Consider the following 42,409-nt stretch of genomic DNA (forward strand, 5'->3'; position numbering starts at 1 on the left):
GATGCCACGAGCACAGGCGCGGTGTCGACCGCAACACCGCGGCGGATCACGTCGTCGGACGCCAAGGCGGCGCACACCTGACGCAATGCGATCTGCGCGGCGAGGTAGATCGTCGCGATCGGGTCGACGGCCCGCTCGGTGAAGGCGACCGCGTCGACCACGGTCAGACGCAGCGCCATGGTCACCCGCACCGACATCACGTCGGACGTCAGGATTTCCTGCGGCGCAACCGGAATCAGCCGCTCACGCAGGTCGACGGTGACGTAGGTGGCATCGCCACGCCGCGAATGCGAGCCGGGCTGCAGCGTCCGGGTGAGCTTTCCTTCCCGGTATTCCAGGGTGACGTACCCGGGAACTACGGTGATTCGACTGAAGAGTGACATGACGTGCCTCCTTTCCGTTGCGTCGCATGACATGTCGTCGCGTTCTGAAGTTGTTGTGCTCCCGCCATGGCCAGGCCGGCAGTATTTCCCGTCGCTTCGCTCGCCCCGGACACCACCCGCGGGCGGGACGCTCGGTGGGGTCACCCGTCATCGTGCTCGACGAGCGCCGCAAGACCGATCGTTCCCGTGCACCCCGGGGGCGGTGCCGCAGTGGGGACTCGAACCCCGATATACCAGTTCCAGTGGCAGTGGAGGAGGACGTAAGTCGTACGCGCAGAACATGATCGGAGTACCCTCCGTTCGGCTGCTCTCACGCCCGACGAGAGACTCTGCCACGTCGGCGACCTGGCCGCAACGGATTATTCGCCTGATCTAGGAGCAGTTGGCTGGCCGTCGGAAATCTGTACCTGACAGCCGAATCAAGTGCACAGTGCATTTGGTCGGTCTGGGAGGTACAGATTCCCGACGGTCCCCAACAGCACAAAGCCCCGACCGGAACGAATCCGGCCGGGGCCCTGCGGGTTTCAGATCAGCAGATCAGAACTTCTCGCCCCTAGAACTTCTCTCCACGGGCAGCCTTCTCGACCAGCGAGGCCGGCGGCTCGAAGTGCGAACCGTACTTGGACGCGAGGTCCTTGGCACGGTCGACGAAGCCCTGCAGGCCACCCTCGTACTGGTTGATGTACTGGATGACACCACCGGTCCATGCCGGGAAGCCGATGCCGAAGATCGAGCCGATGTTGGCGTCCTCGACGGAGGTGAGCACACCCTCGTCGAAGCACTTCACGGTCTCGAGCGCCTCGGCGAAGAGCATGCGCTCCTTCATGTCCTCGAGCGGGATCTTGGTGCTGCCCGACTTGAACTGCTCGCGCAGACCCGGCCACAGCTGGGTGCGCTTGCCCTCGGCGTCGTAGTCGTAGAAGCCCTTGCCGTCCTTGCGGGCGGTGCGGCCATTGTCGACCATCCAGTCGACCACGGCGAACGACGGGTGCGTCGGGAAGTCGATGCCGGCTTCCTTGGCAGCCGCCTCGGACTCCTTGCGGATCTTCTGCGGCAGGGTCAGGGTCAGCTCGTCCATCAGCTGCAGCGGCGCGGCCGGGTAGCCCGCCTGGGTGCCCGCGTGCTCGATGAACGCCGGCTCGACGCCCTCGCCGACGGCCGCGATGGCCTCGTTGACGAAGGTGCCGATCACGCGGCTGGTGAAGAACCCGCGACTGTCGTTGACGACGATCGGGGTCTTGCGGATCTGCAGCGTGTAGTCGATGACCTTGGCCAGCACCTCATCCGAGGTCTTCTCACCGCGGATGATCTCCACCAGCGGCATCTTGTCGACGGGCGAGAAGAAGTGGATACCGATGAAGTCTTCCTGACGCTTCACACCCTGCGCGAGGATGGTGATCGGCAGCGTCGAGGTGTTCGAACCCAGGATCGCGTTCGGCTCGACGATGTCCTCGATCTCCTGGAAGACCTTGTGCTTCACCTCAACCGACTCGAAGGCGGCCTCGATGACGAGGTCGACACCCTTGAAATCCTCGGGATCGATGGTCGGGGTGATGCGGGCCAGCAGCGCGTCGGAGCGCTCTTGCGTGGTCTTGCCGCGCGAGAGAGCCTTGGCCTCGAGCTTCTCCGAGTAGCCCTTGCCCCGCTTGGCGGCGTCGAGGTCGATGTCCTTCAGGACGACCTCGATGCCCGCCTTGGCGGAGACGTAAGCGATTGCGGCGCCCATCATTCCGGCACCGATGACGCCGACCTTCTTGGCGGTGTACTTCTCGATGCCCTCGGGGCGCGAGCCACCGTTGTTGATGTGCTGCAGGTCGAAGAAGAACGCCTTGATCATGTTCTGGGCGACCTGACCGGTGACCAGCGAGACGAAGTAGCGGGTCTCGATGATGTCGGCGGTGTCGACGTCGACGTAGGCACCCTCGACGGCCGCGGCCAGGATGGCGCGCGGGGCCGGCATGTTGGCGCCCTTGATCTGCTTGCGCAGCAACGACGGCAGCGCGGGCAGGTTCGCGGCGAAGGCCGGGTTGGTGACCGAGCCGCCAGGCATCTTGTAGCCCTTCTTGTCCCACGGCTGCGCTGCCTCGGGGTTCGCGGCGATCCAGGCCTTGGCGGCGGGGATCAGTTCCTCGATGGAACCGACGACCTCGTCGATGATGCCGGTTTCCTTGGCCTTGGTCGGGTTGAACCGGTTGCCCTGCAGCAGGACTCCCATCAGAGCGTTCTGGATGCCCAGGAGGCGCACGGTACGAACCACGCCACCGCCGCCGGGGAGCAGGCCGAGGGTGACCTCGGGCAGACCGATCTGCACGCCCTTCACGTCGGCCGCGATGCGGTAGTGCGTGTGCAGCGCGATCTCCAGGCCACCGCCGAGTGCGGCGCCATTGATGGCGGCGACGACGGGCTTGCCCAGGGTCTCCAGACGACGCAGCACCTTCTTCATGCCGTTGGTGCGCTCCGTGATCGCGGTCGCGATCTCTTCCTTGCTCGCGTCGCCGCGGCCGCTGGTCATGTCCTTCAGGTCGCCACCGGCGAAGAAGGTCTTCTTGGCCGAGGTGATGACGACACCGGTGATGTCGTCCTTCTCCGCCTCGAGACGCTCGACGATGACCGGCAGCGAGGTCATGAACAGTTCGTTCATGGTGTTGGCGCCCTGGTTGGGGTCGTCCATGGTCAGGATGACGACGCCGTCGGCGTCCTTCTCCCAGTTGAAAAGGTTGTCACTCATGTGTTTTCAAAGTTCCTTTGGTAGAGGGGACGCCGGCGTCAGACGCGCTCGATGACGGTTGCGATGCCCATGCCGCCGCCGATGCACAGCGTGATGAGGCCGTAGCGGCCACCGGTGCGCTCGAGCTCGTCGAGGCAGGTGCCGAGGATCATCGCGCCGGTCGCGCCGAGCGGGTGACCCATCGCGATCGCGCCACCGTTGACGTTGGTCTTCTCGTGCGGAACCTTGAGGTCCTTCATCCACTTCATGACGACCGACGCGAACGCCTCGTTCAGCTCGAAGACGTCGATGTCGTCGACGGTCAGGCCGGCACGCTTCAGCGCGAGCTCGGTGGCCGGGGTGGGGCCGGTGAGCATGATGGACGGCTCCGAGCCGACCTGCGCGAACGACACGAAACGGCCGCGCGGGGTCAGGCCGTTGCGCTTGCCCGCCTCCTCGCTACCGATCAGGACGGCAGCCGCACCGTCGACGATGCCGGAGCTGTTACCACCGGTGTGCACGTGGTTGACGCGCTCCACCTCCGGGTAGCGCTGCAGGATGACGTCGTCGAAGCCGGCCATCTCGGCCAGACCCGCGAAGGCGGGCTTGAGCTTGCCGAGGCTCTCGGCGGTACTGCCCGGACGACGGTGCTCGTCGTGGTCGAGCACGATGACACCGTTGATGTCGCGGACGGGGACCACGGACTTGGCGAAGTAGCCACTGGTCCAGGCCTTCTCAGCACGAGCCTGCGACTCGGCGGCGAAGGCGTCGACGTCCTCACGGGAGAAGCCCTCGATGGTGGCGATCAGGTCGGCGCCGATGCCCTGCGGGACGATGTAGTTGTCGTACGCGGTGGTCGGGTCGGTGAAGAGCGCACCGCCGTCGCTGCCCATCGGCACGCGCGACATCGACTCGACACCGCCGGCGAGGACCAGCTCGTCGAAGCCCGACGCGACCTTGGCCGCGGCGAGGTTGGTGGCCTCCAGGCCCGACGCGCAGAAGCGGTCGATCTGGGTTCCGGGGACATTCTCGGGCAGACCGCTGTTCAGAGCTGCGGTACGTGCGATGACGCCGCCCTGCTCGCCGACCGGCGAGACGACGCCGAGGATGACGTCGTTGATCTCGGACGGGTCGAGGCTGCCATGACGGGCCAGGACCTCATTGATGACGCCGCTGGCCAGATCGACCGGCTTGACGCTGTGCAGCGCGCCGCCGCGCTGCTTGCCACGGGGCGTACGGATCGCCTCGTAGATGAATGCTTGATCAGCCACGATTGAGTGTTCCTTTCGCATGAACCATTTGTGGTTACTCTACGAGGCTAACGCGGAATAACTAATTTGGCTATACCTGGTGATCAGACACCGTCGTCGGATCTCAAATGTGCGCTATGGTCGGTTCACCATGCCAGACCGTAAGCCCACCGCCCGCACGCGCGGCACCGACCGCAAACGACAGCTCGTCAGCCACGCCGCCGAGCTGTTCCTGCGGCGCGGGTATGCGCAGGTCTCCCTTGCCGACATCGCACGGAGTGCCGGTGTCACCGCCCCGTCGCTGTACCGGCACTTCGACGACAAGCAGGCGCTGCTGGCCGCCGCGGTGATGGCGGGCGTCGACGATCTGGAGGCCTGCACCGACCGTGCGTTCGCCGGTGCAGTACAGCCGACCGTGGACGAACTCGTCGACGCCGCGTGCACGCTCGCGGTGGCGCATCCGGGCTCGGCCGCGCTGTGGCGCTGGACCAGCAACTACCTGACCGAGGAGCAGAACATCCAGGTCGCCCAGCGCACCCGGGGAATCCTCGGCCGATGGGCGGCGACGTTGGCCCAGAGCCGACCGGAACTCACCGAACGCGAGACGGTTCAGCTGGCCTGGGCGGTACTCAGCGTGTGCGGCAGCCTGTCGGTGCATCACACCCGCATGTCCGACGTCCGGGCGCGCGTGGAACTCGGCACCCTGGTGCGGCGGCTGATCGTGCTCACGCCCGGTGCAGCGCCACCACTCACCCCGCCGTCGCCGGTCACCAACGTCACCGCGAATCGACGCGACGAGATCCTCGACGCCGCTGCCGCGCTCTTCGCCGACCGCGGCTACACCGACGTGGGGGTCGACGAGATCGGTGCGGCGGTCGGAATCACGGGTCCCAGTGTGTACAAACACTTCTCGTCGAAGCTGGCGATCTTGGTCGGCATCGGGGAGCGCAGCGCCATGCGCCTCGAAGCCGGGGTGATCGCCGCCTTCTCGGCCACCTCCGACCCGGCGAAACTACTCGGTCTGCTCGTCGACTCCTACGTCACGGTCATCACCAGCACCCCCGACCTGTCGGTGGCGTTCAACAGTTCCGGAGTCCTGGCGGGCCAGCCACCGGCGGCCGCATTGCTGGACGTACAGCGCCGCTACGTGGCACGGTGGATCGACCTGCTGGTTGCGGTCGACCCCGACCTCAAGCGGGACGCGGCAGCCGTCGCGGTCCACGCCGCGTTGAGCATCGTCAACGACGCGGTACGGATGCGGCGCGGAACGGCGCGGCCGGAGTTCGGGGCGCGGATGGCGTACTTCATGAAGGGCGTGCTTGATGTCTGAACCCACCGAGGGTCAGTCGGAAGACACCGCGGAGTACACCCGCGACGAACTCATCGCGAATCTGGGAATCCCCAGCGAGCATGCCGAGAAGATATGGAATGCCTTCGGTTTTCCACGCAGGCGCATCGACACGAAGATCTTCTCCCGCAAGGACCTCGAGGCGCTGCGAATCTTCAGCGGCAGCGAAGACGTCATGGAGATGACCGCCCAGGTGTCCACCGCCCGGAGCATCGGTCAGTCCATGGCGCGCCTCGCGGAATGGCAGGCCGATCAGCTCGTCGAGCTCGACGCGGACCCAGACGTCCCGTGGTCGGTGCCACAGATGGCCGACGCCCTCGAGAAGATCCAGCAGTTCGTGTGGCGCCGCCATCTGATGCTTGCCCTCGAACGCCGCACCGCGAGCGAGGCGAGTGAAAGCCTGCACTCTGTCGTGGGATTCGCCGACATCGTCGGCTACACCAGTCTGTCCCGGCGCATCGGTCTGGCCGAACTGCAGTCGCTTCTCGACGCCTTCGAAGAGCGCACCTACGAGATCATCACCGAACTCGACGGATCGGTGGTCAAGACGCTCGGCGATGCGGTCATGTTCACCTTCCACGAGCCGGCCGCCGCAGCGATGGCCGCCGTCGGGATACACCGTCTCAGCGAGTCGCAGCCCATCCCCGAACTGCGAGCCGGACTCGCGCGGGGTGAGGTGCTGACCCGGCTCGGCGACGTGTTCGGTGAGCCGGTGAACATCGCGGCCCGCCTGTGCGGATCCGCGCGGCCGGGAACAACATTGGTCGACGAGTCGGTGTCGAACGCTCTCCGGTCGGACAACCGCTTCTACCTCAAGCAGATCCCGACGCTGAGCGTCCGGGGTTACAAGCGTCTGCGCGCCTTCGCACTCGAAGTCGACCGTCGCGCAGACGAAGACGAGCTCGAAATCCCCGAACTGCCGGCCACGTCGGACGACTCGGAGCGCTGATCGTCCGATCGAGTGAATCCCGATGTCCGATTGACTCGATATGCACTTTTCGGGTCTAGTCCGTTGCGTGCTGTCACGTCTGGGTTCATCCCTCCATCACCGCAACCGCAACCGACTCTGTGTGGCGCTATCTGCCGTTTTCGTAGCGGTTCTCGCTGCTTGCGGGTCGTCCTCGGATCAGAGCACCACCGAGAACGGCACGATCACGTCGCAAGGGACCACGACATCGCGGTCGCTCGAGTCTGGCCTGCGCACCACGCCGTCAGCAGAGGGCACCCCACAGAAGATCGTCTTGCAGCACAGTTGGAAAGACGAGGATGGGTACAGCTATCAGGTGGAGGTCACCGAGCCCACGATCACGGTGACCAACGACACCGCCAACTCCAAGCCTGGCCGCACCGACCTGACGTGGGAATTCGTGGTGACGGCGCGTCTGACGAACACCACCCCCGCCCGCAATGCCCCGTTCCCAGACAAACTCAGCTTCCGACCGGCATGGACAAGAAGCACCTCCCTGTGCGGAAGCCGGGATGCGCGAACCGATTTCGGCTTCTCCACAAACGACGATGCGGTGGAGGCGGCTTGGTGCACGCTGACGAACATGCCAATGTTCCTCGCTGCCACCGACATCTCCGAGCAAGGCGGACCACCGCAACTCTCCGGCACACTCGGCATCGACCAGACGATGGAATTGACCGCGCGCGGCACAAACTTGATCAAGTGGACGATCCCCGAGGCCGAGTACGACGCTCTTGCGGACGCGATCAAGGCTCCGACCGTATACGTGTTGGGCGGCAGCTACAACGATCGTCCCGATAACTCTCAATGCCTCCTGGTGACCCGCGTGCCGGTGTTCGCCGAGACCCAGCGCACCGGCTGCCTCACGTAGAGGCCACCCCGACCGCGGATGACCCAAATCGTCGAGTCCTGTTGCGCGCGTCCGTACTTCGACTCGGACAATTGTGAAAAAGTGTTGGCACTCGCCAGAGGAGAGTGCTAATATCAGGTTACGCAGTGATGGTAAGTGAGGTGCCGTCATTGGGGCGGCACCCCTGAAGAAGGAGGTGTTTGCTGTGCTGCGTGTAGATCCCTTTGCTGCTGTCGATGACTGGGCCAAGGCGCTCCTTGCCGGTGGGTCCGGCACTGTGGGCCGCACTCCGCGGTTCATGCCCATCGACGTGTACAAGGTCGATGACCACTATTCGCTCGTCGCGGACCTACCAGGTGCGGATCCTGGTTCGATCGACCTCGATGTCGACAACGGTGTGCTCACACTGTCCGCGCACCGCAGTGCGCCAACCGATGACGGTGTGCAGTGGCTGGCCAGTGAACGTTTCTCCGGCACCTACCGTCGCCAGGTCACGCTCGGCGATGGTGTGGATCCGGCGAGGATCTCGGCCTCCTATGACAACGGAGTGCTGACCGTGACCATCCCGGTCGCCGAGCAGGCCAAGCCCCGCAAGATCGAGATCGGCCACGCCGGTGCGAGGCAACAGGAGATCAGGGCCGCGACGACGAACTCGGCGGCCGGCTGATCCCATTGAGTCGCAATAGTTGACCACCCGTGCGAGACGCTTGACCACCCAGCGCGAAACGGAGGGTGACGAGAATGATGGTCTGCACCGACACCGCCCCGACCGCAGGTCACCTCGAGGTGATCGATCCTGACGAGCTCTGGTTGGCTGCCGAAATCGACGCGCTCTTCGCGGCCGCATCTCTGCGTCACGCTGTCGTCGCAGGCGGCGTGACCACGGCTTGCGAACTCCGACCTCGTAGACGGTGCGAGGGGTCGGGCAGCCATCGCGAACCAGTCCGGGGTTGGGTCTCGCCGTCGAGAGGCGGCCGACAACGCGCGCCGCCTGCGATCGTCGGCGCGATCGACAGGTCTGTGTATAGAGCCAAAGCCAACGAAGGAGGTGATGAACTCGTCGCCCGACGAACGCTCAGAAGTAGTCTCTCTCCCACGCACGAGGGCTGTCGTCGGGTCGTCCAGGGGGGGGGTTTGCGGTGCTCCTACCGCGAACCCCTCCCTGTCGCAGCACTATTCCCGAGAAGACGGTTTCCCTGGGCTGAGCGGAGGCATCGAATGACAACCGACCAACCACGCGTCTCGATGAATGCCGACGAGGCGGATGCGGTGGAACAATCCCTGCCCGTCGATCCCGATGATCACGACGCCGTCCAGCAACCAGTCGAGGTGCTGGGCCTCGAAGCCGATGAGGCCGATATCGCCGAACAAGCCATACCGGTGACACTCGACGACTCCGACGATCCGAGATCTCAGTGGTCAGAGGAGACCGGAGACGCGGCACCGTAGATCTTCACCTCGTTCGCTTTCACCACCAGGTCGACGTCGAGCCCGATCTCGAGTCCCAGATCGGCCACCGCCGCCCAGGTCACCTCGGCCGCAACCGTCTGGTCTTCGACGTCGGCGTTCAGAAGTGCGTGGTCACCGCGGGGCTCGAGTTCTCGGATGACGCCACGCAGCGTGGTACGTGGGCTCCCTTGTGGCGCTTGCAGATACACCGCGACCGCCCGCGGCGAGAAAGCGGCTGCGGCCGCCGTACCGGGGTCAAGCGTCTCGGCGGCCATACCCACGACACGGTTGCCGTCGGCGTCCATCACCCCGCCGGACGTGTCCATCGTGCCGAGAAAAAGGTTCAGTCCCGACAGCGACGCGGCGAACCGGCTCGTCGGTCCGGCCAGAACCGCTCTTGTGGAACCGGATTCGACGAGTCGTCCCCCGTCGAGCACCACGATCTCGTCGGCCAGGCCCACGGCGTCGAGCACATCGTGGGTGACCATGATGGTGGTGCGTTCGTGATCTGCCAACAGCGTCCGCAGAAGGCCGCGCAGGCGACTGGCGACGTCGACGTCGAGCGCTCGGAATGGCTCGTCCAGCAGTAGGATTCGCGGTTCGGCAGCGAACGCCCGCGCAATGGCGACGCGTTGCGCCTGACCGCCGGAGAGTTGATCGGGTTTGCGGTCGGCGAGGTCGGTGACCTCGGTGGCCGCCATCCAGCGGCGCACCCGGTCCCGCACCTCGGCGCGGGGCAGACGCTGAGCCGACGGTGCGAACGCGATGTTCGACGCGACACTCAGGTGCGGAAAGAGCCGCGCCTCCTGCGACAGCAGCGCCACCGGGCGGCGATGCGGCGGAAGGGAGGTGCGGTCATCGCGGAACACGTTGTCACCGAGCGTGATCCGAGTCCCCGAATCGCCCACGAGCAGGCCCGCGATCATCCGGAGCATGGTGGTCTTCCCCGCACCGTTGGGTCCCACAACGGCCGTGGTGCGTCCCGCCGGGAATCGGTGCGTGAGATGCAGGCTCGGTATTTCGTTGGCAATCGACACCGAAAGATCTGTCTCGTTCACAGCGCCCCGACCACGCCTCGGCGACGACGGCTGTGTACTCCGACCACGACGATCAGTGAGAGGAGAACCAGGATGAGCGACAACGGGATCGCCGCTTTCGGATCGTCGATCGATGCCACATAGATGGCCAGTGGCGCGGTCTGGGTGACGCCGGGCGCGTTGCCCGCGAACGTGATGGTGGCGCCGAACTCACCGAGCGCCCGGGCGAACGCCAGAACCATACCCGCCACGAGGGACGGAACGACCAGTGGGAGGGTGACGCGCCACAGCGTCCGCGTCGGGCCCGCACCGAGCGTTGCGGCGACTTCCTCGTAGCGCGTACCGACAACGCGCACAGCACCTTCCACACTGATCACCAGGAACGGCAGCGCGACAAAGGTCTGCGCGAGCACCACGGCAGTGGTGGTGAACGCGATGTCGATACCGGCAGCATGGAGATGCTTGCCGATGACGCCGAGTCGGCCGAACGTGTACAGCAGCGCCAGACCGCCGACCACCGGCGGAAGCACCAAGGGCAGCAGCACAAGTGAGCGCAGCACGCGGACGAACAGGTTGTCGTAGCGGGCGAAGATCACCGCCATCGGCACCCCGAGTAGCAAGCACATCACTGTGCTCGCCGTCGCCGTGATCAGTGAAAGTCTTAGTGCGTCAAGCGAGGACTCCGACGTCACATCCTCGACAAAGGTCTCCCACGGCGTCTGTGCTAGCAGCGCCAACGGCGGTACGACGATCAGCGCGACCCCGAGCGCGGCGAGAGCGAACACCCACAGCGGCAGTGCCGACATTCCCGATCGGCTGCCGATGCGGAGTCGGGTCAAGGTTTACCGAATCCGGCGTCCGCCAGGATCTGCTGCCCCTGCGGTCCCAGCACGAGTTCGATGAACTCCTTGCCGAGCGCATCACCGGGAGCGCCCTGCACGGTTGCGATCGGGTACTTGTTGACCACAGCGGCGAACGCCGGGTCGGTGACGGTGGCGACCTTGTCACCGGCGGCCTTGGCGTCGGTCACGTACACCACTCCGGCATCGGCCTGACCCGTCGTCACCTTGGTGAGCACGGCGGTCACCGACTGCTCCTCCGAGGCGGCATTAACGGTGACGCCGGTGTTCTTCTCGACGGTGTCGGTGGCGTTACCGCACGGCTGCGCGGACTGGCAGACCACAGTGGTCACGCCGGGCTTGTTGAGATCGGCAAACGAGTTGATGCCCTTGGGGTTTCCGGGTGCGGTAACGATGACGAGGGTGTTGGTGGCGAAGATCTTGGGGTCCACGGCCTGATCGCCGAGCTTGTCCATGTTCCTCTCGTCGGCACTGGCGAACACGTCGGCGGGCGCACCCTGCTTGATCTGATTGACCAGCGTCGACGACCCGTCGAAGGACAACTTGACGGTGACCCCCGCGTGCTGCTTCTGGAACTCGTCGGCGATGGCCGTGAACGTCTTCTTGAGCGATGCCGCGGCCGACACGTTCAGCGTCGTCGGGGTGGCGCTCGCGGGCGTCGAACTGTCGTCGTCCGACGAACAGCCGGCGACCGCCAGCAACAGTCCCGCCACCGACAGCGCAGCCAGAATCCGTCTCATCAGCTCTCCCGCTTCTTCTCCACGATCACGGTCGTCGCCTTGACGACCGCCGTTGCCACCACGCCCGGTTCCAGGCCCAGTTCCCGCGCCGCGTCGGCGCTCATCAGCGACGTGACCTCGAACGGCCCGCACTGCATCGTCACCTGCGCCATGACGCCGTCGATGACCGCTTCGGTCACGAGTCCGGTGAAGCGATTGCGCGCCGACCGCAGCACCCCGGAGTCGTCGTCGGGTGCCGTTCCGGCGCGACGCTGTGCCAGGGCGGCCAGTTCGACCCCGTCGACGGCCTGCACCCCGCCGTCGTCGATCGCCGACAGCTCACCCGCGCTGATCCAACGGCGCACGGTGTCGTCGCTGACGCCGAGGAGGACCGACGCATCGCGTACTCGTATGGCACCCACGGGGAGATGATATCCGCATCTGCGGAGAAACAGGCGGGAAGTGTCCGCGCATACGAATTGCACGGTCGCGAAGCCCGCTCCCCGACGGTGCGACTCATCCCACCGAACAATGACGCGGGTCTGTCAGACCACGCCCGTACCATCGACACCAGTGCATCCGATTTGTCCGTTTTTGCAGGTGGCAGCACACACCGATGAGTTTCCGGATCGGCGTGGGTCTGCCCCTGTGTTCGCCTGTCGCAGGCGAGCGGAAAAACCCTTCGCCATTGTCCGACCACCTCGATAGCGTGGAGAAACATGACCTCACCCACAGCCCCGGCACCGATGACAACGCGCACCGCCCCCGACGCCGACGTCGCCATCGAAGCCATCGACCTCGTGAAGCGCTTCGGCGACTTCACCGCCGTCGACGGCGTGAGCTTCACCGTCCCCCGCGGATCCGTGCTCGGCCTGCTCGGACCCAACGGTGCAGGCAAGACCACCACCGTCCGGATGATGACCACGCTGTCCCCACCCACCAGCGGCACCGCCCGGGTCGCCGGACACGACGTGACCGCCGAACCTGACGCCGTCCGCCGGAGCATGGGTCTGACCGGGCAGGCGGCTACCGTCGACGAGATCCTCACCGGCCGCGAGAATCTGCGCATGATCGGCGGGCTGTACGGGATCGGCCGACGCGATCTGGCTCGTCGGGGCGATCAACTGCTCGAACAGTTCTCGCTGACCGAGGCGGCCAACAAACAGGTCAAGTCGTATTCGGGCGGTATGCGCCGCCGGCTCGACCTGGCCGTCAGCCTCCTCGCAGCACCACCGGTGCTGTTCCTCGACGAACCGACAACCGGCCTCGATCCACGGAGTCGCTCGGAGCTGTGGGACGTGCTGCGCGGCTTGGTGTCTCAAGGAACCACGTTGCTGCTGACCACACAGTACCTCGAAGAGGCCGATCAACTCGCCGACGACATCGTCGTCATCGACAAGGGCAAGATCATCGCGCACGGCACCCCGATGCAGCTCAAACAACAAGCGGGCGCGGCCAGTCTGGTGCTGACCGTCTCCAACGCCGACGACCTCCCACAGGCGCAGGCACTGCTCGCCAAGACCGGCGCGGAGGTCTTCGTCGACGAGGGCGCCCGCCGACTCACCACCGCCGCAAGCGGACTCGCCGACCTCAATCGCGTGGTCGCCTGGTTCGACGAAAGCGGCATCGCCGTCGACGACCTCGGGCTCGCACGCCCCAGCCTCGACGACGTCTTCCTGTCGCTCACCGGTCACCGCGCCGAAGACGCCGACGAGAACTCCGATTCCACCGACGAGGAGAACGACCGATGACCACCACCGTGACACCCGGGTCGGCGGTAACGGAGATGCCGGCCACCCATCAGACCAACATTGCTCAGCAGGCCTGGATCATGGTGAAACGCAACATGATCCACACCAAGCGGATGCCCGAGATGCTGTCCGACGTGACGATCCAGCCGATCATGTTCGTGCTGCTGTTCGCCTACGTGTTCGGCGCCTCGATCCAGACCGAGAGCGCGTCGTACAAGGAATTCCTGCTGCCCGGCATCATGGGGCAGACCATCGTGTTCACCGCTTTCATCGTCTCCACCGGCATCACCGCCGACCTGGAGAAGGGCATCATCGACCGCTTCCGGTCGTTGCCCATCCACCGGTCGTCGGTACTGATCGGTCGCAGTATCGCGAGCCTGTTGCATTCGTCCATCGGCATCGTGGTGATGGCCATCACCGGACTCGCCATCGGCTGGCGTATCCGCGGCTCCTTCGTCGACGCCGTGCTCGCCTTCGCCCTGCTGATCCTGTTCGGGTTCGCGATGATCTGGTTCGGCATCCTGATCGGCTCGTGGCTGCGCTCGGTGGAGGCGGTCAACGGCTTCATGTTCTCGGTGCTGTTCCCGATCACGTTCCTGTCCAACGCCTTTGTCCCCACCGACCCGATGCCCGACTGGCTACAGACGATCGCCGAGTGGAACCCGATGTCGTCGCTCGTGCAAGCCATGCGCGTGCTGTGGGGCAACGGGCCCGCCTACGGCCCCGAAGCTGCGTGGCCGATGCAGCACCCGGTGGCCGCGACGCTGATCTGGTCGGTGGCGCTGACCGTCATCTTCGCCCCGTTCGCACTGCGCGCCTACTACAAGCGCACCTCGGATTGAGCTGAGCCTCGCGCACCCGGCCCTCCCACTCCCTGAAGTGCGAGGACCGCAAGCGACGAGCCTCCTACCGCTGCCTGAGGAGCGAGGAGCGCTAGCGACGAGCCTCGAAGGCCAGGTGAGACGACAATGTCATCGCGCCAGGGGCTTCGAGGCTCGCAGGCTCGCACCTCAGCCAGCGGGAGGGACTCTTCGCGTCACCAAGGTCTACGCCGTGAGGTTCACGGCCTCCAGCGGATCGTTGTAGATCGCGTCGAGCGACACCGCGCCGGCAGCCTGCTGCTGCACGGTCGCACCCGAATGTGACACGCGCACATCGCGTCTCGGGGATACCGAGGTCTCGCGCACCGCCTTGGCCACCACCGGGAGGGTCGCCGGATAATCGGTGAACGCCTGACCACCCAGGATGATGTGGTCGGGGTTGAAGATGTCGGCGACCAGGCCGATGGTGCGGCCCAGCACGCGAGCACGTTCTTCGAGGATCTCGCGCGCAATCACGTCACCGTCGCGCGCCAGGACGTGCACGTCCTCGATCTCCGTCACCGGCAGACCAGCGGCCTGCGCGGCCTCGACGATGCCGGTGTCGCTGACCGTCGCTTCGAGTTCCCCGGTACGCGCCGGGTCCAGGTGCTCGGTGGTGCCGGTCGGGAAGTGACCGATGACCGGCGGGCCCGCGGTCGGGGTGTGCACCGTTCCGCCAACACTGAACGCCACGCCGACCATCTCGCGCGCATAGAAGTACAGAAAGCTCGACTTCTCCTCGGCCGACTTCGCATCGTTGGGATTGACCACGAGTTCGGCGGCAGCCATGGCCTCGACATGGGAAGCCACCGACACCGGCAGGCCGAGGCTTTCGGCGATGACCCGACCCACGGGTGCGGCCTGCCAACCGAGCCGCGGATGGTCGACGACGCCTCCGGTCCCCACGCGACCACCGATGGCCACACCGGCCCACAGCACCCGACGACCGGTCCAGCGCGCCGAGAACCGGCGGGCGCTTGCCCCGATGGCGACGAGCGTGGCCTCCGGCGATTCGGCCACCGGGGTGGGGATCTGGATGGCGCCGACGACGCGGTGCAGCAGATCGTGCGTGGTGATCGAGGTGACCTTGTAGCCGATGTGGATGCCGACGGTCAGGAAGTCGGTGACGTTGATCTCGAACGGCAGGCGCGGACGCCCGATGGCGCCGGCCGGCGCCAGGTCGGCACGCTCACGAATGAGCCCGGCCCGCAACAGTGCGCCGACCTGACGGTTCACCGTCGAGATCGACAGTCCGGTCCGTTCGGCTGCGTCGTCGCGGAAGAGCGGGCCCGACAGGCGTGCGGCCCGCAGCACCAGTGCGGCCGGCTTGGTGGACAGCTCCAGATGCGGCGTCGCGACATGCACTCCCGCATCTCCCTTCGCCGCCCGTGGCCGCTGCGTGGGCCGCGGTCGCTGTGCCTGTTCACGACGACGCGTGTCGGCGAGGCGCTGCCGTTCCAGCGAACGTGAACCGTAGGCCAACGGTACGGGCTGGCGGGTGGGACTGGCACCGCGACGCGTCGGAAGCGGGGTGGTGCGGACGGTCGGGGTGGCGGAGGTCGCAGTTTGGGGGCCGAGCGTGGTGGTCATTGAGTGTCCTCGTCGAAAGCGCCACGTCCACGACGGACGGGCGGGGGCTGAAAGGAGTTCGAGACAGTCGACCCGGGAGAAGGGGTCGGGAATCAGCGCATTCGACAACAACAGAGCACACGGGCGAACGGCAGCCGACAGCCGAGAGCGGTCGTCACATAGGTGACCGCCAAGAGGCTGCTGCGGGCGTTCGTCATGGCGATCAAGCTAGCAACGGCCCGAGACATCTGGCAAGCACCCGGTGCAGGTCCGAGCCGGTTTTCGGAGAGAGCGCACACTCGTTCACCGGCGAGAATAGGTCGATCCGGGGCCCGTGACGCCGGTTAGGTTCATGATGATCCCAAATCGGGGGCTGCGTGATGCGTCGACCTCGGCATCGACCTCGGCGAAGCCACGACGATGGTCGGCGAGCGGTCGAGGTTGTCGGTACCAGCGAGTAGATTGTGAGCATGACCACAACCGCGTCCACCACCGATTCCGACGCCGAATTCCTGCAGGTCACCGAGCCCTTCCGGCGTGAGATCATCGCGCACTGCTACCGGATGATGGGGTCGCACCACGACGCCGAAGACCTCACCCAGGAGACCTACCTGCGTGCCTGGCGGGGATATCCGAAGTTCGACCATCGATCGTCGGTGCGTACGTGGCTGCACAAGATCGCCACCAACACCTGCCTCACCGCGCTCGGCAGCAAGCAGCGTCGTCCGCTCCCGTCCGGTCTCGGTGGTGACGCGTTCGACCCCGCCGACGACCTCCTCCAGGATCACGAGGTCCCGTGGCTGGAGCCGTTCGCGGGCACCGTCGACGACATCTCACCCGGAGACGACGCCGATCCCGCGTACGTGGTCGGGGCCCGCGAATCGGTGCGGCTGGCGTTCATCGCAGCGCTGCAGCACCTGCCCGAACGGCAACGCGCCGTGCTGATCCTGCGCGACGTGCTGCAGTGGAAGGCGGCCGAGGTCGCCGACACCATCGGGGTCACCACCGCGACCGTCAACAGCCTGCTGCAACGCGCCCGCGAACAGCTGAAGAACGCTCGGCCGGTGCAGGAATCGCCCGGGACGCTCGACGACGACGCCAAGCGTGAACTGCTGGCGAAGTACGTGTCGGCATTCGAGCGCTACGACGTCGACGCCATCGTCGACCTGTTCACCGACAAGGCGATCTGGGAGATGCCCCCGTTCACCGGTTGGTACCAGGGCCCAGAGGCGATCGGCATCCTCATCCGCGGCAACTGTCCCGCCGAGGGGCCCGGCGATCAGATCCTGCTGCCGACCGTCGCCAACAGCCAACCCGCATTCGGGCTGTACATGCGCGAACCGGACGGCGTCCACCGCCCCTTCCAGTTGCATGTACTCGAGTTGGACGAGTCGGGGAAGGTCTCCTACGTCGTGGCCTTCTTCAGCGACACGATGGAAGAGGACTTCGCGCGGTTCGGCCTCCCGGCCGCACCGTACGACGCACCGGCCCGGACCGCGCCCAGCCCCTGGCACTGATTTCGTAGCAATAGTGTGTGCTGGGCACGCACTATTGCTACGAATCCGGGTTCTGCGGGATCGACGCCGGATCCATGAACACGATTTCCCAGGCGTGACCGTCGGGATCGCAGAAGCTGCGGCAGTACATGAAGCCGAGGTCGTCGGCGTCGCGCAAGAACGATCCTCCACCGGCGAGGGCGGCGTCGGCGAACCGGTCGACCTCGCTGCGTGAATCGGCGGAGATCGCCAGCAGCGCCTCGCGACCGGTCGTCGGATCGGCCACCCGCCCGGCGGCATAGCCGGCGAACCGACCCCGCTCGTGCAGCATCACCATGGTCGCGTCGTTGACGATCATGCACAGAGTGCCCTGGTCGCAGAACACCGCGTCGAACCGGAACCCCAGCTTCTCGAAGAAGATCCTTGACCGCGCCGGGTCGGCGACGGGAAGGTTCACGAACATCATCGGTGGCACAGCGGGTCTCCTGGGCGGAGCGCGATGGGAAGTCCGGGTTCGGGGCGCCCCACAAGTGCAGACCCGCCCGGCACCGAGAATTCATCGGCGCCGCATAGGGTGCAGGTATGGGTGTGATCTATCTGGTTCGGCACGGTCAGGCGAATGCGCTGGCATACGGCATCGACGACGCGAGCACTGACGTGTCGAACGGGCCCGGCGGTCTTACTCGCGTCGGCGACATGCAGGCCAAACTCACCGGCGCCGCGCTCGCCGGTCAGGTCGAGGCCATCACCGCGGCCATCAGCGGAGACCTCCCGCGGCAACAGCAGACGCTCGCCGGTGTGCTCGCGGCCTTCGACAACCCACCAACGCCCACCGTGGACGCCGACTGGAACGAGTACGAGCTGCCCGCCCTGGTGGGGTCAGCGAGCGCCGAACTGTTCCGTGACGGTCGGAGCTATCAGCGCCAGCTCGACGCCGGCCTTGCACACTGGATTTCCGCCGACGAGACCGACGGCCCGGACGAGACATACGCGCATTTCTCCGGTCGCATCAGCGACGCCGCGGCTCGCGCTGCCGAACTCGCCGGTTCGGGTCAGACCGTGCTGGTCGTGTCGTCGGCCGGTTCGATCACCCAGTGGATCGCCCAACTGTGGGAAATCCCCGCGCAACGTTGGCCCGCGATGGCGCGCACCATGGTGAATGCCTCCATCACCAAGCTGATCGTCGGTCGCAGCGGGGTGTCGTTGGTGTCGTTCAACGAGCACGGCCACCTCGCCGACCGCGAGGGTGGGGTGTCGACGTTCCGCTGAACGTGGCGGCGCGGTTCAGGCGCGATGCAGATTGCTTCCCGGCCGGGTGAGAACAACGTTGGGCAGCACCGCATATCGGGACAATTGCGTGACCGAGTGGGCGATGGTCGCGACGTCGCCGACGGTGATCATCTCATCGCCGGGGATGGTGTCCTTGAGCCAGTCGGACATGTCGGTGTCGACGTAGCCGGGCGCGATCGTCGTGGCGCTCACTCCGCGCTCGGACTCCTCGAGATTGAAGGTCTCACACAGGGAGATCAGTGCGGCCTTGGTGGCGCCGTACGCCGACAGCTCCGGCTCCGGATACACGCCCGTGATCGACGCCACGGCAATGACTTTCGCCGCCCCGGCAGCTTCAGCGGTGGTTCGCAGCGTCGGCAACAGCGACTGCAGCAAGATGTACGGCGCCCGCACGTTCACCTGATACAGACGATCAAAGCGACGCACGGGCAGGTCGGCGACGGCACCCTTCTGCCCCATCCCGGCGTTGATGATCAGCGCATCGCATCGGCCGAACGCTGCCGCATGCGAAGTGGCGAGCGCCTCAACGGCTTCCGGATCGGTCATGTCGGCCGGGATCACCTCGATGCGACCTGCACCGTGCTCGCGCAATTCTGCCGCCCGCTTCTCCAGGGCCTCCCGGCCGCGCGAGCTGATGGTGAGATCCCAACCGTCGGCGGCAAACCTCTCGGCGATGGCGGCGCCGATGCCGCGCGACGCGCCGGTGACCAGCGCAACCTTGTGGTCTGAATCAGCCATTTTCCTGGTCCCCCTATGACTTTCGTTCTATGCCGACGTGCTGACGTGTTTGATTCCCGCTGCGATGAACTCCGCGGTGGCCTCGGCGGCGTTCTCCGCACCGTCGCCCGACGATGCGCCGGCGAGAGCGCGGTGGGTGATGCCCTCGGCGATCACGCCGAGCTTCAGGTTCGCCAGGCCGAGATAGAAGTCCCAGTCACCGAGGTCCACACCGGCGAAAGTCGCATACTTCTGCGCGATCTCGTCGGCCGACGGGTAGCGGTCGCTGGTCCAGGCCGCCTCGAATCCGAGCACCGTGTCGAAGATGGGCTGGCGATAGACGCACATCAGGGCGACGTCGGTGATGGGGTCGCCCAGCGTCGACATCTCCCAGTCCACCACGGCCTCGATGCGTCCCGGATCGTCGGCTGCGATGATCGTGTTGTCCACGCGAAAGTCGCCGTGTACCACGGTTTCCCGGGACTCAGACGGCACCCGTTCGGACAATGCCGCGACGAGCTTGTCGACGTCGGGCAACTCGCGGGTGTGCACGTGTCCCCACTGGCGTGCCCACAACTTGACCTGCCGGGCCGCGAATCCGGCTGGGCGGCCGAACTCGCCGAGCCCCACGGCGCGGTAGTCCACGGCGTGCAAGTCGGCCAGCGTGCGCACCAGCGCATCGATGTTGGTGACCACGTCGGCATCGGAGTACGCCTCGAGGTCTGCCGCGGTACGCACCACGCGACCGTCGATGAACCCGACGATCGTGCACGGCGCACCGATCGCGGAGCCATCCGAGTCGAAGGCCACCGTTGTCGCGACCGGAACCGCGGTGTCCTGCAACGCCGAGGTGACCGCCCACTCGCGTCCCATGTCATGAGCCGACGGCGTGAGCCCACCGGTCGGCGGCCTCCGCACCACCCACCGCGACACCCCGTCGGTCACCGCGTAGGTCAGATTCGACTTCCCGCCGGAGATCAGGTCGACCTGCAGCTCACCCTGCACCGCGACGTCGGAGTCGATCAGGAACTGCCGCAACCGATCCGCGTCGAGCGCGGACTCCACGGCCGTCACTGTGCGGCCGCCTGCAAAGCCTTGCGTGCACGCCCGACCGCGCGTCGGGCGATGGCCCAGCGGTGCACCTCGGACGGACCGTCGTAGATACGGAACGGACGCAGCTCCTGCTGCAGCCGCGCCAGGGGCAGATCCTCGGAGACGCCGAGCCCGCCGCACATCTGGATGCTGCGATCCGCGATGCGCGAATACGCCTCGGCGGCAAAGGTCTTGGCGATCGAGGTCTCGTTCGACGCGTGGTTGCCCAGATCGAGTTCGTGACATGCCTTGAGCAGCAACGCACGTGTCGCGGCGAGGTCGATCTCGTTGTCGGCGACCATCTGCTGGATCATGCCGAGATCGCCGAGCTTGCCGCCGAATCCCTCACGCTGCGCGACGTAGTCGAGCGCGACGTCGTGGCAGCGGGTGGCCGCTCCGAGCCAGCGCATGACGTGGGTCATGCGCGCCGGCCCCAGCCGCACCTGCGCGTAGCGATAGCCTTCGTCGACCTCACCGAGGATGTCCTCGTCGGGCACAAAGACATCCACGAAGTCGACCTCGCAGTGCCCGCCGATCATCGACTTGTCGGTGGTGTGGATGTGGCGCTTGACCGTGATGCCCTCGGTGTTGCCGGGGGCCAAGAACATGGTGGCGCCGCCACGGTCGCCGGGTTCGCCTGCGGTGCGCGCCATGATGATGTAGAAGCCTGCGCCCTCGGCACCGGTGATGAATCGCTTCTCACCGTTGATCTTCCAACCACCGTCGACCTTGACTGCCTTGGTGCGCAACGCATTCGGGTCGGCACCGGCACCCGGCGACGGTTCGGTCATCGCGAAGGCCGACCGGACCTCGCCAGTGGCCAGCGGCCCCAGGTACTTCTGCCGCTGCTCCTCGCTGGCGATGTGCGCGAGCATGTGCACGTTGCCTTCGTCGGGTGCGCCGATGTGCAGCGCGACCGGACCGAAGGTCGAGTAGCCGGCCGCCTCGAAGACGGGCGCGCGGTCGCGCATGTCGAGGCCGAGGCCACCGAACTCGACCGGCGCGTGCGGCGCGAAGATGCCTTCCGCCTTGGCCTTGGCGTTCATCTCCCGACGGAGGTCGTCGCCGCCCGCTGCGGTGATGTCGCCGGCCGCCTCGTTCTCGATCGGCAGGACGTACTCACGGACAAAGCGTCGGGTCTTCTCGACGAGATCGTCGATCTCGGAATCGTGACGCAGGTCTATGGGCATCGTCTCTCCTCGCGCATTCAGTGACAGCATGCCGACCGAGCGATCGTTCGGCATGCCATACGATGCCAGCCCAGGCGGTCCGGGTCAAGTGCGGAGAAGCTTCAGGAATCGGCAGGCGCGTGATACCCGACCGTTTGGCGGGCGAGTTCCAGGTTGCGGGCGATCAGTTCGTCGGCGCCCAGATCGCCGTCGAGCTTGAACCATGTCGACACCCCGACACACATGGTGGTCACGGCACGACTGGCGTCTTTGGGGTACTTCGTCGCGAAATCGCCCGCGGCGACACCGGCGAAGACGATCTCGTCGACCATCCGCTGCTGCCGGTCCCGATGCCCGATGTAGGTGTCGCGATAGCTGTCGTCGAGGCTGCGGATCTCGGTCGACCCGACGAAGGCCTGCTCACGTCGGTACATGTGGAACCGCAAGAGCGATTCGACCACCGCGTCGAACTGCTTGACGGGCTCGGGTCCGGCCTCGGCGATGGCGAGTTCGGACCGCGCCAACAGATCGGTCATCGTCCGCTCGAGCAGGCCCTGCAGCAACGACTGCTTGGACGGGTAGTGGTGATAGAGGCCGGGCACCGACAGGTTGGCCCGCGCGGCGATCTCACGTACCGACGTCCCGTGATAGCCGTGCTCGGCGAATGCGGCCAGCGCCGCTGCCAACGGAACCGGTAGCTCGGCCTCGCCGTAGTCACGCCAGTGACCGGTCGCACCGGCTTCTCCCGGAGACACCGATGCGAGCGAAGACTCGGGCTCCGCTTGCTGCACGTCCGCCTCCCCGGCCCGGCCTGTCATGGCTACCAACATAGCCTCACGCGCTGTGCGTGGTGCCACCGCCATTCACCGGAGGATGGATCAGATCGCCCGCGCCGAACAGCTCGGCGGGTGAGAGCAGCAGTGCGACGCTCAACTTGACGATCTCGTCACGGGTCATGCCCACGTCACCCTCGACCCAGGCCGCGAGCAGTCGGCTCAGCCCGCCGACCTGGTAATGCGCCACCCCGAACGCGGCACCCGGACCGAGCACGCTGTCGAGGTCGATGACGCCTGACGCGCTCTGCAGCGTGAGACCGGCAAACAGCGCCGTCGATTCCATCCGCTTGGCGGCGATCACCGGACTCAGCAGTGATTGCGAGAACATCAGCCGGCCTTTACGACGATCGGCGTCGATGATGTCGACCATCGCAGCAACGCCACCGCGCACCTTGGACACCACGTCGGCGCCATCCTCGAACGCCCGCAAACCCGCGTCGGCGATGTCGGCGATGACCTCGTCGTAGAGCACGGCGACCAACTCGTCGACCGATTCGAAGCTCTCGTAGAAATAGCGAGCGGTGAGGCCCGCACGCCGACAGACGCCACGCACGGTGACCGGCGAAGGTTCGTCGTCGCCGAGCAGGTCGAGGCATGCGTCGACCAATGCGGAACGACGCCGAGCGACCCGGGTGTCACCGCCTTCGCCGCCATACGCACGAAGAGTGCCGCCCTGCTCCGCGCCACTGGCCGCCCGGCTCGACGATGCAGAGGATTTATAGGCCATAAGTCCATATTGACACGCCAGTAACTTAGGCGTTGTAATAAACAGGAAACAGACGTTTTCAGAATTTCGTCTCAAGGGGGTACCTCATGACAACGCAGCCCATCAGCAGCGGAAACGCCGCACTGTCGCTGGACGACACGAGTGTGCCGATGACCATCCTGCCCACCAGTGCAGACGCGATTCCCGATGCTTTCGCCGCCGAGAAGCCCGACACCGAGTACATTCCGCCGGCCGCGCGGATGAGCCGCGCCGAGCTCGATGCACTCCCCACCGAACTCGACATGATCGGTGCGGGCGTCCTGGCCGGCCCGGCCAACGTCATCATGCAGCTCGCCGTGCCGGCGGTCGGGTACGGCGTCGCCGAGTCCAAGGTCGACAGCGGCAACCTGTTCAAGCACCCCGTCAAGCGCACCCGCACCACCCTCAGCTACCTCGCGGTGGCGGCCATGGGCAGCCCGGAGGACCGCAAGGCCTACCGCAAGGCCGTCGGCAAGGCGCACGCGAAGGTGCGCTCCACCCCCGACAGCCCGGTGAAGTACAACGCCTTCGACCCGAAGCTGCAGCTCTGGGTCGCCGCCTGCCTGTACAAGGGCACCGAGGACGTCCTGCGCATCTACGGCGGCCGCACCGAGGTCACCGACGCCGAGTATCAGGCCGGCGCCGTCATGGGCACGACGCTGCAGGTGCCCCGCGAGATGTGGCCGGCCACCCGTGCCGACTTCGAGGAGTACTGGCAGACCACGGTCGCCGAACTGGAGATCGACGAGACGATCCGCGACCTTCTGCTCTCGATCGCGCGCGCCGAGTTCGCCGGCCCGGTGGTCTCCGGCCTGTTCGGCTGGTGGACCGAGATCATGACCCTCGGCTTCCTGCCCGTCGAGTTCCGCGACAAGATGGGTGTGCGGATGGCGCCGTGGCAGAAGCTGATCTTCAACGCCCACAACGCGGTGGTCCGCGCGATCATCACCCGCGCACCGCGCCGCCTGCGCGCATTCCCCTACAACATCCTGCTCGCCGACGTCCGCTGGCGAATCCGCACGGGTCGTCCGCTGGTCTGATTCGCGGGTAGCTACAACCGACGCAACGCGTCCCGATCAAGGTCGGCGACGCTCGTGTGGCCGGAAAGTCCGAGCGTGAGATCGAGTTCGGCGATGATGTCGGCGACCACGTCGCGAGCCCCGTCGGCTCCGGCGATCGCCAGCCCGTACATGTGCGGACGACCGATGCACGCGGCATCGGCACCCAACGCGAGTGCTTTGAATACGTCTGCGCCCGTATAGATTCCCGAGTCGATCAGCACCTTGATCCGACCGTCGACCACCGGGGCGATCGCGTCGAGCGCATCGATGGAGCTGATCGCACCGTCGACCTGCCGCCCACCATGGTTCGACACGACGATCCCGTCGACCCCGACGTCGACGGCGCGTCGGGCGTCGTCGGGATGCAGAACACCCTTCAGCAGGATCGGCAGCGACGTGCGGTCGCGCAGTCCCTCGACGTCGGCCCAGTTCAGCGACGGCCGTGAATAGATGTCGAGGAAGGTCTGCACCCCGACCCTCGGCTCCGGAGCGCGAAGATTTGCCAGCAGCTTTCCTGGAGTGTTGCGGGCGATGGAGAACAACGTCGCGATGGCTCCCAGGCTCACCTCGGGGCGTTCGGCATCATCGGTGGACGCGACCCGTTCGGCGACGATCTCGGCGAACCGGGGATCGGACGTGTATTGCGCGATGCCCTCACCGCGCGCGAAGGGCAGCGAACCCAGATTGAGGTCCTGTGGCCGCCAGCCGAGCATCGTGGTGTCCAGTGTTACGACGACGGCTGCCGCGCCCATCGCCTCGGCCCTCGACAGCAGACTGTCGACGAGGTCGTCGTCGGTGGACCAGTAGAGCTGGAACCACCGCGGGGCGCCTGGCGCGACGGCCTCCATCTGGCGCGCCACCCGCTCCATCGACGCACTGCCCTGGTTCGAAAAGATATAGGGCACACCGATTTCCGCGGCTGCGTGACCGATGTGCACATCCGCGTCGGGCGCGGCCAGTGACCCGGCACCCACCGGCGCGAAGAGGACGGGCGCGGGCAGCTTCTGCCCGAACAACTCGATCTCCAACGTTCGTTCGGAGACGTCGCGCAGGACGCGCGGCACGATCGCCCACTTCTCGAGTGCCGCCCGGTTGGCGTCCATCGTGCGTCCTTCACCGGCGCCGCCGGCGATGTAGGCCCACGCCCGGTCGGACATGGCCCGACGGGCACGACGCTCGAGTTCGGCGAAGTCGGTGGGTACGCGCGGCTTTCGGCGGTGGATTCCGGCGGTGTAGATCTCGTTCTGTCGCACACGTCCCAGACCGGCCATGGCGTCACCCTACCGATCCGATGGTGTTCCGCGGATATCGATAGGCTGGCTTACAACGAACCTCGGGAGGGAACGTGGCACTCGCGCTCTATCGACTCGGTCGATTCGCATTCCGCAAGAAGTGGTGGTTCATCGCCGCCTGGCTGGTGGCGTTGTTCTCGGTCGGTGCGATCACCGCCGCCGCGGCACCCAAGTTCGCCACCGACTTCGAACTCCCCAACACCGACTCCGACCGTGCGATGTCGGTGATGAAGACCGACTTCCCGGCCTTCAACGATCAGCTGCTCAAGTCCCCGACGACGGTGGTGATCGCGGCCGACGACGGTCTCGCGAACCACGAAGCCCAGATCTACGCGCTGGTCGGCAAGCTGCGAGCGCTCCCGCACGTCGTCATGCCCGAGCAGACCGTCAATCCGGTCGCCGCGGCGGCCGCGAATCCGAAGCTGGCGTCGCTCTTCATCGGCGACAACGGCAAGGTCGGCCTCATCAAGATCCAGCAGGACATCCCGCGTGAGGATCTCACCGTCGACGACATGGAGCAGTTCAAGGACATCCTCGCCGAATCCAGCGGCAACGGACTCCAGGTCGAGGGCACCGGCGCGCTCATGCAGGTGCAGGAACAAGGCGGTGCTGCCGAGCTGCTCGGTTTCGCCATCGCCTTCGTCGTGATGATCGTCGCGTTCGGAGCACTCGTGGCGGCGTTCATCCCGATCATCACCGGCATCGTCGGGGTCGGCCTGACGATGCTGCTGGTCACCCTGAGCGCAAAGTTCATGGACGTGCAGCAAAGCGCCACCGCCATCATCACGATGCTCGGCATCGCCGTATCGATCGACTACGCGCTGTTCATCGTGTCCCGCTACCGGTCGGAGTTGAACCTCGGTGGCACCCGTGAGGCAGCTGCGGGACGCGCCGTGGGCACGGCCGGGTCGGCCGTGGTCTTCGCCGGTCTCACCGTCATGGTCGCGGTCGCCGCACTGAGCGTCGTGGGTATCCCGTTCATCACCCAGATGGGTATCGCCGCGTCGTTCGCGGTGCTCATCGCAGTCCTGGGCGCCATCACCCTGATCCCGGCGCTGCTCGGCGCGTTCGGGCGGTTCGCCTTCAAGCCGCGCATCCCGGGTATCCGGCACGGCGACGAGCCCGACGACCAGCCGTCGAACGGCCTGCGCGTCGGCCGGTTCATCACGCGCTACCCGCTGCCCGTCGCGATCATCGGCCTCGTGTTGCTCGCGGTCGCGGCCGGTCCGATGACCCGTCTCGAGCTCGGCATGGACACCACGTCCGACGCCGAATACTCGGCCACCGCACTGCTGCAACGCGGCTTCGGTGAGGGCGTGAACGGCGAACTGTTCGTCGTCGTCACCGACGCCGACGGCGGCAATGTCGCACCGGCCGCCGATGCCGTTGTCGCCCATGCCAAGACGCTCGACAACGTAGCCAACCCGAGCCAGATCACCTGGGTGGGCAACGGGCCCAATCCCGCCAATTCGCAGGAGGGCGCAACCGCTGCGCTCATCACGGTGACACCCGAGAAGTCACCGTCGGGACCCGAGACGCACACGCTGATGGACCAGCTGCGCGACTACGCCGAGGACGCCCCGAACGGCGCCACGGTGAATGTCGGCGGACAGACCGCGATTCTGTCCGACATCTCCGACAAGCTCAGTTCGGCGTTGATCCCGTTCCTGCTTCTCGTCGTCGGACTCGCGTTCATCATCCTGATGGTGGTGTTCCGTTCGATCCTGGTGCCGCTCACCGCGACCATCGGCTTCCTGTTCTCCGTCTGCGCGACGTTCGGGGCAACGGTACTGATCTTCCAGGAGGGCTACTTCGGCCTGATCGATCACACCAAACCGGTGATCTCGTTCCTGCCGATCTTCCTCATCGGTGTTGTCTTCGGCCTCGCAATGGATTACCAGGTCTTCTTGGTGACCCGAATGCGCGAGGAGTACGTCCACGGGGTGTCGGCCAAGGACTCGGTCATCATCGGCTACCAGCACGGTGCGCGTGTGGTCACCTCCGCCGCACTGATCATGATCTCCGTGTTCGCCGCGTTCATGCTCGCCCCGGACACCATCGCCAAGATGATGGGATTCGCGCTTGCGGCCGCGGTCTTCTTCGACGCCTTCGTGATTCGGATGATGGTGGTCCCGGCGGTGACCGCCCTGATGGGCGACGCCGCCTGGAAGCTGCCACGATGGCTGGACAAGATCCTGCCCAACGTGGACGTGGAGGGCACCGCCATCCGCGAGATCCCGATCGAGGACTCCACCGACCCCACGGACGAACGCAAGCCGGCACCCACTCCGGCGTGATCGACTGTGCGCCACGGCATCTGCATTCTCCCCGACCAACCGTGGGCCCGGTCGCGGTCGCTCTGGTCGGCGGCCGAGGAGATGGGCTTCGACCACGCCTGGACCTACGACCACCTGGTGTGGGGCGGACTCCCTGAGGCACAGTGGTTCTCGTGCATGCCGACGCTTGCCGCGGCGGCCTCCGTGACCACGTCCATCAAGCTCGGTACCTTCGTCACCTCGCCGAATTTCCGTCACCCGGCAGCGTTTTCGCGTGAGGTGCAAACCCTGCGCGACATCTCCGACGACCGACTCCTCGTCGGACTCGGGGTCGGCGGAACTCCCGACGATCACATCCTCGGTCAGCCGGAGTTGTCGATCGGCCGGCGAGTGGACAGGTTTCAGGAGTTTGTCGGCGTGCTCGACGCGACGCTGCGCGACGACCACGTGACGGTCGACGGCGAATACTACCGCACCGTGGACATGCGACTGGTCGGCGGGTCCGTCCGCGACCGGGTACCGCTACTCATCGCCGGCAACGGTCCTCGCTCAATCCGTTTCGCCGCCCGGCACGGCGACGGCTGGGTGACCACCGGCCGTGGCGCGGACACCCTCGACGAGTGGTTCGAGGACATCGCACGCGGTTGCGACGTCCTACAGGAAGCCCGTGCGGACATCGGCGACGCAGGAGACTTCGACGCCTACCTGAGCCTGGACTCCTCCCCGCGGAATTCGCTGGAAAGCATCGGCCTGTTCGACGAGATGGTCGGCCGCGCAGATGAACTCGGCTTCACCGACGTCGTGGTGCACTGGCCGCGGGACGAGGAGCCCTATCGCGCGTCGGTTGATGTTCTCGAGGCAGTCGCCGCCCGCTTCACACCGACGCGATCAACAACCCGCCCATGATCAGCATGACCACCGCGACCACGCCGTCGAGGATCTTCCACGAGCGTGACTTGGAGAACACCCGCGACAACCGGCCCGCGCCGTGCCCGAGCGCGGTGAACCACAGGAAGCTTGCCGCGCAGGCACCGATTGCGAACGCCCACTTGCCATTTCCGTGACTCGACGCGATGGCTCCCATGGTGAGCACGGTGTCGAGATAGACGTGTGGGTTCAGCCAGGTGAGCGCCAACGCGGTGGCAATCGCGGCCCAACGGCTCGTCGTCCCCGCTTCTCCGTCGTTGATGGCGATTGCCTCGTCGCTACGTAGGCATCGCTTCGCTGCAAGCAGTCCGAGCACGACGATGTATGCGCCGCCGGCGAGCTTGGCGAAGGTAACCACCCCGGGATGCGCCGCCACGAGCGCACCCAATCCCGCGACACCGGCCACGATCAGAATCACGTCGGAGAGTGCGCACACCGCCACGACGGCGGCGGTATGCGAACGTCGTACCCCCTGCTGGAGCAAGAAGATGTTCTGCGGTCCGATCGCGATGATCAGACCGGCGCCGGTCAGCAGGCCGGCAAGCGCCGGAGTCAGGAAGGTGGTCACGACTCTCCACGCTAAGAGCAGCGCGATATACAGTCCAACGAATCTTTCTCACGAATCATTAGTTGAACTGAAGAGCCCTAGTGGCCGCTCGACGAACGGCGGCACAGGATCCGCGGCAACGGTCACCACGTCGGTGATCGGATGCGCCACCTCGTCCCGCCAGAGTCGGGCCGCCAGATAGAAGGCGAGAGCCACGGGCACCGGCAGCAGGCCGGCGAGGATGAACGTCGTCGTCAGTCCGAGGTAATGGCTGAGCGGCGCGGCGATCGCCATCGAGACCGGCATCAGCGCAATCGAGACGAAGAAGTCCAGGCTCGCCACGCGGCCGAGAAGCGCGGGCGGCACGCGACGCTGGAGCAGAGTGCCCCACAGCACCATCGGGCCGTCGAACAGAACGCCCATCGCGAAGCCGGCGAGGACGAACATCCACGTCGCATCCGCGAGACCCATCAGCACCAACGGCACGCTGGAGAATCCCCAGATCGAGAACATGACCGTCAGATATCGCCGGGGCATGCGGATCGAGGCAAAGACGAGCGATGCAGAGGCAGCACCCGCGCCGAAGCCGGCCAGCACCAGCGCGTGATCCGACGCCCCGCCGTGCACGCGCTCCTGCAGAGCGAACGGAACGAGCACCTCGATCGGCCCCATCGTCGCCAAGACCAGCACGCACGCGAAGAACAGCGTCGCCCACAACCACGGCGTGCGCCAGAGGTAAGCGAACCCCTCCGCGACATCGGTCACCGCGGTGCGAATCGGATTCCCGCGAAGCGGCTCACCCCCATCGGAATCCGACCGGCGCAGCGCCACCGGATCCATGCGGACGTAGAAGAGCGCCGACACGATGGAACCGGCAGCGGCCAGTACCACCGCCGGACCGGGCGCCGCGGCGGCGATGACCGCACCGGCGATCATCGGCCCGACCGCCTGGAACACCACCGGACGCAGAAACCCTTCAATTCCATTGGCAGCCTGCAACTCCGACGGCTCTACGATGCTGGGAAGCAACGCCGAGTACGCCGGGTAGTACATGCCGATCGTGACGCCACCGAGGATCGCGGCCGCCACCACATGCCACAGCGACAGCACACCCAGAATCGACGCCAACCCGATCAGGCCGAAGACGATCATCTTGACCGTCTCGAGACCGATCATGATGACTCGCTGCGAAACCCGATCGGCGAGAACGCCTCCGGCCAATGTGGACACGAGCATCCCGACCGCCGATGCGCCGGTGGCCAGCGACACCTGAGCGGGTCCGCCGCCCAACTCGATGACCTGCCACACCACCGCGATCGTCCACACACCGTCGGCGAACATCGCGAGCACCAGACCGCTCAAGAGCAGCCGGTACTGACGCCGTGCAAACGGCATCAGTGCACGCGGCAATCGGCGCTCGGCGGTGGTCATCCTTCGAGGATGCCCGATCGCAGCCCGCCGCTGCCAGCGGTTTTACTCAGCTCGCCTTGCGCGGAGCCTTCTTCGCCGCGGCCTTCTTGGCGGGCGCCTTCTTGGCAGCGGCCTTCTTGGCAGGCGCCTTCTTCGCGGCCGCCTTCTTGGCCGGAGCCTTCTTTGCCGGGGCCTTGTCGTCCGCCGAGTCCTCGGGCCCGCGGTCCTTCACCGACGCGCGCAGCGCCGCCAGCAGATCGGCCACCTCGGAGTCCTCGTCGACGGTGTCCTCTGCTTCGGTCTCGGGGAATGCCTCGGATCCGTCGGCCTTGGCCTCGATGAGTTTGGACAGTTCCACCTGGTAGGTGTCCTCGAATTCACCCGGATTGTAATCCTTGGCCATCGTCTCGATCAGCGACGACGCCATCTTCAGCTCTTGGTCGTGGATCGTGATGTCGTCGTCGAGGAAGCCGAAATCGGGCTTGCGAACCTCGTCGGGCCACAGCAGGGTCTGCAGTGTCATCACGCCGTCGACGACGCGCAGCGCTGCCATCCGGGTGCGGTTGCGCAAGGTGAACGTCGTGATCGCGAGTCGCTCGGTTTCCTCGAGCGCCTTGGCCAGCAACGCGTAGGCCTTCGGTGATTTCGACGACGGCTCCAGGTAGTAGGGCTTGTCGAAATAGATGGGATCGACCTGGTCAACCGGCACGAATTCGAGAATCGAGATCTCCGGGCTCTTCTGTACCGGCAGCGTCGCGAGGTCGTCTTTGGTGAGGATCACGGTCTCGCCGGAGTCGGTCTCGTAGGCGTTGGCGATGTCGCCGTAGTCGACCTCGGTGTCGGTGCCCTCCCGCACGCGCCGATAGCGGATTCGGGTTCCGTCCTTCGAATCCACCTGGAACGACTTGCGGTCGTGGCTTTCCGTCGCCGAGTACACCTTGACCGGAACGTTCACCAGGCCAAAGCTCAGATCGCCCTTCCAGATCGAGCGCATGGGGCCATTGTGCCACCTGAGACGCCATCGCGGCAGCGATGACCCTGGAGATGACGTCACCGGCCGCGCCGCAGTGGACAATGGATGCATGGCGACCGGCGGAACCCATCTCGACGTCGACGGCCACCGGATTTCCATCACCAACCTCACCAAGGTGCTGTATCCGGCTACGGGCACGCGGAAGTTCGAGGTCATCGACTACTACTCGCGGATCGCCGACGTCATGCTGCCCCACCTCGCCGGGCGGCTGATCACCCGCAAGCGGTGGCCGGGCGGCGTGGAGTCGACGCCCTTCTTCGAAAAGGACCTGCCAGAGAGCGCACCCGACTGGATCACCCGGTACGGCATCGAGCACAGCGAACGGGTGATCACCTACGCGGTCGCCGACTCGCGCGCAACGCTCGTATGGCTGGCGCAGATGGCGGCGCTGGAACTGCACGCTCATCAGTGGCGTCTTCCGATCGGGCCCGACGGCCCCAAGGCCAACCGCATGGTCCTCGACCTCGACCCCGGGCCCGACGTTGCGCTGAGCGACTGCGCCCAGGTCGCCCGCGAGATCCGCGACCTCCTCGCCGACGCAGGCATGTCTACCTACCCGGTCACCAGCGGCGGCAAGGGCATTCACGTCTACGCACGGCTCCCGCGGCCGGTGTCGCCGGACGCGGCGCGCACGCTGGCCAAGGAGATCGCCACCCGACTGGCCCGCGAGCACCCCGAGCGCGTCACCGCGACGATGGCGAAAACCCAACGCGAACAACGCATATTCATCGACTGGAGTCAGAACAGCGGCTCCAAGACCACGCTGTCGCCGTACTCGCTGCGCGGGCGCGCACAACCCTGGGTCGCCGCCCCGCGGACGTGGGACGAACTCGAGGATCCCGACCTCGCGCAACTGCTCTATACCGACGTCCTCGACCGCATCGAATCCGACGGCGACCTGCTCGGCGATCTCGACGACGACTATGCGGAGCCACGTCCCGCTGATCGATCTCGACACGACGCCTCGCTCCGCTCGGGGTCGGCTCGATCCGGCGGAGCCGACACCGAGCCCCCACCCGCTGATCGAGCCGACACCGAGCCCCCTGGGGCGAGGCGTCGTGTCGAGATCACTCCACCGGCTACCGACACACAGGTCGTCAACCTCCGCGAGTACAAGCGAAAGCGCAACGCGGCCAAGACTCCCGAGCCGTTCGGCGACGAGAACCACCGCAGCCGTGCGGAAGACACCGTCGACGAGTCCCGACCACCCGGTCCGATCTTCGTCATCCAGGAACACCACGCACGCCGTCTGCACTACGACTTCCGCCTCGAACACGACGGCGTGCTGGTGTCGTGGGCGGTGCCGAAGAATCTGCCGACCGATCCCGACCAGAACCGGCTGGCCGTGCAGACCGAGGACCACCCGATGGACTACGCCGACTTCGAGGGCGACATCCCTTCGGGTGAATATGGTGGCGGCCACGTATCCATCTGGGACAAAGGAACATTCACCACCGAGAAGTGGCGCGACAAGGAGATCATCGTCTGCCTCGACGGCGAGCGGGTGCAGGGCCGCTACGCGCTGATCAAGACCGGCGACAAGAACTGGCTCGCCCATCTGATGAGCGACGAACCCCGCCCGATCGTGCCGGACAGCCTCACCGATCCACGTCCGATGCTGGCCACCGACGAGTCGATCGACGGCCTGTCCGGCGCAGACTGGGCGTTCGAGGGGAAATGGGACGGATATCGAATCCTGTTGCGCTACATCAATGGTGAGCTGAAACTGACGTCGCGCTCAGGCATCGACATGACCCGCGACTTCCCCGAACTCGCATCCGTCACCGACGATCTCGGCCTACTCGACGTGGTCCTCGACGGCGAGGTGGTGGCCCTCGACTCGACCGGCCGCACCAACTTCACGCTGCTCACCTCTCGCAACAACACAGACGAACCCCTGACACTCAAGCTGTACCTGTTCGACATCCTCTACCTCAACGGTTCGTCGCTCCTGCGTCGCACGTGGGAGCAACGCCGCGAACTGCTCGACGAACTGGCGCCCGCCTTCCGCCGTTCGACCCACGTCGAGATTCCCGCCCTGTTGCCGGGCCCGGGCCGGGCGGCGGCCGAGTACAGCCGCGAACACAACATGGAAGGCGTTGTCGCCAAACGTCGATCGTCGATCTACCAACAGGGACGACGATCCACGTCGTGGCTCAAACACAAGAACTGGAGCGACATCGAGGTCGTCGTCGGCGGCTGGCGACCGGGACGCGGTTCGCGCGCGAACACCATCGGATCGCTCCTCCTGGGACTGCCCGAGGAGACCGGACTTCGGTACGTCGGGCGGGTGGGTACCGGTTTCACCGACGCCGCGTTGAGTTCACTCGCGGCCGAACTCGAGCCGCTGCAGATCTCCCGTTCGCCGTTCCTGGACAAGCTCGACCGTCCCGTCGCGTCGACCGCAATCTGGGTGCTGCCCAAGATCGTCGGCGAGGTTCGGTTCATGGACTGGACCAGCACGGGGCACCTCCGACATCCGAGTTGGCGCGGAATCCGCCACGACAAGCTGCCCGGAGATCTGTGAACCACGCACGACACCACCGCCCGAGATCGACGAGAGGACCACGCAATGCCCGGTGAGAACATCGTGATCGCCGCCGCCGACGGGGATGCCGAGGCCTACGTCGCCCGCCCGGACGACGACGGCCCACACCCCGGGGTGTTGTTCCTGACCGACGCGATCGGGTTACGTCCGCACACCCGGGCCATGGCCGACCGAATAGCGTCCTGGGGGTACGTCGTGCTGGCGCCCAACGTGTTCTACCGCAACGGCACCGCCGAGGAAGTGGCCCCCGCCTACGACCTTCTCCTCCCCGAGGACCGGGCCGCCTTCATGAAGGTGGCGATGGGGCGGGTGCGGACGCTGACCGATGACGTCGTGATACCGGACCTCACCCGCTACCTCGACGCGCTCGCCGCGCTGCCGGACGTGTCGGGTTCACACATCGGCGTCACGGGCTACTGCATGGGCGGCAGGCTGGCCCTGCTCGCCGCGCGTACCCGGCCGGAGCAGGTCGCGGCCGTCGGCATGTTCCACACCGGTCGGCTGGTGACCGAAGACTCATCGAGCCCACACCTGCACATGGCCGGCATCGACGCTTTTGTGCTCGCGATCCACGCCGACAACGACCGGTCGCTGCCCGCGACCGCCGTCGCGCAGTTCGAACATGCGCTGATCTCCAGCGGTGTCACACATCACGCGACCGTCTATCCCGGCGCAGCACACGGATACACCATGGCCGACACCGCGGACTATCACCACGCAGCGGCCGAGCACCACTACGACGAACTCGAAGCTCTGTTCGCGCGGACTTTGACACCGCACCACTGAACCGCGACTCACGCCCACCCTCGCCTCACCTCCACCGTCCGACGCGGCTAGCCTTCATGGGAGTCAGTGACGTACAGGAGTACCCGTGTTCGTTGTCGCCCACATCAGCGACCTTCATTTCAATGGCACGCGGTTCAACCGCAGCCGCATCGAGTCGACGCTGAGTTATCTCAACGCGCGCGCCGACGGCATCGATGTGCTGCTCGTCACCGGAGACATCGCCGACGAGGGCAGCCCCAGTGAGTACCGCGAGGCCTTCCTCGTCCTCGACAGCCCGCTGCCCATGCTCATCACCGCGGGCAACCACGACATCCGCGAGAACTTCAGCGCCGCGCTCCTGAAGGAGGAGACGTCGTCGCCGATCAACTGGTCGGAGACCATCGACGACGTCCTCTTCATCATCGCCGACAGTTCCATCCCTGGACGCAACGACGGCTACCTGTCCGACGACACCCTCGCCTGGATGTCCGAGGAGATCACTCGCCACGGTGCCGACAATCCCGTGTTCATCGCGTTTCATCACCCACCGGCCAAGCTCTCGATGCCGTTCATGGACTCGATCCGTCAGACCGGCGAGGATCGGCTCGCGGCCATGGTGGAGCGCCATCCCAACGTCGTTGCTTTCCTGTGCGGACACGCGCACACACCGGCCGTCACGCACTTCGCGGGGCGTCCGCTGTGTATCGCGCCGGGTGTCGCGTCGACCCTGAATCTCCCGTTCGAGGGCACCGAGATCGTCAACCGCGGTCAGCCGCCGGGAATCGCCTTCCACATCCTCGACGACGACGGGCGACTCGTCACCCACTTCCGTTCGGTCATGTTCTGAAGATCCTCACGAAGTGACCAGAGCGTCCGCGTTGCGTCCCACCGGACGGATCGTCGTGGTGGTCACCTCGTAGACCCGTGCGGTCTCGATGTCGAAGAACATGCCGACGATCCGCAACGTCGACTCGGCCGCAGCGCGACCCACCATCGGATGCCTGCTCAGCGTCTCGACCTGCTTGGCCACGTTCACCACTGACAGCTGATCCACTTCGCCGAAGCCCAGATCGGCAGCCGCGCGGCCGGCCGGATGCCCCAACTGGTACGCCATCACACTCGGCCTCCCGTGCCGCAACCACCGGCGCACCGGACCGACATCGTTGTCCGAGTCGTCGTCGGTGATGAGCGCGTGCATCGCTCCGCAGGACGAATGTCCGCACACCACAACCGAAGTCACACCCAATTCGCCGACCGCGAACTCCAGCGCGGCCTGGACGGAATCGTCCGACGAGTCGATCGGCGGAACGAGATTGCCGACGTTGCGAACGGTGAACAGGTCACCCGGACCGCTGGCGGTGATCACATTCGGCAACAGCCGGGAGTCGGCACAGGTCAGGAAGAGTGCATCCGGATCCTGACTGCTGACGACGTCGGACATGTTGGCGCGCAGCGCTTCTGCATGATTCTGGTGGTACTCGTCGACGCCGCCGATGATCGAGCGCAACGACGGCGGCCGGGTGTCGGCTTCCGCGTCGATGTTGGCGGGACGCTTGCGCCACGGGGTGAGGCCGGCGAATCCCGTCGTGTGCCGACGCGGAGGACGCCGCGGCGCATCGGCCAACCGCGCCTTGCCCTTCTCCACGACATGCACGCTTCCGCCACCCGCCTCGTGCGCCCACCGGAAGTCCTCGAGCATCTCCGACGCCGCGTGGTCGAGGAAGTCGGTGTCGAGTTCCAGGGTGACGTGGGCTTCGTCGGGAACAGTGTTCAGGGCCTTGTTGAGTTTCGGGAGGGCCAGGAAGCTCAGCGAGCCGTGCACGCGCACCAGCCATTGTCGAGACCGATTGGTACCCAGCGGCTCCGAGGTGATCTCGGCGCGTACCACCCGCCACACCACCATTGCGACGGCGAGCGCCAGACCGATCGCGACACCTTCGAGCAGGTTGAGGAACACGACGCCGAGCACGGTCACCGCGTAGACCCACAGGTCACCGGTTCGCAGTGCGGTCTTCATGTGCGCGAGCTTCACCAACTGGAGTCCGATGACCACCAGCAGGCCCGCCAGCGCGGCGGTGGGGATCTGCTCCACGAGGCCGGTCAGGAACACCGCGAAGACCAGCACCCAGACGCCGTGCATGATGGCCGACCAGCGCGTCCTGGCCCCGGTCGCGACATTGGTTGAGCTACGGACGATCACGCCGGTCACGGGCAGACCGCCGAGCATTCCCGAGGCAATGTTGGCGCTGCCCTGGCCGAGCAGTTCACGGTTGAGATCGCTGCGGGCGCCGGTGTGCATCTTGTCCACCGCGACCGCAGACAGCAGCGACTCCACACTCGCGATCAACGCGACGGTCAGGACGCCCATGACCACGGCTCCCCAATTCCCGCTGGGCAATTCGGGAAGGGCGATCGCCTCGAAGAAGTTGCCGTCGATGGCGATCTTCTCCACGTCGAGTGAGAAGAACAGCGCCACCAGGGTCGCACCGACCACAGCCACCAACGGACCCGGCACCTTGCGCACCTTGGGCGGCATCAACGGCCAACTCAGCATCACCGCGATCACGATCACGCCGACGAGAGCGTCCGCCCAGGCCACGTGGGCGACCTGACCGGGCAGTTCGCTGAGGTTCTCCCACGCACTGCTCGCCGAACTGCCGCCGAGCAGCACGTGAATCTGCTGCAGTGCGATGGTGATGCCGATTCCGGCGAGCATCGCATGCACGACGACCGGTGCGATCGCGAGCGCCGCACCGGCAATTCGGCTGAGCCCGAACACAATTTGCAGACACCCGGCGCAGACGGTGATGAAGCAGGTCACCTTCCACCCGAAGTTGGCGACCATCTCGGCAACCACCACGGTGAGGCCGGCCGCCGGGCCGGACACCTGCAGTTTGCTACCCCCGATGGCGCCGGCGACGATACCCCCGATCACCGCCGCGATGAGACCGGCAAGCACCGGAGCGTCGGATGCGATGGCAATCCCCAATGACAGGGGGAGCGCGACCAGAAAGACCACGAGCGACGCCGGCAGGTCATACCGGACGTTCTCACGGAATTCCGAAAGGGCTCCCCCGAACCCCTTATTCGACATGACAACGACCGTACGGATGTTTTGTTAACACGGAAAGAACTGGCGAAACGGACATGGTGTGAGATCCGCTCCACATCGCGCGTCGATGTGTCGGCGCTCACTTCCTCGTCGAATGAGATTGAAAGACACTGCACGACACATCAATTCATGCGCATGAGTTCATTCGGGCGCCCACCAGCCGACGGCGTCGGCGATCGTGGAGGCGGGAAGGGGTGGAAGTCGGGGCCGCCAGGAACACGCGCCCACAAAAGTAGGGGAAGAAACTTCTTCCCCTACCCTTGGAGTCCTCCCCCAGAAGTTTCCCGCGGACGACTACGAAACCCGGGGAAGAAGTTCTTCCCCTAGATTTTTCGAGTCAGGCAACCGGCTACTTCGACGACCCGGTACCCAGCAGCTCGAGGAGTTTGCCACCGATCTCCGGGATCAGTCCCGGCCCGGCGTCGGGGAGGTTTTGTGGGAGCGCCCCGGGCTGACGCGACACCGGGATCTTTGCGGTCCGGGTGGCCTCGACGCGAATCCCGGTCTGCCGCTCCTTGGGTAGCGTTGCGGCGTAACGGGAAAGCTCGGTCGAGGTGGTCAGGGTGCCCACGATGCGCAGCCCGGTCGCCGCGAAATCGGCTGCTGCCCTGCGAATGTGATTGGGCGAGGTGATCAGGATGATGTCCCGGACACCGGTGCGCTGGAGAATGGCCGCGGTGTTCTGGGCGTTGGCGACAGTCGATCCGGACTTGTCCTCGGTGGTGATGCGGCTCGCGTCGACTCCGTTGTCCACCAACCACTTCTGCATGGCGGAAGCCTCGGTGACACCGCTTTTCGGCGCTCCGCCGGTGACCACGATGGGCGCCGTCGTGCTGACCTCGGCCTGAGCCTTGCCCGCTCGCACACGATTCACGAGTTCGGGAGCCATCTTCCCGTTGCCGTTGAGGCCGTATCCGAGGATGACGATCGTCGGCCGGCCCGCGACGGTCTTCGGCGTGGTGTCCGGCACGATCTTGGCGGCCGCCTCCACACCGCTGATGATGTTGCGTGCGATCGTGGCCAGCTGCGGGTTCATCATCGACAGCTTGCTCAGTGCACCTTGCACACCGCTGCTGTCGCCCAGTTGGTCCGACCAGATCGCCTGCAGCGCAATCGCCTCGGCGTCAGCGGGCGCCATACTCACGACTTGCTTCAACGCGGCGAGCCCGCCCGCCACGTCGCCTGCGGCGAATTTCTTCTGCGCGTCGTTGTACATCGACGACGCGTCGAGCGTGGTCGCGACCGGCACCACGTCGTGGTTGCCGAGCACCGGCATCGTGCCGATCACACCGCCACCGATCGCCGCAACAGCAACGGTCGCCGCAGCGGCGAGCTTGAAACGTCGAGTCACCCTGGTCACAGAAGTCACTGGCGTAACAGTAGAGAAGGCGCGCAACGCCACGACACCCGTCCGATCCCAAGTCGATAACGACCCAGTGCAGACAGCAAAGGGCAGGCGACGTTGTGTCGCCTGCCCTTCGAGGCAGCGAAGATCAGGGAGCGCTGGAGCGGATACCCGCAACCCTCAGCAACTCCGGGCGGCGCAAGACCAGGCCGATCCACATGAACACTCCGAGGTAGACGGCGAACAGAGTGGTGGATACCAGGGGCGACTCGATCCGCATGTTCGCGGTGACCGCACCACCGAGGTAAGCCGTGATGCCGAGCGCCCCCAGCACCGCTGTACGCGGAATCGCGTACACCGCAAGGCAAACCAGGAGGACCGTACCCATCACGTAGCTCTGGTCGACGGGAAAGCCGAGGTCGGCCATGCCCTCGACCACCGCGTCGGGCTGGGTCAGCTTGCCCACGATGTCGAAGATGAGGAAGGCGCCGACCAGGACGCTGATGACCACGCCCGTGGTGTGCCGCCAATTGCGTGACTTCGCGGGAGCGTCGTCGTTGATGTTCTGCAGGGTTCCGATGATCGCGTTCATGATGTCCTCCGAGTGAAAGTGGGTGATGCCCATACAGACATCACCCACTCGGAAAACTCATCGGAGCGTCTACAGCGCTTTGAGTTCCTCCACCACGGAGTCGACGGACTTCTTGGCGTCGCCGAACAGCATCGAGGTCTGGTCGGCGAAGAACAGCGGGTTCTCGATACCTGCGTAGCCCGACGACATCGACCGCTTCAGCACGATCACCGACCGCGCCTCGTCGACGTTGAGGATCGGCATGCCGTGGATCGGTGAGCCCGGGTCGTTGCGCGCGGCCGGGTTGGTCACGTCGTTGGCGCCGATCACGATGGCGACGTCGGTGCGGTTGAACTCACCGTTGATGTCGTCCATCTCCTTCATCGCGTCATACGGCACATCCGCTTCTGCCAGAAGCACATTCATGTGTCCGGGCATACGACCGGCGACCGGGTGGATCGCGTACTTGACCTCGACACCCTTGGATTCGAGGATCGACGCCATCTCCTTGACCGCGTGCTGCGCCTGCGCGACCGCAAGACCGTAACCGGGCACGACGATGACCTGGTTGGCGTAGGCCATCTGGATCGCCGCGTCGGCCGACGAGGTGGCCTTGACGGTGCCGCCCGCGCTGCCGGCCGGTCCGCCGCCTGCCGCGTCGTCTCCGCCGAAGGAGCCGAACACGATCGCGGGGATCGAGCGGTTCATGGCCTTGGCCATGAGGTTGGTCAGGATCGAGCCGGACGCGCCGACGATCATGCCGGCCACGATCATCGCCTGGTTGTTCAGCGCGAGGCCGGCGGCCGCGGCCGACAGACCGGTGAGCGCGTTGAGCAGCGAGATCACGACGGGCATGTCGGCGCCGCCGATCGGGAACACCACGAACAGACCCATCAGGCCGGCGATCACCAGTACGGCAACGATCCAGAACCACGGCGTCGCGTCGGTGTTGTCGGCAGACAGACCGATGTAGATGGCGATTGCGACGGCCGCGATGGCCAGCACGATATTGGCGAACTGGAACAGCTTCGCGTTCTTGACGAAGGTCTTCTCGAGCCCCTTCGGCATGATCTCCTGCAGCTTGGCAAACGCCACCAGCGAGCCCCAGAACGAGACCGAACCGATGATGGCCGCGAACAGCGAACCGACGATCACGTGGACGTCGGGCTCGGCGTGCAGGGCGGTGAAGCCGTCGGACTCGATGTACTCGGCCCACGCGATCAGCGCCACGGTGCCGCCACCGACGCCGTTGAACAGCGCGACGAGCTGCGGCATGGCGGTCATCTTGGTCTTCAGTGCGGGCGGAATGCCCAGCACCACACCGATAATCAGACCGGCGACGATGAGGATCCAGTTGATCGCGGGTACACCGTCGACACTCGGCGGGTTGTTGTACACGTACAGCAGGGTCGCGACGATGGCGATTCCCATGCCGACGGCGGCAATCCAGTTGCCGCGCACCGCGGTCTTGGGTCCGGTCAGACCCATCAGGCCGTAGATGAACAGCGAGAACGCGACGATGTAGAGAACCGTCACGCCGTAGCCGAGAGCCTCGTACTTCTCGGTCCCGGCGGCAAGAGCAAGATTGCGGACGTTGCCGTTCACTTGGCGGCCTCCTTCTTACCCTTGAACATGCCGAGCATGCGGTCGGTGACGGCGAAACCGCCCACCACGTTGAGCGTTCCGAACACGAGCGCGACGAACCCGATGATGCGAACTCCCCAGCTCGCGTCTTCGGGCAACGAACCCAGCACCACCAGCGCGCCCAGCACGACGATGCCGTGGATGGCGTTGGTGCCCGACATCAGCGGGGTGTGCAGTGTGTTGGGCACTTTGGAGATCACGGCGAAGCCCACGAACCCGGCCAGAACCAGGATCGCGATGTTCGCCAACAATGGGGTGTACATCAGGCAGTCGCCTCCTTCGCCTCGCGCGTCACGCACGATGCGGCCAGCACCTCGTCGTCGAAATCCGGGGCGATGGCTCCGTTGTCGTCGAGCATCAGCTCGATGAGCGCGAGCAAGTTCTTGGAGTAGAGCTCGCTGGCGTGCTCGGGCATGGTGGCCGGCAGGTTCAGCGGCGAGGTGATCGTGACGTCGTGGCGGACGACGGTCTGCCCCGGCTCGGTCAGCTCACAGTTGCCCCCGGTCTCACCGGCGAGGTCGACGATCACACTGCCCGGCTTCATCCCCTCGACCGCAGCGGCGGTGACGAGGCGCGGTGCCGGGCGTCCGGGCACGAGTGCGGTGGTGATGACGATGTCGAAGCCCTTGATGGCGTCTTCCAGTGCCTTCTGCTGCTGGGCGCGCTCGTCCTCGGTCAGTTCACGCGCGTAACCGCCTTCGCCGGCGGCGTCGATGCCGAGGTCGAGCCACTGCGCGCCGACCGAGCGGACCTGCTCGGCCACCTCGGGCCGGACGTCGTAGC

General features: G+C 65.9%; 38 protein-coding genes and 1 pseudogene. 15 read left to right on the forward strand and 24 right to left on the reverse strand.

The genetic code is table 11. From position 1 onward, the window contains the following. From ABZW74_RS14570 to ABZW74_RS14580, 3 genes are all read right to left on the reverse strand, one after another. The coding region (locus tag ABZW74_RS14570) for an SPFH domain-containing protein (RefSeq protein ID WP_355277047.1) at positions 1–383 on the reverse strand (383 nt) is incomplete at its 3' end. Between the two features lie 553 nt (positions 384–936). Next, positions 937–3,111, reverse strand: a complete 2,175-nt coding sequence (locus tag ABZW74_RS14575; RefSeq protein WP_240854951.1) for a 3-hydroxyacyl-CoA dehydrogenase NAD-binding domain-containing protein — start codon at positions 3,109–3,111, stop codon at positions 937–939. A 38-nt stretch (positions 3,112–3,149) separates the two neighbouring features. After that, positions 3,150–4,361, reverse strand: coding sequence for an acetyl-CoA C-acetyltransferase (locus ABZW74_RS14580; protein ID WP_355277051.1), 1,212 nt, complete (start codon positions 4,359–4,361; stop codon positions 3,150–3,152). A 130-nt stretch (positions 4,362–4,491) separates the two neighbouring features. On the opposite strand from ABZW74_RS14580, the gene ABZW74_RS14585 reads away from it, so the two are divergent. The 5 genes from ABZW74_RS14585 (at position 4,492) to ABZW74_RS14605 (ending at position 8,954) form a co-directional block, all read left to right on the forward strand. After that, on the forward strand, positions 4,492–5,670 hold the full coding sequence (locus ABZW74_RS14585; RefSeq protein WP_240854955.1) for a TetR/AcrR family transcriptional regulator: 1,179 nt from the start codon (positions 4,492–4,494) through the stop codon (positions 5,668–5,670). After that, a complete protein-coding gene (locus ABZW74_RS14590) occupies positions 5,663–6,637 on the forward strand; it encodes an adenylate/guanylate cyclase domain-containing protein (protein WP_355277054.1) in 975 nt (324 codons plus the stop codon). The genes ABZW74_RS14585 and ABZW74_RS14590 overlap by 8 nt, the downstream gene beginning before the upstream one ends. A 67-nt stretch (positions 6,638–6,704) precedes the next feature. Then, positions 6,705–7,526: a hypothetical protein gene (locus ABZW74_RS14595; RefSeq protein WP_240854958.1), complete on the forward strand. Its 822-nt coding sequence runs from the start codon at positions 6,705–6,707 to the stop codon at positions 7,524–7,526. A 184-nt stretch (positions 7,527–7,710) separates the two neighbouring features. After that, the gene (locus ABZW74_RS14600) at positions 7,711–8,172 is read left to right on the forward strand and encodes an Hsp20/alpha crystallin family protein (RefSeq protein WP_240854959.1); all 462 of its coding nucleotides are present in this window, start codon (positions 7,711–7,713) and stop codon (positions 8,170–8,172) included. 551 nt (positions 8,173–8,723) lie between these two features. Further along, positions 8,724–8,954 (forward strand): hypothetical protein, encoded by a 231-nt coding sequence (locus ABZW74_RS14605; RefSeq protein WP_240854960.1) that lies wholly within the window; start codon positions 8,724–8,726, stop codon positions 8,952–8,954. Here the strand turns inward: ABZW74_RS14605 and ABZW74_RS14610 are convergent. The 4 genes from ABZW74_RS14610 to ABZW74_RS14625 are packed head-to-tail and all read right to left on the reverse strand — an operon-like array spanning position 8,918 to position 11,992. After that, entirely contained in the window at positions 8,918–10,012 is a 1,095-nt protein-coding gene (locus ABZW74_RS14610) for an ATP-binding cassette domain-containing protein (protein ID WP_240854962.1), read from the reverse strand. The genes ABZW74_RS14605 and ABZW74_RS14610 overlap by 37 nt on opposite strands. Next, positions 10,009–10,797: an ABC transporter permease gene (locus ABZW74_RS14615; RefSeq protein WP_355277058.1), complete on the reverse strand. Its 789-nt coding sequence runs from the start codon at positions 10,795–10,797 to the stop codon at positions 10,009–10,011. The genes ABZW74_RS14610 and ABZW74_RS14615 overlap by 4 nt, the downstream gene beginning before the upstream one ends. A 29-nt stretch (positions 10,798–10,826) precedes the next feature. Continuing rightward, positions 10,827–11,591: a molybdate ABC transporter substrate-binding protein gene (modA, locus tag ABZW74_RS14620; RefSeq protein WP_355277061.1), complete on the reverse strand. Its 765-nt coding sequence runs from the start codon at positions 11,589–11,591 to the stop codon at positions 10,827–10,829. Continuing rightward, positions 11,591–11,992 carry a TOBE domain-containing protein gene (locus tag ABZW74_RS14625; RefSeq protein ID WP_240854974.1) on the reverse strand — a complete coding sequence of 134 codons (402 nt, stop codon included), beginning with the start codon at positions 11,990–11,992 and terminating at the stop codon, positions 11,591–11,593. Before ABZW74_RS14625 ends, modA begins: the two co-directional genes overlap by 1 nt. A 297-nt stretch (positions 11,993–12,289) precedes the next feature. Here ABZW74_RS14625 and ABZW74_RS14630 point away from each other — a divergent pair, with 297 nt between their 5' ends. Together ABZW74_RS14630 and ABZW74_RS14635 are read left to right on the forward strand one after the other, a co-directional pair. Further along, positions 12,290–13,321 carry an ATP-binding cassette domain-containing protein gene (locus ABZW74_RS14630; protein WP_240854976.1) on the forward strand — a complete coding sequence of 344 codons (1,032 nt, stop codon included), beginning with the start codon at positions 12,290–12,292 and terminating at the stop codon, positions 13,319–13,321. A gap of 35 nt (positions 13,322–13,356) precedes the next feature. After that, on the forward strand, positions 13,357–14,163 hold the full coding sequence (locus ABZW74_RS14635) for an ABC transporter permease (RefSeq protein WP_240855539.1): 807 nt from the start codon (positions 13,357–13,359) through the stop codon (positions 14,161–14,163). 204 nt (positions 14,164–14,367) lie between these two features. Here the strand turns inward: ABZW74_RS14635 and ABZW74_RS14640 are convergent, their stop codons facing one another. Beyond that, positions 14,368–15,546, reverse strand: a complete 1,179-nt coding sequence (locus ABZW74_RS14640) for an ROK family protein (protein WP_355277104.1) — start codon at positions 15,544–15,546, stop codon at positions 14,368–14,370. 674 nt (positions 15,547–16,220) lie between these two features. Between ABZW74_RS14640 and ABZW74_RS14645 the strand changes: the two genes are divergently transcribed. Next, the gene (locus ABZW74_RS14645; protein WP_240854977.1) at positions 16,221–17,267 is read left to right on the forward strand and encodes a sigma-70 family RNA polymerase sigma factor; all 1,047 of its coding nucleotides are present in this window, start codon (positions 16,221–16,223) and stop codon (positions 17,265–17,267) included. A gap of 37 nt (positions 17,268–17,304) precedes the next feature. Here ABZW74_RS14645 and ABZW74_RS14650 read toward each other — a convergent pair whose 3' ends face one another. Next, positions 17,305–17,721 carry a VOC family protein gene (locus ABZW74_RS14650; RefSeq protein WP_240854981.1) on the reverse strand — a complete coding sequence of 139 codons (417 nt, stop codon included), beginning with the start codon at positions 17,719–17,721 and terminating at the stop codon, positions 17,305–17,307. A gap of 107 nt (positions 17,722–17,828) precedes the next feature. On the opposite strand from ABZW74_RS14650, the gene ABZW74_RS14655 reads away from it, so the two are divergent. Continuing rightward, positions 17,829–18,515: a histidine phosphatase family protein gene (locus ABZW74_RS14655; RefSeq protein ID WP_355277066.1), complete on the forward strand. Its 687-nt coding sequence runs from the start codon at positions 17,829–17,831 to the stop codon at positions 18,513–18,515. Between the two features lie 15 nt (positions 18,516–18,530). Here the strand turns inward: ABZW74_RS14655 and ABZW74_RS14660 are convergent, their stop codons facing one another. From ABZW74_RS14660 to ABZW74_RS14680, 5 genes are all read right to left on the reverse strand, one after another. Further along, entirely contained in the window at positions 18,531–19,274 is a 744-nt protein-coding gene (locus ABZW74_RS14660; RefSeq protein ID WP_355277068.1) for an SDR family oxidoreductase, read from the reverse strand. Between the two features lie 27 nt (positions 19,275–19,301). Continuing rightward, entirely contained in the window at positions 19,302–20,327 is a 1,026-nt protein-coding gene (locus tag ABZW74_RS14665; RefSeq protein ID WP_240854986.1) for a phosphotransferase family protein, read from the reverse strand. Beyond that, positions 20,324–21,535 carry an acyl-CoA dehydrogenase family protein gene (locus tag ABZW74_RS14670; protein ID WP_240854990.1) on the reverse strand — a complete coding sequence of 404 codons (1,212 nt, stop codon included), beginning with the start codon at positions 21,533–21,535 and terminating at the stop codon, positions 20,324–20,326. The genes ABZW74_RS14665 and ABZW74_RS14670 overlap by 4 nt, the downstream gene beginning before the upstream one ends. A 101-nt stretch (positions 21,536–21,636) precedes the next feature. Further along, positions 21,637–22,344, reverse strand: a complete 708-nt coding sequence (locus ABZW74_RS14675) for a TetR/AcrR family transcriptional regulator (protein WP_240854991.1) — start codon at positions 22,342–22,344, stop codon at positions 21,637–21,639. Between the two features lie 4 nt (positions 22,345–22,348). After that, positions 22,349–23,077: a TetR/AcrR family transcriptional regulator gene (locus ABZW74_RS14680; RefSeq protein WP_240854992.1), complete on the reverse strand. Its 729-nt coding sequence runs from the start codon at positions 23,075–23,077 to the stop codon at positions 22,349–22,351. An 86-nt stretch (positions 23,078–23,163) separates the two neighbouring features. Here ABZW74_RS14680 and ABZW74_RS14685 point away from each other — a divergent pair, with 86 nt between their 5' ends. Next, positions 23,164–24,135, forward strand: a complete 972-nt coding sequence (locus ABZW74_RS14685) for an oxygenase MpaB family protein (protein WP_355277073.1) — start codon at positions 23,164–23,166, stop codon at positions 24,133–24,135. A gap of 11 nt (positions 24,136–24,146) precedes the next feature. On the opposite strand, the gene ABZW74_RS14690 is transcribed toward ABZW74_RS14685, so the two are convergent. Continuing rightward, a complete protein-coding gene (locus ABZW74_RS14690) occupies positions 24,147–25,427 on the reverse strand; it encodes an alpha-hydroxy-acid oxidizing protein (RefSeq protein WP_355277075.1) in 1,281 nt (426 codons plus the stop codon). A gap of 74 nt (positions 25,428–25,501) precedes the next feature. On the opposite strand from ABZW74_RS14690, the gene ABZW74_RS14695 reads away from it, so the two are divergent. Both ABZW74_RS14695 and ABZW74_RS14700 read left to right on the forward strand, forming a co-directional pair. After that, positions 25,502–27,745, forward strand: a complete 2,244-nt coding sequence (locus tag ABZW74_RS14695; protein WP_355277078.1) for an MMPL family transporter — start codon at positions 25,502–25,504, stop codon at positions 27,743–27,745. Between the two features lie 6 nt (positions 27,746–27,751). After that, positions 27,752–28,630, forward strand: coding sequence for an LLM class flavin-dependent oxidoreductase (locus tag ABZW74_RS14700; protein ID WP_355277081.1), 879 nt, complete (start codon positions 27,752–27,754; stop codon positions 28,628–28,630). Here the strand turns inward: ABZW74_RS14700 and ABZW74_RS14705 are convergent. Genes ABZW74_RS14705 through ABZW74_RS14715 form a run of 3 tightly spaced genes read right to left on the reverse strand, consistent with a single transcriptional unit; the run spans position 28,599 to position 31,602 of the window. Next, a complete protein-coding gene (locus ABZW74_RS14705) occupies positions 28,599–29,219 on the reverse strand; it encodes a LysE/ArgO family amino acid transporter (protein WP_355277084.1) in 621 nt (206 codons plus the stop codon). The genes ABZW74_RS14700 and ABZW74_RS14705 overlap by 32 nt on opposite strands. A 48-nt stretch (positions 29,220–29,267) precedes the next feature. Next, positions 29,268–30,629 carry an MFS transporter gene (locus ABZW74_RS14710; RefSeq protein WP_355277087.1) on the reverse strand — a complete coding sequence of 454 codons (1,362 nt, stop codon included), beginning with the start codon at positions 30,627–30,629 and terminating at the stop codon, positions 29,268–29,270. A gap of 46 nt (positions 30,630–30,675) precedes the next feature. Beyond that, the gene (locus ABZW74_RS14715; RefSeq protein ID WP_355277090.1) at positions 30,676–31,602 is read right to left on the reverse strand and encodes a Ku protein; all 927 of its coding nucleotides are present in this window, start codon (positions 31,600–31,602) and stop codon (positions 30,676–30,678) included. Between the two features lie 88 nt (positions 31,603–31,690). On the opposite strand from ABZW74_RS14715, the gene ABZW74_RS14720 reads away from it, so the two are divergent. The 3 genes from ABZW74_RS14720 (at position 31,691) to ABZW74_RS14730 (ending at position 35,801) form a co-directional block, all read left to right on the forward strand. Beyond that, the gene (locus tag ABZW74_RS14720; protein ID WP_355277092.1) at positions 31,691–34,168 is read left to right on the forward strand and encodes an ATP-dependent DNA ligase; all 2,478 of its coding nucleotides are present in this window, start codon (positions 31,691–31,693) and stop codon (positions 34,166–34,168) included. Between the two features lie 45 nt (positions 34,169–34,213). Continuing rightward, positions 34,214–34,975: a dienelactone hydrolase family protein gene (locus ABZW74_RS14725; RefSeq protein WP_355277095.1), complete on the forward strand. Its 762-nt coding sequence runs from the start codon at positions 34,214–34,216 to the stop codon at positions 34,973–34,975. Positions 34,976–35,060: 85 nt separating this feature from the next. Then, positions 35,061–35,801 (forward strand): metallophosphoesterase, encoded by a 741-nt coding sequence (locus tag ABZW74_RS14730; protein WP_355277098.1) that lies wholly within the window; start codon positions 35,061–35,063, stop codon positions 35,799–35,801. Between the two features lie 6 nt (positions 35,802–35,807). Here ABZW74_RS14730 and ABZW74_RS14735 read toward each other — a convergent pair whose 3' ends face one another. The 6 genes and pseudogenes from ABZW74_RS14735 to ABZW74_RS14760 all read right to left on the reverse strand — a co-directional run. Continuing rightward, on the reverse strand, positions 35,808–38,048 hold the full coding sequence (locus ABZW74_RS14735) for a bifunctional SulP family inorganic anion transporter/carbonic anhydrase (protein WP_355277100.1): 2,241 nt from the start codon (positions 38,046–38,048) through the stop codon (positions 35,808–35,810). Positions 38,049–38,415: 367 nt separating this feature from the next. Next, positions 38,416–39,426 (reverse strand): YdcF family protein, encoded by a 1,011-nt coding sequence (locus ABZW74_RS14740; RefSeq protein WP_355277107.1) that lies wholly within the window; start codon positions 39,424–39,426, stop codon positions 38,416–38,418. Between the two features lie 133 nt (positions 39,427–39,559). Next, the gene (locus ABZW74_RS14745; RefSeq protein WP_240855019.1) at positions 39,560–40,003 is read right to left on the reverse strand and encodes a DoxX family protein; all 444 of its coding nucleotides are present in this window, start codon (positions 40,001–40,003) and stop codon (positions 39,560–39,562) included. A gap of 69 nt (positions 40,004–40,072) precedes the next feature. Continuing rightward, positions 40,073–41,587 (reverse strand): NAD(P)(+) transhydrogenase (Re/Si-specific) subunit beta, encoded by a 1,515-nt coding sequence (locus ABZW74_RS14750; protein WP_240855021.1) that lies wholly within the window; start codon positions 41,585–41,587, stop codon positions 40,073–40,075. Then, on the reverse strand, positions 41,584–41,889 hold the full coding sequence (locus ABZW74_RS14755) for an NAD(P) transhydrogenase subunit alpha (protein WP_240855022.1): 306 nt from the start codon (positions 41,887–41,889) through the stop codon (positions 41,584–41,586). Before ABZW74_RS14755 ends, ABZW74_RS14750 begins: the two co-directional genes overlap by 4 nt. Next, positions 41,889–42,409, reverse strand: a pseudogene (locus ABZW74_RS14760) (NAD(P)(+) transhydrogenase (Re/Si-specific) subunit alpha); the annotation flags it as partial. The pseudogene ABZW74_RS14760 and the gene ABZW74_RS14755, both read right to left, overlap by 1 nt.

It is taken from the genome of Gordonia sp. NPDC003585 (assembly GCF_040610755.1).
In the GTDB taxonomy this organism is placed as follows: Bacteria; Actinomycetota; Actinomycetes; order Mycobacteriales; family Mycobacteriaceae; genus Gordonia.

What these genes read in the sequence shown, in the direction of transcription:
- ABZW74_RS14575 (WP_240854951.1), bottom strand. Translation starts at nt 3,111, where the DNA reads ATGAGTGACAACCTTTTCAACTGGGAGAAGGACGCCGACGGCGTCGTC.
- ABZW74_RS14585 (WP_240854955.1), top strand. Translation starts at nt 4,492, where the DNA reads ATGCCAGACCGTAAGCCCACCGCCCGCACGCGCGGCACCGACCGCAAA.
- ABZW74_RS14590 (WP_355277054.1), top strand. Translation starts at nt 5,663, where the DNA reads ATGTCTGAACCCACCGAGGGTCAGTCGGAAGACACCGCGGAGTACACC.
- ABZW74_RS14605 (WP_240854960.1), top strand. Translation starts at nt 8,724, where the DNA reads ATGACAACCGACCAACCACGCGTCTCGATGAATGCCGACGAGGCGGAT.
- ABZW74_RS14615 (WP_355277058.1), bottom strand. Translation starts at nt 10,797, where the DNA reads ATGTCGGCACTGCCGCTGTGGGTGTTCGCTCTCGCCGCGCTCGGGGTC.
- modA (WP_355277061.1), bottom strand. Translation starts at nt 11,591, where the DNA reads ATGAGACGGATTCTGGCTGCGCTGTCGGTGGCGGGACTGTTGCTGGCG.
- ABZW74_RS14630 (WP_240854976.1), top strand. Translation starts at nt 12,290, where the DNA reads ATGACCTCACCCACAGCCCCGGCACCGATGACAACGCGCACCGCCCCC.
- ABZW74_RS14635 (WP_240855539.1), top strand. Translation starts at nt 13,357, where the DNA reads ATGCCGGCCACCCATCAGACCAACATTGCTCAGCAGGCCTGGATCATG.
- ABZW74_RS14645 (WP_240854977.1), top strand. Translation starts at nt 16,221, where the DNA reads ATGACCACAACCGCGTCCACCACCGATTCCGACGCCGAATTCCTGCAG.
- ABZW74_RS14655 (WP_355277066.1), top strand. Translation starts at nt 17,829, where the DNA reads ATGGGTGTGATCTATCTGGTTCGGCACGGTCAGGCGAATGCGCTGGCA.
- ABZW74_RS14660 (WP_355277068.1), bottom strand. Translation starts at nt 19,274, where the DNA reads ATGGCTGATTCAGACCACAAGGTTGCGCTGGTCACCGGCGCGTCGCGC.
- ABZW74_RS14670 (WP_240854990.1), bottom strand. Translation starts at nt 21,535, where the DNA reads ATGCCCATAGACCTGCGTCACGATTCCGAGATCGACGATCTCGTCGAG.
- ABZW74_RS14675 (WP_240854991.1), bottom strand. Translation starts at nt 22,344, where the DNA reads ATGTTGGTAGCCATGACAGGCCGGGCCGGGGAGGCGGACGTGCAGCAA.
- ABZW74_RS14680 (WP_240854992.1), bottom strand. Translation starts at nt 23,077, where the DNA reads ATGGCCTATAAATCCTCTGCATCGTCGAGCCGGGCGGCCAGTGGCGCG.
- ABZW74_RS14685 (WP_355277073.1), top strand. Translation starts at nt 23,164, where the DNA reads ATGACAACGCAGCCCATCAGCAGCGGAAACGCCGCACTGTCGCTGGAC.
- ABZW74_RS14690 (WP_355277075.1), bottom strand. Translation starts at nt 25,427, where the DNA reads ATGGCCGGTCTGGGACGTGTGCGACAGAACGAGATCTACACCGCCGGA.
- ABZW74_RS14710 (WP_355277087.1), bottom strand. Translation starts at nt 30,629, where the DNA reads ATGACCACCGCCGAGCGCCGATTGCCGCGTGCACTGATGCCGTTTGCA.
- ABZW74_RS14715 (WP_355277090.1), bottom strand. Translation starts at nt 31,602, where the DNA reads ATGCGCTCGATCTGGAAGGGCGATCTGAGCTTTGGCCTGGTGAACGTT.
- ABZW74_RS14720 (WP_355277092.1), top strand. Translation starts at nt 31,691, where the DNA reads ATGGCGACCGGCGGAACCCATCTCGACGTCGACGGCCACCGGATTTCC.
- ABZW74_RS14725 (WP_355277095.1), top strand. Translation starts at nt 34,214, where the DNA reads ATGCCCGGTGAGAACATCGTGATCGCCGCCGCCGACGGGGATGCCGAG.
- ABZW74_RS14735 (WP_355277100.1), bottom strand. Translation starts at nt 38,048, where the DNA reads ATGTCGAATAAGGGGTTCGGGGGAGCCCTTTCGGAATTCCGTGAGAAC.
- ABZW74_RS14745 (WP_240855019.1), bottom strand. Translation starts at nt 40,003, where the DNA reads ATGAACGCGATCATCGGAACCCTGCAGAACATCAACGACGACGCTCCC.
- ABZW74_RS14755 (WP_240855022.1), bottom strand. Translation starts at nt 41,889, where the DNA reads ATGTACACCCCATTGTTGGCGAACATCGCGATCCTGGTTCTGGCCGGG.